At 68.1% G+C, this 57,671-nt stretch carries 44 protein-coding genes and 1 pseudogene (1 of these 45 running past the window's edge); 18 read left to right on the top strand and 27 right to left on the bottom strand.

What is annotated here, in order from left to right; all coding sequences use genetic code 11:
• The 3 genes in view from AC5P9I_RS16930 to AC5P9I_RS16920 are tightly spaced (at most 4 nt apart) and all read right to left on the bottom strand, a layout consistent with a single transcriptional unit that may run on beyond the window.
• A protein-coding gene (locus tag AC5P9I_RS16930; RefSeq protein ID WP_049469081.1) for a class I SAM-dependent methyltransferase crosses the window boundary here: on the bottom strand, positions 1-226 show its 5' end (the start). The gene continues 494 nt to the left of window position 1, outside the view; the window shows 226 of its 720 coding nt (coding positions 1-226); the start codon lies at positions 224-226; its stop codon lies beyond the left edge, outside the window.
• 4 nt (positions 227-230) lie between these two features.
• Positions 231-848 carry an SGNH/GDSL hydrolase family protein gene (locus AC5P9I_RS16925; protein ID WP_130768669.1) on the bottom strand — a complete coding sequence of 206 codons (618 nt, stop codon included), beginning with the start codon at positions 846-848 and terminating at the stop codon, positions 231-233.
• A gap of 3 nt (positions 849-851) precedes the next feature.
• Positions 852-2,126, bottom strand: a complete 1,275-nt coding sequence (locus AC5P9I_RS16920) for a pyridoxal phosphate-dependent aminotransferase (RefSeq protein ID WP_049469076.1) — start codon at positions 2,124-2,126, stop codon at positions 852-854.
• Positions 2,127-2,238: 112 nt separating this feature from the next.
• Here AC5P9I_RS16920 and rsgA point away from each other — a divergent pair, with 112 nt between their 5' ends.
• Together rsgA and AC5P9I_RS16910 are read left to right on the top strand one after the other, a co-directional pair.
• Positions 2,239-3,348 carry a ribosome small subunit-dependent GTPase A gene (gene rsgA, locus AC5P9I_RS16915; protein ID WP_049469074.1) on the top strand — a complete coding sequence of 370 codons (1,110 nt, stop codon included), beginning with the start codon at positions 2,239-2,241 and terminating at the stop codon, positions 3,346-3,348.
• A 137-nt stretch (positions 3,349-3,485) separates the two neighbouring features.
• Positions 3,486-4,739 carry a flavohemoglobin expression-modulating QEGLA motif protein gene (locus AC5P9I_RS16910; protein WP_049469072.1) on the top strand — a complete coding sequence of 418 codons (1,254 nt, stop codon included), beginning with the start codon at positions 3,486-3,488 and terminating at the stop codon, positions 4,737-4,739.
• Between the two features lie 438 nt (positions 4,740-5,177).
• Here the strand turns inward: AC5P9I_RS16910 and AC5P9I_RS16905 are convergent, their stop codons facing one another.
• From AC5P9I_RS16905 to AC5P9I_RS16890, 4 genes are all read right to left on the bottom strand, one after another.
• Entirely contained in the window at positions 5,178-7,475 is a 2,298-nt protein-coding gene (locus AC5P9I_RS16905) for a TonB-dependent receptor (RefSeq protein WP_049469996.1), read from the bottom strand.
• A 227-nt stretch (positions 7,476-7,702) separates the two neighbouring features.
• Positions 7,703-8,443 carry an acetoacetyl-CoA reductase gene (gene phbB, locus AC5P9I_RS16900; protein ID WP_049469993.1) on the bottom strand — a complete coding sequence of 247 codons (741 nt, stop codon included), beginning with the start codon at positions 8,441-8,443 and terminating at the stop codon, positions 7,703-7,705.
• A 24-nt stretch (positions 8,444-8,467) separates the two neighbouring features.
• A complete protein-coding gene (locus tag AC5P9I_RS16895) occupies positions 8,468-9,796 on the bottom strand; it encodes a CitMHS family transporter (protein ID WP_005419191.1) in 1,329 nt (442 codons plus the stop codon).
• A gap of 76 nt (positions 9,797-9,872) precedes the next feature.
• Entirely contained in the window at positions 9,873-11,012 is a 1,140-nt protein-coding gene (locus AC5P9I_RS16890) for an OprO/OprP family phosphate-selective porin (protein ID WP_049469991.1), read from the bottom strand.
• A gap of 242 nt (positions 11,013-11,254) precedes the next feature.
• Between AC5P9I_RS16890 and AC5P9I_RS16885 the strand changes: the two genes are divergently transcribed.
• From AC5P9I_RS16885 to AC5P9I_RS16870, 4 genes are read left to right on the top strand one after another with little or no spacing between them, the layout of a single operon-like run.
• The gene (locus AC5P9I_RS16885) at positions 11,255-11,944 is read left to right on the top strand and encodes a response regulator transcription factor (protein ID WP_049469990.1); all 690 of its coding nucleotides are present in this window, start codon (positions 11,255-11,257) and stop codon (positions 11,942-11,944) included.
• Positions 11,919-13,328 carry a sensor histidine kinase gene (locus AC5P9I_RS16880; RefSeq protein WP_074726608.1) on the top strand — a complete coding sequence of 470 codons (1,410 nt, stop codon included), beginning with the start codon at positions 11,919-11,921 and terminating at the stop codon, positions 13,326-13,328. The genes AC5P9I_RS16885 and AC5P9I_RS16880 overlap by 26 nt, the downstream gene beginning before the upstream one ends.
• A complete protein-coding gene (locus AC5P9I_RS16875) occupies positions 13,325-14,380 on the top strand; it encodes an ABC transporter substrate-binding protein (protein ID WP_130768670.1) in 1,056 nt (351 codons plus the stop codon). The genes AC5P9I_RS16880 and AC5P9I_RS16875 overlap by 4 nt, the downstream gene beginning before the upstream one ends.
• Before the next feature lie 28 nt (positions 14,381-14,408).
• Positions 14,409-15,065 carry a response regulator gene (locus AC5P9I_RS16870; RefSeq protein WP_049469997.1) on the top strand — a complete coding sequence of 219 codons (657 nt, stop codon included), beginning with the start codon at positions 14,409-14,411 and terminating at the stop codon, positions 15,063-15,065.
• Between the two features lie 91 nt (positions 15,066-15,156).
• On the opposite strand, the gene AC5P9I_RS16865 is transcribed toward AC5P9I_RS16870, so the two are convergent.
• The 3 genes from AC5P9I_RS16865 to AC5P9I_RS16855 all read right to left on the bottom strand — a co-directional run bounded on the left by AC5P9I_RS16865 (position 15,157) and on the right by AC5P9I_RS16855 (position 19,734).
• Positions 15,157-15,585 carry a hypothetical protein gene (locus tag AC5P9I_RS16865; protein ID WP_130768671.1) on the bottom strand — a complete coding sequence of 143 codons (429 nt, stop codon included), beginning with the start codon at positions 15,583-15,585 and terminating at the stop codon, positions 15,157-15,159.
• 264 nt (positions 15,586-15,849) lie between these two features.
• Positions 15,850-18,498 (bottom strand): hybrid sensor histidine kinase/response regulator, encoded by a 2,649-nt coding sequence (locus AC5P9I_RS16860; RefSeq protein ID WP_130768672.1) that lies wholly within the window; start codon positions 18,496-18,498, stop codon positions 15,850-15,852.
• Positions 18,499-18,564: 66 nt separating this feature from the next.
• Positions 18,565-19,734, bottom strand: a complete 1,170-nt coding sequence (locus AC5P9I_RS16855) for an OprO/OprP family phosphate-selective porin (protein ID WP_049469977.1) — start codon at positions 19,732-19,734, stop codon at positions 18,565-18,567.
• 331 nt (positions 19,735-20,065) lie between these two features.
• Between AC5P9I_RS16855 and AC5P9I_RS16850 the strand changes: the two genes are divergently transcribed.
• Positions 20,066-21,409 (top strand): dicarboxylate/amino acid:cation symporter, encoded by a 1,344-nt coding sequence (locus tag AC5P9I_RS16850; protein WP_006468434.1) that lies wholly within the window; start codon positions 20,066-20,068, stop codon positions 21,407-21,409.
• Between the two features lie 229 nt (positions 21,410-21,638).
• Positions 21,639-23,930, top strand: a complete 2,292-nt coding sequence (locus tag AC5P9I_RS16845; RefSeq protein ID WP_049469974.1) for an NADP-dependent malic enzyme — start codon at positions 21,639-21,641, stop codon at positions 23,928-23,930.
• Positions 23,931-24,352: 422 nt separating this feature from the next.
• Here the strand turns inward: AC5P9I_RS16845 and AC5P9I_RS16840 are convergent, their stop codons facing one another.
• Positions 24,353-25,096 carry a basic secretory protein-like protein gene (locus AC5P9I_RS16840; RefSeq protein WP_130768673.1) on the bottom strand — a complete coding sequence of 248 codons (744 nt, stop codon included), beginning with the start codon at positions 25,094-25,096 and terminating at the stop codon, positions 24,353-24,355.
• Complete coding sequence (locus AC5P9I_RS16835; protein ID WP_130768674.1) at positions 25,093-28,437, bottom strand: GH92 family glycosyl hydrolase; 3,345 nt, start codon at positions 28,435-28,437, stop codon at positions 25,093-25,095. The genes AC5P9I_RS16840 and AC5P9I_RS16835 overlap by 4 nt, the downstream gene beginning before the upstream one ends.
• A 418-nt stretch (positions 28,438-28,855) precedes the next feature.
• Here AC5P9I_RS16835 and AC5P9I_RS16830 point away from each other — a divergent pair, with 418 nt between their 5' ends.
• From AC5P9I_RS16830 to AC5P9I_RS16815, 4 genes and pseudogenes are all read left to right on the top strand, one after another.
• Positions 28,856-29,053 (top strand): zinc-finger domain-containing protein, encoded by a 198-nt coding sequence (locus AC5P9I_RS16830; protein ID WP_005410967.1) that lies wholly within the window; start codon positions 28,856-28,858, stop codon positions 29,051-29,053.
• Between the two features lie 15 nt (positions 29,054-29,068).
• A complete protein-coding gene (locus AC5P9I_RS16825; RefSeq protein ID WP_130768675.1) occupies positions 29,069-30,184 on the top strand; it encodes a glycosyltransferase in 1,116 nt (371 codons plus the stop codon).
• A complete protein-coding gene (locus tag AC5P9I_RS16820) occupies positions 30,165-31,496 on the top strand; it encodes an O-antigen ligase family protein (RefSeq protein ID WP_057494586.1) in 1,332 nt (443 codons plus the stop codon). The genes AC5P9I_RS16825 and AC5P9I_RS16820 overlap by 20 nt, the downstream gene beginning before the upstream one ends.
• A gap of 150 nt (positions 31,497-31,646) precedes the next feature.
• Positions 31,647-32,095, top strand: a pseudogene (locus AC5P9I_RS16815) (REP-associated tyrosine transposase).
• A gap of 74 nt (positions 32,096-32,169) precedes the next feature.
• On the opposite strand, the gene AC5P9I_RS16810 reads toward AC5P9I_RS16815, so the two are convergent.
• A complete protein-coding gene (locus tag AC5P9I_RS16810) occupies positions 32,170-33,087 on the bottom strand; it encodes an LpxL/LpxP family Kdo(2)-lipid IV(A) lauroyl/palmitoleoyl acyltransferase (protein ID WP_049469961.1) in 918 nt (305 codons plus the stop codon).
• Between the two features lie 60 nt (positions 33,088-33,147).
• On the opposite strand from AC5P9I_RS16810, the gene waaA reads away from it, so the two are divergent.
• Positions 33,148-34,446 carry a lipid IV(A) 3-deoxy-D-manno-octulosonic acid transferase gene (gene waaA / locus AC5P9I_RS16805; protein WP_049469960.1) on the top strand — a complete coding sequence of 433 codons (1,299 nt, stop codon included), beginning with the start codon at positions 33,148-33,150 and terminating at the stop codon, positions 34,444-34,446.
• Between the two features lie 223 nt (positions 34,447-34,669).
• Positions 34,670-35,914 carry an amino acid transporter gene (locus AC5P9I_RS16800; protein ID WP_130768676.1) on the top strand — a complete coding sequence of 415 codons (1,245 nt, stop codon included), beginning with the start codon at positions 34,670-34,672 and terminating at the stop codon, positions 35,912-35,914.
• Between the two features lie 99 nt (positions 35,915-36,013).
• Here AC5P9I_RS16800 and AC5P9I_RS16795 read toward each other — a convergent pair whose 3' ends face one another.
• The 3 genes from AC5P9I_RS16795 to AC5P9I_RS16785 form a co-directional block, all read right to left on the bottom strand.
• A complete protein-coding gene (locus AC5P9I_RS16795) occupies positions 36,014-37,372 on the bottom strand; it encodes a TolC family outer membrane protein (RefSeq protein WP_049469956.1) in 1,359 nt (452 codons plus the stop codon).
• 16 nt (positions 37,373-37,388) lie between these two features.
• The gene (locus tag AC5P9I_RS16790; protein ID WP_049469955.1) at positions 37,389-38,036 is read right to left on the bottom strand and encodes a protein-L-isoaspartate O-methyltransferase family protein; all 648 of its coding nucleotides are present in this window, start codon (positions 38,034-38,036) and stop codon (positions 37,389-37,391) included.
• 140 nt (positions 38,037-38,176) lie between these two features.
• Positions 38,177-38,854: a TetR/AcrR family transcriptional regulator gene (locus AC5P9I_RS16785; protein WP_049469953.1), complete on the bottom strand. Its 678-nt coding sequence runs from the start codon at positions 38,852-38,854 to the stop codon at positions 38,177-38,179.
• A 118-nt stretch (positions 38,855-38,972) separates the two neighbouring features.
• Here AC5P9I_RS16785 and AC5P9I_RS16780 point away from each other — a divergent pair, with 118 nt between their 5' ends.
• Positions 38,973-40,103 carry an efflux RND transporter periplasmic adaptor subunit gene (locus AC5P9I_RS16780; RefSeq protein ID WP_049469951.1) on the top strand — a complete coding sequence of 377 codons (1,131 nt, stop codon included), beginning with the start codon at positions 38,973-38,975 and terminating at the stop codon, positions 40,101-40,103.
• Positions 40,104-40,107: 4 nt separating this feature from the next.
• Positions 40,108-43,269: an efflux RND transporter permease subunit gene (locus AC5P9I_RS16775; protein ID WP_057494580.1), complete on the top strand. Its 3,162-nt coding sequence runs from the start codon at positions 40,108-40,110 to the stop codon at positions 43,267-43,269.
• A 200-nt stretch (positions 43,270-43,469) separates the two neighbouring features.
• Here AC5P9I_RS16775 and AC5P9I_RS16770 read toward each other — a convergent pair whose 3' ends face one another.
• On the bottom strand, positions 43,470-44,375 hold the full coding sequence (locus AC5P9I_RS16770; protein WP_130768677.1) for a LysR family transcriptional regulator: 906 nt from the start codon (positions 44,373-44,375) through the stop codon (positions 43,470-43,472).
• A gap of 118 nt (positions 44,376-44,493) precedes the next feature.
• Between AC5P9I_RS16770 and AC5P9I_RS16765 the strand changes: the two genes are divergently transcribed.
• The gene (locus tag AC5P9I_RS16765; RefSeq protein ID WP_049469943.1) at positions 44,494-45,267 is read left to right on the top strand and encodes an SDR family oxidoreductase; all 774 of its coding nucleotides are present in this window, start codon (positions 44,494-44,496) and stop codon (positions 45,265-45,267) included.
• Between the two features lie 107 nt (positions 45,268-45,374).
• Here AC5P9I_RS16765 and leuB read toward each other — a convergent pair whose 3' ends face one another.
• The 10 genes from leuB to AC5P9I_RS16715 all read right to left on the bottom strand — a co-directional run bounded on the left by leuB (position 45,375) and on the right by AC5P9I_RS16715 (position 55,607).
• Positions 45,375-46,436, bottom strand: coding sequence for a 3-isopropylmalate dehydrogenase (gene leuB, locus AC5P9I_RS16760; protein WP_049469939.1), 1,062 nt, complete (start codon positions 46,434-46,436; stop codon positions 45,375-45,377).
• The gene (leuD, locus tag AC5P9I_RS16755; protein ID WP_053461336.1) at positions 46,426-47,004 is read right to left on the bottom strand and encodes a 3-isopropylmalate dehydratase small subunit; all 579 of its coding nucleotides are present in this window, start codon (positions 47,002-47,004) and stop codon (positions 46,426-46,428) included. The genes leuB and leuD overlap by 11 nt, the downstream gene beginning before the upstream one ends.
• Positions 47,004-48,422 carry a 3-isopropylmalate dehydratase large subunit gene (gene leuC / locus AC5P9I_RS16750; protein ID WP_049469937.1) on the bottom strand — a complete coding sequence of 473 codons (1,419 nt, stop codon included), beginning with the start codon at positions 48,420-48,422 and terminating at the stop codon, positions 47,004-47,006. The genes leuD and leuC overlap by 1 nt, the downstream gene beginning before the upstream one ends.
• A gap of 60 nt (positions 48,423-48,482) precedes the next feature.
• Positions 48,483-49,262: a class I SAM-dependent methyltransferase gene (locus AC5P9I_RS16745; protein WP_130768678.1), complete on the bottom strand. Its 780-nt coding sequence runs from the start codon at positions 49,260-49,262 to the stop codon at positions 48,483-48,485.
• 10 nt (positions 49,263-49,272) lie between these two features.
• A complete protein-coding gene (locus AC5P9I_RS16740) occupies positions 49,273-50,859 on the bottom strand; it encodes a 2-isopropylmalate synthase (RefSeq protein ID WP_130768679.1) in 1,587 nt (528 codons plus the stop codon).
• Entirely contained in the window at positions 50,856-51,947 is a 1,092-nt protein-coding gene (locus tag AC5P9I_RS16735; RefSeq protein WP_053505753.1) for a threonine dehydratase, read from the bottom strand. The genes AC5P9I_RS16740 and AC5P9I_RS16735 overlap by 4 nt, the downstream gene beginning before the upstream one ends.
• A 96-nt stretch (positions 51,948-52,043) precedes the next feature.
• Positions 52,044-52,295, bottom strand: a complete 252-nt coding sequence (locus AC5P9I_RS16730; RefSeq protein ID WP_049469921.1) for an ACT domain-containing protein — start codon at positions 52,293-52,295, stop codon at positions 52,044-52,046.
• Positions 52,279-54,015: an acetolactate synthase 2 catalytic subunit gene (gene ilvG / locus AC5P9I_RS16725; RefSeq protein WP_057494572.1), complete on the bottom strand. Its 1,737-nt coding sequence runs from the start codon at positions 54,013-54,015 to the stop codon at positions 52,279-52,281. The genes AC5P9I_RS16730 and ilvG overlap by 17 nt, the downstream gene beginning before the upstream one ends.
• A 39-nt stretch (positions 54,016-54,054) precedes the next feature.
• A complete protein-coding gene (ilvC, locus tag AC5P9I_RS16720; RefSeq protein WP_130768680.1) occupies positions 54,055-55,029 on the bottom strand; it encodes a ketol-acid reductoisomerase in 975 nt (324 codons plus the stop codon).
• Positions 55,030-55,094: 65 nt separating this feature from the next.
• Positions 55,095-55,607: a hypothetical protein gene (locus tag AC5P9I_RS16715; RefSeq protein WP_130768681.1), complete on the bottom strand. Its 513-nt coding sequence runs from the start codon at positions 55,605-55,607 to the stop codon at positions 55,095-55,097.
• 95 nt (positions 55,608-55,702) lie between these two features.
• On the opposite strand from AC5P9I_RS16715, the gene ggt reads away from it, so the two are divergent.
• Entirely contained in the window at positions 55,703-57,421 is a 1,719-nt protein-coding gene (gene ggt / locus AC5P9I_RS16710) for a gamma-glutamyltransferase (RefSeq protein WP_130768682.1), read from the top strand.
• Positions 57,422-57,671 lie beyond the last annotated feature (250 nt).

The raw sequence follows: 57,671 nt of genomic DNA, 5'->3' as shown, positions 1-57,671 counted from the left end.
GGCCCAGCCCGCAGCCCAGGTCCAGCACCGGTTGCCCGTCGCCAGGCAGGTGCTGCAGCACGCCGTCATACAGCGGGTCGCTGCCCAGCTTGCTGCGGATGTAGTAGTAGTCGCGGCGGCTGGCCCAGGCGTGCGCGGGGCGGAATGCCTCGGCGATCGCACGGGCCTGCGGTGCGGCCAGGGGAGTGCAGGGCAGGGGCGAGCCGTTCCGTGGCGTGCCGTCCATCGCCTCAGTCCGTTCCGCCAAGCAGGTGCGCGGCGACCGGCAGTGCGCGAGCGCTCCACAGTGCGTACATCCGGGCCGACGGGTGCAGGCCATCGCCGACGATCATCGCCGGATTGCCTCCCTGGTCACGGCTGATGTCGGTGATGTCGACGAAGGCCACGTCCTGCTGGGTGCAGATCACTTCGGCGGCCGCGTTGAATTCGTCGGTCTCGATCTCGATCGCGGCCAGGTCACGGCCGCTGCCGATACCGAACGGTGTTGCGCCCCAATCGGGGAAGGACAGCACCAGCACGCGCCCGGGACGGCCACCGGCCAAGCCGATCGCCCGCTGCAGCAGGGCCTGGAACTGCACACGGTACTCGTCCAGCGGTCGGCCGCGGTACTGGTTGTTGACGCCGATCAGCAGGCTGACGAAATCGAACGGGCCCTGCGGCGCGGCCGCATCGATGCCGGCGTCCAGCTCGTCGGTGGTCCAGCCGGTGGTGGCGATGGTCTGCGGGTCGGCCAGCGCCACATCCTGCGCACGCAGTGCGGCGGCCAGCTGGTGCGGCCAGCGGCCTTCGACCGCAACCGCTTCACCGATGGTGTACGAGTCGCCCAGCGCCAGGTAGGACAGCGCCACGGCTCAGGCCACCGAGCGGCGCGGCTTCAGCGGCACGACCTTGGTCGCGTCCTCGGCACGGCGGGCCAGCACGCGGTCGATGCGGGCAAACACATCGCGCATCACCGACGCTTCCGGCAGCAGGGTCACGCGGAAATGATGGCGGTACGGCACATTGAAGCTGGAACCCGGCACCACCAGCACGCCTTCGTTGTTCATCAGGTCCAGTGCGAAATTGTGGTCGTCGAAGCCCTTGGCGGCGGCACCGACCACGGCCGGGAATGCGTACAGCGCACCGGCCGGCGCGACCAGCGACAGGTGTTCGCTGGCTGCGCAGGCCTCGATCACGGCGCGGCGCGTTTCATACAGCCGCCCGCCCGGGGTGCACAGTTCGGAGATGGTGTCCGGGCCGTTCACTGCGGCCTCGATGGCGTACTGGCCCGGCACGTTGGCGCACAGGCGCAGTGCGCCCAGCAGGTCCAGTGCAGCGCGGAAATCGCCCAGGCGCGCATCATCGCCACTGAGGTGGGCCCAGCCCACGCGCCAGCCACAGGCGCGGTGCACCTTGCTCAGGCCACTGAAGGTCAGGCACGGATGGTCGCCGGCCAGCGGCGCGACCGGCTGGAACACCGCATCGTCGTACAGGATCTGGTCGTAGATCTCATCGACCAGCAGCAGCAGGTTGTGGCGGCGCGCGATCTCGACCACGCGCTCCAGCAGTTCGCGCGGGTAGCTGGCGCCGCTGGGGTTGTTCGGGTTGATCAGCACGATGGCGCGGGTGCGCGAGGACACCAGCGTCTCGATCTCGCTCGGGTCCGGCTGGAAGCCGTTCTCGGCGGCGCAGCGGTAGTACACCGGGCGGCCATCGTTGAGGATGGTCGAGGCCGACCACAGCGGGTAGTCGGGTGAGGGCACCAGCACTTCGTCGCCCGGGTTGAGCAGGGCGCGCAGCGACAGGTCGATCAGTTCACTGACGCCGTTGCCGACGAACACACGGTCAGGATGCGCATCCGGCGCGCCACGGCGGGCGTAGTACGCGGCGATGGCTTCGCGTGCCACCGGCAGGCCCTGCTGGTGGGTGTACGGGTCGGTGCGGCCCATGTCATCGGCGATCGCGCGCTGCAGGTGTTCGGGTGCACGGAAACCGAAGTTGCCCGGGTTGCCGATGTTGAGCTTGATCAGCTTGCGGCCCTGCGCTTCCAGCTCCCGGGCTCGCCGCGCCAGTTCTCCGCGGATTTCGTAGCGCACTTCGGAAAGGCGCTCGCGGATGGCCAGGGGCTTGGGCGAGGGGGTGGACATGGGGCTGGGCCGTCAGTGGCGTGGGGTTTCCATCCTACCGGAATTGCTGCAGCGCATGGCAAGGGCTCCGGGCTTGTCATTGCTGGGCTGGCAGGGGGCTGGCACAGGTAGAATGGCGGCGATGACCCAGACCCCCGATTTCATCGCCCTGCAGACCATCGGTTGGCCCTGGCCGGGCCCGGCGCAGCAGGCCGACTGGCAGGCCGTGATGGCCACGCACCCGCAGGCCCGCCCGGCCCGGGTGATCGAACAACACCGCACCCACTACGTGGTGGCCGATGGCCCGGATGCGTCGATCAAGGCCGAATCGCTGCCGGAATGGCAGCGCCCGCGCTTCCCCAGCCACGAGCGGCCTGCAGTGGGCGACTGGGTGCTGCTCGACGGCATCCGCATCGTTGCGCTGCTGCCGCGTCGCACCGCGATCAAGCGTGGCGCCGCCGGCGAGCACTACCACCAGCAGGTGATCGCGGCCAACATCGATACGGTGTTCATCGTCTGCGGCCTGGATGCCGACTTCAATCCGCGCCGCATCGAGCGCTACCTGCTGCTGGTCGGCGGTGGCGGTGCCGAACCGGTGGTGGTGCTGACCAAGGCTGACCAGACCGAGTACAGCGAGGATGCGCTGGCGGTGCTGGAAGAGCTGGAAATGCAGGGCATCGCGCTGCATGCGATCAACGGGCTGGATGCCGACAGCGTGGCGGTGCTGCAGCCATGGCTGGGCCCGGGCCGGACCGTGGTGCTGGTCGGTTCCTCCGGTGCTGGCAAATCCACGTTGACCAACACCCTGCTCGGCGAGCAGCGCATGAAGACCAATGCGGTGCGTGCCAATGATTCGCGCGGTCGCCACACCACCACGCACCGTGCGCTGATGCCGCTGCCGACCGGCGCGTGCCTGATCGATACGCCGGGCATGCGCGAGCTGAAGCCGACCGGCGAAGAGACGCTGTCCGAAGGGGGCTTCGCCGATATTGAAGCGCTGGCCGAACAGTGCCGGTTCCGCGACTGCTCGCATCACCAGGAACCGGGCTGTGCGGTACGGGCGGCGATCGAGGCCGGCGAGATCGAAGAGAGCCGGCTGCTGAACTACTTCAAGCTGAAGGAAGAAGTGGCGGCCGCTGCCGCCAAGCTGGCGGTACGCCAGGCCGAAACCGCGCAGGAGCGCGGCGGCAGGAAGGGCAAGGGCCAGCAGTTCCGCCCGGCAGGCAAGCCGCGCCGGCGTTGATCGGTATCGCGGGGTCGGATCCCATTGCACCGTAATGGGTTCTGACCCCTGCTATGAATCTGCGTCTGCCTGCTTCGGGTGGGTGCCAACCACGGTTGGCACCTACCAACGCGCGGGCAGGGCGTTATAGTCCGCGCATGGAACCGACCGCGACGCTGGACCGTGAGGTGGCCCACCATGCAGCGCTCGATGCGCGCCTGGTCGAGGCCGTGGGCGGCATCCGCCTGCTGGGGCTGACCAGCTGGCCGGCCACGGTGCAGGCACCGTTCCTGGACAGCGTGGCGCGCGGCCAGCCGGTGCTGCCGAAAGTGGATTACCCCCGGCTCGACTTCAGCGAAGAGCGCCGTGCGCTGGCCGCGATCGCTGCCGACTGCGATGACAGCCACCCGCTGGGCCACTATGTGCAGCAGTCGGCGCAGAGCTGGGACCTGGCCGCGCAGCTGCTGGAAGGGCTGGGCACTGCCGCCGTCGATACCTGTTCGGTGCAGCTGTTCGGTGCCCCCGAGCAGCCGCTGCCGGGCAATGGCCCGAGTACGCGCGACGCGGCGCGCCACTTCATCCAGATCGCCGCCGAACTGGACCACGAGCTGCTGGCGCCCGAAGAGCAGGTGCCGGTCTCGGCCATTGCCCTGCAACTGCAGCTGCAGAACGATCTGGATGCGTTCTTCGAATCGCGCATCATCCAGGTGCAGCTGGATCCGGAACTCGTTTCCAAGGCCGCCGCCGGCCCGACCCGCATCCGCCTGCGCACCAGTGCGCGCTTCAGCGCCTACGACCGCGCGCAGCTGTTCCACCATGAAGCGCTGGTGCACTCGCTGACCGCATTGAATGGCCGCGGCCAGCCGGTACTGCCGAGCCTGGCGTTGTCCTCGCCACGGGTGACGGCGACCCAGGAAGGGCTGGCCACGTTCGCCGAGCAGATCACCGGCAGCATCGACATCGAGCGCCTGAAGCGGATCAGCCTGCGCACCGAAGCGATCGCGATGGCACGCGAAGGCGCCGACTTCATCGAAGTGTTCCGCTACTTCTGCGATGCCGGGCAGAACCCGGAGGAGAGTTTCGCCTCGGCACAGCGCGTGTTCCGCGGGGTGCCGCCCAGCGGCGGCCTGGCGTTCACCAAGGATACGGTGTACCTGCGCGGGCTGGTGTCGGTGCATACCTTCTTCCGCCACATGCTGGCCGAGGATCGCCTGCAGGTCTGCCGCTGGTTGTTCGCCGGCAAGATGAGCCTGGCCGATGCGATCGCGTTCGCGCCGTTGTTCGAGGCGGGGGTGTTGAAGCCGCCGCGCTGGCTGCCGCACTGGGTGAGCCGGGCGAACGGCCTGGCCGGAATGCTGGCGTTCTCGCTGTTTGCCAACCGGATACGGATGGACCAGCTGGCGCCGGAATGAAATGCGTTGGCGGGATGATGCGCTGGCGCCTCGATGGATATCGCTGGGCGGCGGTGGGGCACCCTGGCCAGGACACGCCGTAAACCCATCCATGGGGGCTCGATCGGCGCATCCATGCGCCTCACGGTCCTGGCCAGGGTGCCCCACCGCCGCCAGACAGTTTCCCGCGCGGGCGGCAGCACATCACCGCGCCGAAGGGATTGCGCTTGAAAAGCAAAGAGCCGGGCAATGCCCGGCTCTTTGCTTTTGCTCTTCTTTGCCTTCCGCACCGTGGCGCGGGAAGCCGTCGAGCAGGGTCGGATGGGCCGGCGCAGGACCGTTGGCGCCATGGATGGCGCCATCGAGCCCCCATGGATGGGTTTACGGCGTGTCCTGCGCCGGCCCATCCGGCTCTGCCCCGCGATGATAATCAAGACGCCGCGGAGCAACGCTTTCGACTTAGAACTCCGCCGCCACCGTCATGAACAGTTGCCGCGGTGCGCTCGCGTGGATCGCATAGCGCGTGCCGTTCGGGTCGGTCGGTGCGAACGAGCTCAGCTGGCCCGCGTAGCGCTTGTTGGTCAGGTTGGTCGCGTTCAACGACACCCGCACGTTGCGCAGGCCCAGGCCCGGGCCGAAATCGTAGCCCGCGCCGGCGTCGAAGGTGGTCACGCCCGGCACCGACTGGTCGTTGGTGTAGGTGTAGTAGCGCTTGCCGGTGTACTTGGCACGCAGGCTGGCGAAGAAGCCATCGCGGTTCCAGCTGATTTCGCTGGAGGCCATGCGCTGCGGCGTGTCCACCGTGATCTTGCCGGCCACCGGCACCACCGCACCGCCGGACAGATAGTCGTCCTCGTAGGTGGTCTTGTTCCAGGACAGCGCGTTGTACCACTGCAGGCCATCGATCGGCTTGAGGATGAAGGTCAGTTCCGCGCCATGGCTCTTCACCGAACCGACGTTGATGAAGCGCGTCACGCACTCCGGACGCGTGCCGACCTCGATGCTCGAGCACGGGTTCAGCGACAGCAGGCGGTTGTCGAACGTGACGTTGTATGCGGCGATCGACGCCTGGTACTTCTCGCCGAAGGTACGGAAGCCGGCTTCCAGGCTCTTGGACTTCTCCGGCTCCAGCCCGGCGCTGGCCGCGAACGATTCGGGCGACACCTGCAGCGGACCGCCGCTGCCACCGCCAACGAAGGCGGCGATGTTCTCGGCGTAGGAGGCGAACAGCTCATTGTTGGCGTTGAGCTTGAAACCCACGCCCACCTGCGGCAGCACCGATTCCTTGGCGGTCAGCGTGCCCGAGGCGATGCGGGTCTCGACACCGGGCTGCGCGGTGGCGCGCATGCGAGTGTTGGGGCTCTTGATGCCCACGTCCACGGTCAGGCGCTGGTCCAGGAAGCGCATGCGGTCCTGCACGTAGAACTGGCGCGTGCGGATGTCGAAGTCCTGGTTGAACAGCAGGCGGTCGGGGTTCTTCAGGTACAGGTCGTCCAGGAACGGGCCGCTGATGTAGTAGAAGTTGCGCGACACGTTATGGTCGTTCTGCTCGTACCACAGGCCGGCTTCCAGCTCGTGGATGCCCACCGTCCATGACAGCGCGGCGGTCAGGCCATCGCGGTTGATCGTGTAGTTGGTGCTGCGGATCGAGATCGGCAGCATCCTGTCGGTACCCGGGTAGGACGGCTGGCCCGGCGCCCACCAGTGGCCCTGGCCACGGTTGTCATGGTGGTAGGCCAGCAGCTTCAGGCGACCCTGCCCGCCCAGGCGCAGGTCAGCATCGACCGAGTACAGGTTGTCGTCACGCAGCGCACGGCTCTGGTAGTACGCATCGTCGATGCTGTTGACGCCGCCGCTGAACTTGCAGCGCGCCTTGTTGTAGGTGCCCGGCGCGCAGTACGCGGCGGCGACGGCGCGATCCCAGTCCGGCGCGTAGATGTTCCAGTCATAGCCCAGTCCGCGTGCCAGCATGTCCTTGGACAGGTAGGCATAGTTGGCCTGGCTGGCGCGTGAGGTCGCCACGAATGCACCGAAACGGTGGTCGCCGACATTCCACACTGCCTTGGCATTGAACTGGCGGGTGGTCTGGTTCTGGTACGGCGCGGCCCACATGTCCTGGTCCTGGTGCACGCCGGACACGTAGGCCGAGAAGCCGTTGAGGTCGCCGGTGTCCACGCGCAGGTAGCCACGGCGCTGGTTGTTGTCGCCGACGGTGACGCTGGCGCGGCCACCGAATTCGGTGGACGGGTCCATCGAGAAATACTGGATGGTGCCGCCGAGGTTGCTGGTCGAGGCCACGCCCAGCGAACCGATGCCCTGCGACAGTTCGGCGCCGGCCAGGTTCTCGGCGATGATCGCGCGGGCAATGCTCAGCCCGTTGTAGTTGCCGTAGCTGTTGTCGCCCAGCGGGATGCCGTCCAGCGTGTAGCCCAGGCGGCTCTTGTCGAAGCCGCGCAGGCTGATGGTCTGCGATTCCTCGTTGGCACCGAAGGCATCGTTGGACTGCACCGACACGCCCGGCAGGCGGTCGAGGATCTTCTGGCCACTGGTGCCCGGCGGCAGCACCTGCTTGTCCACGGCAGTGATGCGCTGCACCTGGCGGGTCTCGCCCTGGCCGATCACAGAGACGGTATCCAGCGTCTGCGCGCTCAGCGCGGCATCGGTGCTGGCGCCGGTATCGGCGGTGGTGGCGGCATGGGCGCTGGCAGCGGCGGAGAGCGCGATCGCTACGGCGATCGTCAGGTGTCGGGTCTGCATGGTGGTCCGTTGCAAGGGGAGTGATCACCGGCACGCGTGCGCGGTGCAGGGCCACTATGCGAACGGAACATGAAACCTTCTTTACGGAAAACCAACGAACGGTGCAGGCCCCCCGCGCAGGTCCGGCAGCCGGATGAAAAAGGGGCCGGATTCCCTTCGCAAGCGAAGGTTCACCGGCCCCGCGCACTCCGTGGGGGAGGCGGTCGACGCGCTGCGTGGAGGAGGGCTCACCCCATGTACAGGCCACCGTTGACCGGATAGTCGGCGCCGGTCACGTACGAGGCTTCATCCGAGGCCAGCCACGCGCACAGGCCGGCCACTTCCTCGGGGCGACCCAGGCGGCGTACCGGCACCGAGGCTGCCAGCCGGTCCAGTACATCCGGCGGGAAGCTGCTGATCGCCTGGCTGGCGATGTAGCCCGGCGACAGCGTGTTGACGGTGACGCCGCGCGAAGCCACTTCGGCGGCCAGTGCACGGCTGAAGCCATGCATCGCGGCCTTGGCGGTGGCGTAGTTCACCTGGCCGATCTGGCCCTTGTGGGCGCTGACCGAGCCGATGTTGATGATGCGGCCCCAGCCGCGCGTGGCCATGCCATCGACTACCTGCTTGGTCAGGTTGAACAGTGCGTTGAGGTTGGAGGCGATCACCGCGTTCCAGTCCTCCACCGTCATCTGCCGGAACAGCAGGTCGCGGCTGCCGCCGGAGTTGTTGACCAGTACATCGATCTCACCGACTTCGGCGCGGACCTTGGCGAACGCCGCGCTGGTCGAGGCCCAGTCGGTCGCGTTGCCTTCGGAGGCGATGAAGTCGAAGCCCTGTTCGCGCTGCTCGCGCAGCCAGTTGGCCTTGCGCGGCGAGTTCGGCGCGCAGCCGGCAACCACGGTGTGGCCGCTGCGGGCCAGGCTCTGGCAGATGGCAGTGCCGACACTGCCCATTCCACTGGTGACGTAAGCGATTCGAAGCGTCATTGCAGAAGGCTCCTTGGCAAAGGGTCAGGCGGCGAGGGGATACAGGCCGAACAGCAGGCTGCCGATCATCAGCAGCATCGAGATGGCGATGGCCCACTTCAGGGTGAACTTCTGGTGGTCGGCGAATTCGACCTTGGCCAGGCCCACCAGCAGGTAGGTGGACGGCACCAGCGGGCTGAGCAGGTGCACCGGCTGGCCGGCCAGCGAGGCGCGCGCCATTTCCACCGGGGTGATGCCGTAGTTGCCGGCGGCCTCGGACAGGATCGGCAGCACGCCGAAGTAGAACGCGTCGTTGGACATGAAGAAGGTGAACGGCATCGACGCCACCGCGGTGATCACCGCCAGGTACGGGCCCCACGATTCCGGAATCACCGCCAGGAAGCTGTGCGACATCGCTTCGACCATGCCGGTGTTGTTGAGGATGCCGGTGAAGATGCCTGCGGCGAAGATCAGCGACACCACCGACAGCACGTTGCCGGCATGGTTGACCACGCGGCGACGCTGCTCGGCCAGGTTCGGGTAGTTGATCACCAGGGCGATGGCAAAGCCGACCATGAACAGCACCGGCATCGGCAGCACGCCGATGATCAGCGCGGTCATCAGCGCCACGGTCAGCGCCAGGTTGACCCACAGCAGCTTCGGGCGCTTGATGTCTTCGGCGTCTTCCACAGTCGGCAGCGGATTGCTGTCATCGGACACGCTGTTGTCCATCCAGCTGCCGCCCTTGGGCAGGGTCACCACGCCGAGGCGACGACGTTCCTTCAGGCCCAGGTACCAGGCCAGCAGCAGTACGCCGGCACAGGCGATCACCATCGACGGGATCAGCGGCACGAACACATCGGCCGGGTCCACGTGCAGCGCGGTGGCCGCGCGTGCGGTCGGGCCGCCCCACGGGGTCAGGTTCATCACGCCGCCGGCAAGGATGGTCACGCAGGTCATGTTCAGTGCGTTCATGCCCAACCGCTGGTACAGCGGCAGCATCGCCGAGACGGTGATCATGTAGGTGGTCGAACCGTCGCCATCGAGCGAGATCAGCATCGCCAGCACCGCGGTGCCAAGCACGATCTTCATCGGGTCGCCCTTGACGAAGCGCAGGATCACCCGCACCAGGGGATCGAACAGGCCAGCGTCGATCATCACCCCGAAGTAGAGGATGGCGAACATCAGCATCACGCCGGTCGGCGCGATCTTCTTGATGCCCTCCAGCATCATCTCGTCGATGCCGGCACCGAAGCCACCGATCAGCGCGAACAGGATGGGAATGGTGATCAGGGCGACGAGCGGCGACAGGCGCTTGCTCATGATCAAGTACATGAACGTAATGACCATGCCAAAGCCGAGGATGCTCAGCATCATCTGCGGACTCCTTGCGAAAACAGGACGTGGGGGAGTGGAAGGGGCCGGGCGCCGCGCGCCCGGAATGTCAGGCCTAGAAGTCGTACTGCAGGCGGCCGGTGACCGCGCGCGTGCGGTCCACCGTGACCCCGGCCAGGCGGTCGCGGTTGCGGCTTTCGATCACGTTGAGCATGAAGCGCAGGTTGTCGCGCAGGTACCAGTTGCCACCCAGCGTCCACGCCTCAGTGCTGCCACGGCGCAGGTCCGGCGCGCCGTCGAGGTGCTGTGCGCCCCACATCTGGTCGTAGCGCAGCGCCACTTCGAAGGCCCCGGCCTTGTGGCGGATGTCCTTCACCCGCGCGAAGCGGCCGGTCTTGCGGTCGTAGGCGCGGCTTTCGCCGGTGACGAACCAGCTGAGCATGCCGTAGGCAGCCATCACGTCGCCGCGCTGGGCGCCGTCATCGAAGGTGGCGCCGCTGAACTCGCCCTGCCACGACAGCGGGCCGCGCACCTGCGCGTATTCCAGCGACCACTTGTTGACGTCGGTATCGCGGCCGGCGGAGAAGTCGACCAGGGTCAGGCGGCTCTCGTCGGACAGGTGCCCGGCCGGGCGCGGACGGATGCGCAGGCCGGGCACGCCGTTGGCGCCGGGGTTGTCATACGCCTCGCGGGCCAGCGACAGGCCCAGGTGCAGTACGTCCCCGTCGCTGGGCGAGGGCGACCAGGTGACGCGGCCACCGGCCGCACGGCCCTTCACCTGCCAGGCGTCGATGCTCTCCAGGCTGTAGACGCTGGCTGCCCAGGTGAAGTCGCCGGGGTTGGCCTGCCACGAGGCACCCAGGCGGTACAGCGGGGCCAGCGTGGTGCCGGCGTTGCCGCGCTCCAGGAAGGTGCCGTAGTTGGAACTGGTACGGTCATCCAGCGAGAAGTACTGCTTGAACTGGCCCACGGTCAGCTTGCCGGCCTTGCCGAAGCTGCGGGCCAGGTACACGTCCTTGGCCTCGACGCGGTCGCCGGAGAAGTCGGCTTCCAGCTTGTAGTCGACCACGAAGAACTTGCCCGACACATCGACCCAGGCACGGCGGATCTCGGTGTCGTCCTTGTTCGGGGTACCGCGGTTGTCGTTGTCGAAGCTGGCAAAGTCCAGGTGCAGGCGGCCACCGAGGGTGGCGGTGACCGGACGGTCGTCTTCGGCAGCGAAGGCCGGCGCCGACAGGGCAGCCAGCGCCATCATGGCGACAGGACGCCGCCAGGCAAACGTGAATTCCACAAACCCTCCCAGGTGCGCGCCAGGCGCGCGGCAATCGTGGGCACCGGACGGTGCGCGGCCGCAGTCTGGGTCGGGCAAGCTGTCATCGTCCTGTCAACGGTTTGTGCAGTGCAGCGTAAAACCGGCCGCTGTACTCACTGGGCCACGCCCGGCAAGCGCGATGGCGGCATGCGGTAGCATTCGTTTCCCCTCCCACACCTGTGCCCATGCGCCTGCTGCTGGTCGAAGACAATCCGGACCTGGCCGATGCGATCATCCGCCGGATGCGCCGCAGCGGGCACGCGGTGGACTGGCAGGCCGACGGACTGGCCGCGGCCAGCGTGCTGCGCTACCAGAACTTCGACCTGGTGGTGCTGGATATCGGCCTGCCCAAGCTCGACGGCCTGCGCGTGCTGGCCGGCATGCGCGAGCGTGGCGACAGCACGCCGGTGCTGATGCTGACCGCGCGTGACGGCATCGAGGATCGCGTGCAGGCGCTGGATGTCGGCGCCGACGACTACCTGGGCAAGCCCTTCGATTTCCGCGAGTTCGAAGCGCGCTGCCGCGTGCTGCTGCGGCGCGCGCGTGGCCAGGCCAGCGAAGTGGTGCAGATCGGCGGCTTCCAGTTCGACAATGCGGCGCACCGGGTCAGCCTCGACGGTGAGCCGATCGAACTGCCCAACCGCGAGTACCGCCTGCTGGAGATCCTGGTGGGTCGCCTTGGCCAGGTGGTGGGCAAGGACGAGATCGGCAACGGCCTGTTCGGCTTCGACGACGAGGCCGGACCGAATGCGATCGAGCTGTATGTGGGGCGGCTGCGCAGGAAGCTGGCAGGCGCGCCGCTGCGCATTACCACCGTGCGCGGCGTGGGGTATCTGCTGGAAGCCAGTGATGGCGTTGCCGATGCAGACGGCTGACACGCGCGCCGCCAACATGGCGCCGGGGTCGTTGCGGCGTACCCTGCTGCTCTACCTCGGCGCGCTGCTGGCCGTGTTCGCGGTGGCGCTGCTGTTTGCCGCACGCGATTATGGCCAGCGTGCCGCCAACCGATCCTACGATCACCTGCTGGTGTCCTCGGCACTGTCCATCGCCGATTCGGTGGCCCTGGTCGATGGCCACTGGCAGGTCGACCTGCCGTACGCAGCGTTGGACCTGCTGGCAATGGCCCCGGAAGACCGCGTGTTCTATCGGGTCGCCGACAGCCGCGGCACGCTGATCACCGGCTACGGCGACCTGCCGGCGCCGCCGCGCCGGCCCGGTACGCAGCCGCAGCTGTTCGATGCAGCTTACAGCGGTGAAACCGTGCGCTTCGTGGTGGTCGGCCGCAGCTTCGCCGCAGCCTCGGCGCAGGGCGAGGTACAGGTGCAGGTCGGCCAGACCCGGCGCGCGCGTGAAGCCGTCGCGCAGGACATGGTCAACCGCGCACTGCTGGCGATCGGCGTGCTGTCCGGGCTGCTGCTGGCACTGGTGGCGTTCGGCGTGCATCGCGCATTCCGGCCGCTGGTGCGGGTGGAGCGCGAGCTGTCGCGCCGCGAGCCCTCCGACCTGAAGCCGCTGGACGCCCGCGTGCCGCGCGAGATGGACCAGATGGTGGCCGCGTTGAACCGCTTCATGGAACGCCTGTCCAGCAGCAACGAGACACTGCGCGCCTTCATGGCCGAGGCCGCACACCAGATGCGCACGCCGCTGGCCGCGCTGCGCGCGCAGGCGCAACTGGCGCTGGATGACGATGATCCAGAGGACATGCGGCGCAGCCTGCAGGCGATCGAGCGCAACGCCACGCACATGAGCCGGCTGCTCAACCAGCTGCTCAGCGATGCCAGCGTGATCCATCGTTCGCACCTGCAGCGCTTTGCGGCGGTGGACCTGGCCGAGACAGTGCACCAGGCGTTGCATGAAGCACTGCCGCAGGCCGGCCCGGCACCGCGCGTGCAGTTGGCGATGACCGCCGAGCCGGTGCAGGTGCACGGTGATGCGCTGCTGCTGCGCGAGGCGATCAAGAACCTGGTGGACAACGCACTGAAGTATGGCGGCGACGGCCCGTTGCAGATCGCGTTGACCGTGGAGGGCGGGCAGGCCGTGCTGACCATCGCCGACCATGGCGCTGGCATCGCCGCGGCCGATGCCGAGCGCGTGTTCGAGCGCTTCGCGCGCGGTGAGGGCGCGCCGTCCGGTGGTGCCGGGCTTGGCCTGGCCATCGTCAAGCGCGTGGTCGACAGCCATGGCGGCCGCATCGACCTCAGCAACCGCCCGCAGGGTGGACTGATCGCCACCATCCGCCTGCCCCGGAGCCGCGCATGATCCGCCTGTTCGCCATCGCCGTTGCCCTGCTGCTGGCCCTGCCGGTGCTGGCCGCGCCGGGTGAGGTGCGCCGCTTCCCGGCACAGGCAAGAACCACCGCGCAGCTGCGCATCCACGGTACGACCGATATCGAAGTGTTCGCAGTGGTCATCGCCGACTACCAGCGCCTGCACCCGGGTACCGAGGTGGTGTACGAGGACATCATCACCCAGGACCTGTACGCGCGGTACCTGCACGACCGTACGGGACCGGCCTCGCCGGACCTGCTGATCTCCAGCGGCATGGACCTGCAGACCAAGCTGGTCAACGATGGCCACGCGCTGCCGCACCGCTCGGCGCAGACCGCCGCGTTGCCGGCCTGGGCGCAGTGGCGCAGCGAGGCGTTCGGGATCAGCTATGAGCCGGTGGTGATGGTGTACAACACCCGCGCGCTGCCGGTGGCGCAGGTACCGCACACGCGCCGCCAGCTGCTCGACCGGCTGCGCGCCGAGGGCGCACCGCTGCGCGGCAAGGTCGGCACCTATGACATCGAGCGCAGCAGTGTCGGCTACCTGCTGGCGACCCAGGATGCGCAGCGCGGCAGCATTGCCGGTGCGCTGCTGGGCGCACTCGGCGACAACGATGTGGTGCGCGAGGAGCGCACCGGCGTGCTGCTGGACAGGGTGGCCAGCGGCCAGCTGTCGCTGGCCTACAACGTGCTTGGCTCCTACGCACAGGCCCGCATCGACGCAGGCGCGCCCCTGGGCATCATCGAACCCGAGGACTACACGCTGGTGGTGCTGCGCACCGCGGTGATTCCGCGTACCGGCCCGCATCCGGAGGAGGCGCGGCGTTTCCTCGACTACCTGCTGTCGCCGCGTGGCCAGCAGGTGCTGTCGCGGGAAGCGCGCCTGATGCCGATCGTGACCGGTAATGCGCGTGGCGACCATGCGCCTGGGCGCAGCCGCCGCCCGATCCAGCTGGGCCCAGGCCTGCTGGTGTACCTGGATGCGCTCAAGCGCCGCCAGTTCCTCGATGCCTGGCGCAGCAGCGTCGAGCCGGCCGGGCGCTGACGCGGCGACCTGCCCGTACAATGGCGGCATGAGCGAATACACCATCCTGATCGCCGATGACCACCCGCTGCTGCGTTCGGCGGTGGTGCAGTCACTGCGGCAGAGCCTGCCGCTGGCGCAGGTGCGCGAGGTGGCCAGTGCCGATGCGTTGGCCGAGGCGCTCGACGCACAGCCGGACGTGGACCTGGTGCTGCTCGACCTGACCATGCCTGGCGCCCATGGCTTTTCCGCGCTGCTGCACGTGCGTGGCTCGCATCCGGACATCCCGGTGGTGATCCTCTCGTCCAACGACCACCCGCGGGTGATCCGCCGCGCCCAGCAGTTCGGCGCGGCCGGTTTCATCCCGAAGTCGGCCCCTGCCGAAACCATCGGCGAGGCCGTGCAGGCCGTGCTCGACGGCGGCCTGTGGTTCCCGGCGATGGCCGCCGAGCGCTCGGAGGCCGACGCGTTGCTGGCCAGCCGCCTGGCCCAGCTGACCCCGCAGCAGTTCCGCGTGCTGCTGTGCCTGGCCGATGGCCTGCTCAACAAGCAGATCGCCTACGAGCTGGGCCTGGCCGAGAACACGGTGAAGGTGCACGTCACTGCCATCCTGAAGAAACTCGAATGCCATAGCCGCACGCAGGCAGCGGTGCTGGTGAAGGCGCTGGAACCGGAAGGCGACGCGCGGGCAGGGATGGACGGCTGACCCGGGTGGGCCGCACGGCCCCCCCGGTGGTGTCCGGAACCTTCGGAGCGGTTGAATGAACGGCGCCGGGGCGAAAACGGAATGTGACGTGTCAGTTGCCGCTGATCGCGCGCAGTGCCGGATCGGTCGAAAAGATGAATCTGTTCTCGTATCCCATCCTGGAGTCCTCAGACGCGTCAGCGTAGCTGTAGGTCGGGGCGGCTGCATCCGACGCAAACCTGCGGCTCCAAGTTTCATGACCGGCGAGGCTTCCGCTCCGGACAAGACCGATGCAGATGCTCAGGCCGCATGAAAAACCTTCAAGTACACCTTCCTGAGCCATCGCACGTTCAAGTGCTGACCGATAGTGGCGGGTCAGGTCCTGCACCTCGGGGCTGGATGCCGCCTCCTCTGACAGGCGTTTGATGTCGGGCGCTGAAGGTCTGTCAGCGATGCACCCCGCGCAGCACAGGCAGAAGAGCAGCGCTGTGATGTGATGGCGGCCTCGGAGGAGGGCGATGGATGGGTAAGGGCAGGGCATGCGGAATCCTCGGCCGTAGGCTGTGGCTGTCTTCAGTACGGTCTGTCGATCAGCCGAATGCGGGAATCTTCCGTTCCTCGGTGGCGCTGGTCAGTCAGGAGACTGCCCTTTCTCTGCTCGGAATCTCCCCTTGCCTGCCTATCGACGCGGGGCATTCCTTCCCACCCAGAGATGGTGTGCGAAGACGTCTGGGGTTCGGTAGGGCATCTGCGAAGGGCACCGCCTCTCGCGCCGTGGCACGGCGGCGCGCGCGGCGGAGTCGTCCTATCCCCGATGCCGCAACAGCAACTGCGTCATCAGGGCCCGCAACGCAGGCGGTCGCACGGGCTTGTGCAGGAAGCCCCAGCCGTGTTCGGCGGCATGCGCCTTCAGGACCTCATCACGCTCGGCGGTCACCAGGATCACCGGCGGCCGTGCCTTCCACAGCGTGCACAGCGCTTCATACAGGTCCGGCCCGTGCCATTGCCCCATGCGCACGTCCAGCAGCAGCAACTGCGGCACGTTCAAGGCGCTGGCGATTTCCAGGGCGCCCTGCGGGCCGTCGGCGAGCTCCACCTGGCAACCCCAGCGTTCCAGCAACGCGCGGGTCGCTGCACAGACGTGGGGATCGTCGTCGATGCTCCACACCCGGCATTGGCGCAGCGGGCTGTCGTCGGCGGGTTCGCTCGCCACGACCGGCGCTGCGGTGGTTGCCACCACATCGTCGGCGCGCCCGAGTGCCACGCTCACGGCGAACACGCTGCCCCTGCCCAGGGTCGAGCGCAGGCTGATGCGGTGGCCGAGCAGGCGGCCGATGCGTTCGACGATGGCCAGGCCCAGGCCGGCGCCACGTTCCTGTTCCACGCCATCGTTCAGGCGACGGAACTCTTCGAAGATCTCTCCCTGCAGGCTTTCCGGAATGCCGGGCCCTTGGTCGTGCACTTCGATGCGCAGCTGGTCGCCTGCGCGACGGCAGCCGATCAGCACGCGCCCACGTGGCGTGTAGCGCAGCGCGTTGGAGAGGAAGTTCTGCAGGATACGGCGCAGCAGCGCTTCATCGCTGACCACCACCGCGCGGGTGTCCACCCAGTCCAGTTGCAGGCCGCGGCTCTGAGCAGCGATACCGAACTCGCGTGCCAGGGTTTCCAGCAGCGGTGAAATCGCGAACGCGCGCACGCGGACCTGCAGCGATCCTGATTCCAGGCGCGAGATATCCAGCAGGCTGTTGAGGATCGCATCCTGCGCGGCCAACGCAGCGTCGATATGGTCGGCGGTCTGCTGCTGCGCCGGGTCGCCCAGCTTGCCGCGCAGTACCGAGACGAACATGCGCGCTGCATTGAGCGGCTGCAGCAGGTCGTGCACGGCCGAGGCGACGAATCGCGTCTTGTAGCGGTTGGCCTGCTCGGCCTCGCGGCGAGCTTCGTCCAGGTCGCGGGTGCGCTCGGCGATGCGGTGTTCCAGCGCATCGGCCAGCGAGCGCAGTTCACGCGCGGCGTTCTTGTAGCTGGTGATGTCGGCATAGCTGGTGACGAAGCCGCCGTCGGGCAGCGGGTTGCCGCGGATTTCCAACACCGTGCCGTCGTCTTTTTCGCTCTCGCGCATGTGTGGGCGGCCGCTGCGCAGGTGATTCAGGCGGCGCTCGATGGCTTCGTCCACCGGACCGGGGCCGAGCAGGCCGCGACGGGCGTTGAAGCGGAACAGTTCCTCGATCGGGCGGCCGACCCGCACCAGCTCCGGGGGGAACCGGAACAGTTCCAGATAGCGCGAGTTCCACGCGACCAGGCGCAGTTCCCGGTCGATCACCACCACGCCCTGCGGCAGGTGCTCGAGGCTGCGGCTGAGGCCGCTGTCGGCCTCGGTGGCCGCCTGCAGCAGGCCATCCTGCGCGGTGCGCAGTTCCTGTGCATGTTGCTTGAGCAGGGTTTCCAGCTCGCGGCGGCTGCGCAGGCGATGTTTGGCCAGGCGCCGTCGCTGCTGCACGAACAGCGTCAGGAAGCCCAGCGCAAGCCAGGCTGCGCCGCCGGCCAGCGCGGCATCGCGTCCTGCACCGCTGGCCGCCCCTGCATCGTGCAGCAGGTGCAGGTTCCAGCCTTCCACGGGCAGCGGCAGGGTCTGCCACAGCATGGGCTGCGCCAGCGCCGGGTCCAGCAGCCGCACCATGCGCCCGCCGTCGGCCAGCAGGTCTTCGGTGCGCGCGCGCAGCGGTTGCAGTGATCGATCGGCGTACTGGCGGCTGTCGAGCATTTCGCGGCGCTCGATGTCCCCGAGCGGGCGCAGCAGCCGGTAGCGCCAGCTGTCACGGTTGGCGAGGAAGACCACGTCGTGGTCGTCGCTGGCCAGCACCACGTCCGGACTGCTCAACCATTCCTGCTCCAGTGCGGACAGTTCGACCTTGATCACCACCACCCCGAGCCGCTTGCCGCCTTCCTCGATCGCCTGGGACAGGTAGTAGCCGGGCACGCCGGTGGTCATGCCGATGCCGTAGAAGCGTCCACGGCCCTGGGCCAGGGCCTGGCGATAATAGGGCCGGTAGCTGTAGTTCTCGCCAACGTTGCTGGTCGGCTGGTCCCAGTTGCTGGCAGCCACCGCCACGCCATCGTGGCCGACCAGGGTCAGTGTGGACGTGCGGGTGACTTCGTTGGCGCGCTGCAGCTTGAGGTTCAGCCGCTGCCGTTCGGCGGGGGAGGGGGGCACGCGCAGCGCCTGCAGCAGGTCCGGATCCAGCGCGAGCACCTGCGGCAGGGTGCCGAAACGGTCGATGCGCTGTTGCAGGCCCTGGCCATACAGCTGCAGCTGGCGCTGCACCTGGGCGCTCTCACTGGCCAGCGCCTGGCGCCACGCATAGTGGCCGGCCGCAATCGCGCACAGCACGGTGCCACCGACCATCACCAGCAGGGTCAGCAGCAGCATCCGGTGGCGTCTGAGCCAGTACATGGCGGCAGTCTACGCAGGGCCGGCGGGCGTGGCGTGCACGCCCGCCGGGGTCTGACGTGGAAGGGGTCAGAAGTGCATCTGCGCGCGCAGTTCGAAGATCTCCGGGGTGCTGTGCACGCCACGACGGCTGGCGTCGACCTTCACGTAGTTGGCCTGGAACTTGAAGTGGCTGGTCAGGTACCAGTTCGCGCCCAGCGTCAGGTCGTGCTGACGGCCGCCGAGGATGCTGCCATCGTCCAGGTCGAGACGGCTGTATCGGGCCAGCAGTTCGACCGCGCCGTAGTTGTGCGCCGGCTTGATGTTGGCCACCGCGCCAGCGTTGTACGGGCGCGACTCGCCGGTCAGCACCCAGCTGGCCATCGCGTACTGGCCGCTGCCGGTGTAGTCCGGCTTGCCGTCATGGCGGGTGACCGTGGCGCGCAGCGCTTCGGCCTGCAGCGAGAACGGGCCACGGATCCAGATGCCTTCCAGGCCGGTGCGGCGGATCTGGTCGGCGGTGACCAGCGCGCCGGAGTCGACGTAGCGGATGTCGGTCAGGCCGGCTTCCGGGCGCGCACGCAGGCGCGCGCTGGCCTCATGGTGCACGTCGCGGCCATCGCTGTAGCCACGCGGGTTTTCCTGCGAGTAGGCCAGGCCCAGGTGGATCACATCACCCGGTGCCTTGACCGGCGTCCACACCGCACGCACGGCCTGGGTCGTGCCGGGATTGTCGCCTTGCAGGTCCTTGCCACCATAGGCGCCGGCCTGCAGCAGGTACTGCGGCCGTTCCAGCACCCACTCCACACCGGTACGGCGGCCTTCGTAGAAGGCCTGCACCGGCAGCGAGGTCTCCAGGAAGCTGCCGGCACGCGAGGAGGTGTTCGCATCCAGGCCGACCGGGGTCTTCATGTAGCCGAAGCGGAAGCGGCCGACGTCACGGCCGAACAAGGCCTTGCTTTCGAAGCGCACGAACACGTCCAGCCAGGTGTCGGCCTGGAAGTCGTAGTACACCATCGCGTCGTAGACGCCCTTCTTTTTCAGCGTCGCGCCGAATTCCTTGCGGCGCACGGCATCGTCGTCTTCCAGGCCACTGGCCGAGGAGAAGTCGTTGTAGTCGTAGGCGATGTTGGCGGTGGCCGCCAGCTCGGTGCCATCGCCGAAGGTGTACTTGGTCGGCCAGTTGTCGAAGTCGGCAGCGGAGGCGAAGGCGGGAAGGGCGGCCAGCGACAGGGCCAGCAGGGTGGGATTCGGGCGCATGTTGGGTGCGGCTCTCTCGGATTGCAGGTGGACAGGACATCAACGGCCGCGAGGGCCGGAACTTTCGCAAAGACATGCCCAGCGGTTCAGCCCGGGCCACCAGGCTCCCCGGGATCGGGCGGTGCGGCGCCAGTGTAGGCACCCGTGCCACCTGAACCGGGGGGCTAGTACCAATAGGTTATCTGCGCTGGCGTGCCCGGCGCGTACAAAGGCGTCCATTGGTCTCAGCGTTGCGCGTGCCGTGCAGGCGCTGCGATCAGTTTCCACGGTAACGGTTCCCGTGCAGTCCCGGGGCCGTACGTGCCTGAAAACGCCCCTTCCGGAGTCCGCCATGCACATCCCGACCGCAGCCCCGGCGCCTGCAAAGCCGTTGCCGATCTATCGCCAGCTGTACTTCCAGGTGATCGTGGCGATCGTCCTGGGCGCCATCCTCGGCCATTACGAACCGCTGATCGGCGAAAAGATGAAGCCGCTGGGCGATGCCTTCATCAACCTGGTGAAAATGATCATCGCGCCGGTGATCTTCCTCACCATCGTCACCGGCATCGCCAGCATGACCCACCTGCGCACGGTGGGCCGGGTGTTCGCCAAGGCGATGGCGTACTTCCTGTTCTTCTCCACGCTGGCGCTGATCGTCGGCATGATCGTGGCGCACGTGGTGCAGCCCGGCGCCGGCATGAACATCAACCCGGCCGAGCTGGACCAGACCGCGGTGCACAGCTACGTCGAGAAGTCGCACGACCTGACCCTGGTCGGGTTCCTGATGGACATCATCCCGAAGACGCTGCTCAGCGCCTTCGTCGACGGCAACATCCTGCAGGTGCTGTTCGTGGCCGTGCTGTTCGGCATCGCGCTGGCGATGGTGGGCGAGAAGGGCAAGCCGGTGCTCAACTTCCTGGAGGCGCTGGTCGCCCCGGTGTTCAAGCTGGTGCACATCCTGATGAAGGCGGCCCCGATCGGCGCCTTTGGTGCGATCGCCTTCACCATCGGCAAGTACGGCGTCGGTTCGCTGATCAACCTGGCCTGGCTGGTGGGCTCGTTCTACCTCACCGCGTTCCTGTTCGTGGCGGTGATCCTGGGCCTGGTCTGCCGCCTGTGCGGATTCTCGGTGTTCAAGCTGGCCCGTTACCTGAAGGCCGAACTGCTGCTGGTGCTGGGCACCTCCTCCTCGGAGTCGGCGCTGCCGTCGCTGATGGAGAAGATGGAACGCGCCGGCTGCAGCAAGTCGGTGGTGGGCCTGGTGGTGCCGACCGGTTACTCGTTCAACCTGGACGGTACCAACATCTACATGACCCTGGCGGCGCTGTTCATCGCCCAGGCCACCAATACCGAACTGACCCTGGGCCACCAGATCGCCCTGCTGCTGGTCGCCATGCTCAGCTCCAAGGGCGCGGCCGGCGTCACCGGTGCCGGCTTCATCACCCTGGCCGCCACCCTGGCGGTGGTGCCGGAAGTGCCGGTGGCCGGCATGGCGCTGATCCTGGGCGTGGACCGCTTCATGAGCGAATGCCGCTCGCTCACCAACTTCATCGGCAATGCCGTGGCCACCGTGGTGGTCTCGCGCTGGGAAGGCGCGCTGGACCGCAACCGCCTGCAGCTGGCGCTGGATGGCCGCGAAAGCGAGCTGCCGCCGCCGGTCGATGCACTGCCCGAGGCGCTGCCGGCCAAGGGCTGATCCAGGTGTGTGGTACCGCGGGGCCGGCCACGACAGTGGGGCGGCCCCGCGGCGTTTCAGGGCGTCCCATGGCTGTCATGGGCAGCGCCGATGCTGGTCTGGGCTCCGGTCGCATACGGCACGGAATTGTGCGGTCGCAGCATGGTTGCGACAGGATAGCGACAGGTCCAGACGCTCCAACGGGGGTATGATCCCCTGTCCCTTCTGCCCATTCATGTAACCCACATCGATGTCCAACGAAGATTTCAAACAGGCCGCCCTCGATTACCACCGGATGTCCCCGCCGGGAAAGATCAAGGTTTCCGCTACCAAGCCCATGCTGACCCAGCGCGACCTGTCGCTGGCGTATTCGCCGGGCGTGGCGTATGCCTGTGAAGCGATCAAGGCCGACCCGCAGCAGGCCAGCGAGCTGACCGCCCGCGGCAACCTGGTGGCGGTGATCTCCAACGGCACTGCGGTGCTGGGCCTGGGCAACATCGGCGCGCTGGCCGGCAAGCCGGTGATGGAAGGCAAGGGCGTGCTGTTCCAGAAGTTCGCCGGCATCGATGTGTTCGACATCGAAGTGGATGAAACCGACCCGGACAAGCTGGTCGACATCATCGCCTCGCTGGAGCCGACCTTCGGCGGCATCAACCTGGAAGACATCAAGGCGCCGGAGTGCTTCGTGGTCGAGCGCAAGCTGCGCGAGCGCATGAAGATCCCGGTGTTCCATGACGACCAGCACGGCACGGCGATCATCGTCGGCGCGGCGGTGCTCAACGCTATGGCGATCACCGGCAAGAAGATCGAGGAAGTGAAGCTGGCGACCACGGGCATGGGCGCGGCCGGCATTTCCTGCGTGAACATGCTGGTGCAGCTGGGCCTGAAGCCGGAGAACATCCTGGCCTTCGATCGCGAGGGCGTGATCCACACCGGCCGTACCGACCTGGACCCGGAAAAGCAGCGCTATGCGCGTGACACCGACAAGCGCACCCTGGCCGAGATCGTCGACGGCGCGGACATCTTCCTCGGCCTGTCGGCGCCGGGCATCCTGACCGCCGAGATGGTCAAGACCATGGCGCCGGACCCGGTGATCTTCGCCCTGGCCAACCCGACCCCGGAAATCATGCCGGAGGTGGCGCGCGCCGCGCGTCCGGACGCGATCATCGGCACTGGCCGTTCGGATTACCCGAACCAGGTCAACAACGTGCTGTGCTTCCCGTACCTGTTCCGTGGCGCGCTGGACGTGGGCGCCACCGCGATCAACGAGGAAATGAAGATCGCCTGCGTGCGTGCGATCGCCGCGCTGGCCCGCCGTGCCGCCACCGACATGGGCTCGGCCTACGGTGGCGAGACGCCGAGCTTCGGCCGTGAATACCTGATCCCGCGCCCGTTCGACCGCCGCCTGCTGGTGGAACTGTCGGCCGCCGTGGCCCAGGCCGCGATGGACTCGGGCGTGGCCTCGCGCCCGATCGACGACATGGGCGCCTACCGCGACAAGCTGGCCCAGTTCGTCTACCGCACCAGCCTGATGATGAAGCCGGTCTACGACCGCGCGCGCAGCGACAAGCAGCGCGTGGTGTACGCCGAAGGCGAAGAGGAAGTGGTGCTGCAGGCGGTGCAGAACGTGGTCGATGACGGCCTGGCGCACCCGATCCTGATCGGCCGCCCGGAAGTGATCGAGTCGCGCATCGAGCGCCTCGGCCTGCGCCTGAAGATCGGCGAGAACGTTGAAGTCACCAACATCAACGATGACCCGCGTTTCAACGAATACTGGCAGTACTACCACGGCCTGACCGGCCGCCGCGGCGTGACCGTGGCCGCGGCGAAGAACCTGATGCGTTCGCGCCCGACCCTGATCGCCGCAGTGATGGTCGCCCGTGGCGAAGCCGATGCGATGCTGACCGGCATCGTCGGCCGCTTCCACAAGAAGCTGGGCTACGTGCGCAGCGTGTTGCCGCTGGAGCCGAAGGTCACCTCGACCTCGGCGATGACCGGCGTGATCAACCAGCAGGGCGTGTTCTTCTTCGTCGATACCCACGTGCAGGAAGACCCCACCGCCGAGCAGCTGTGCGAAGCGACCCTGCAGGCGGCCTACCGCATGAAGCTGTTCGGCATCGAGCCGAAGGTGGCGCTGCTGTCGCACTCCAACTTCGGCAGCCATGATTCGAAGGATGCGCTGAAGATGCGCCAGGTGCGTGAACTGCTGCTCAAGCGCAACCCGCGTCTGAACGTGGATGGCGAAATGCAGGGTGACACCGCGTGGGATGAAGCGCTGCGCCAGAAGCTGCTGCCGGGCTCGACCCTGCAGGGCCGCGCCAACCTGTTCGTGCTGCCGAACCTGGAAGCGGCCAACATTGCCTACAACCTGGTGCGCGTGTTCACCGATGGCGTGGCGATCGGCCCGATCCTGATGGGCGTGAACAAGCCGGTGCACATCCTGACCACCAGCGCGACCTCGCGCCGGATCCTGAACATGACCGCGATTGCCGCAGTCGATGCGCAGATCAGGAAGCAGCTGGAAGCGGAAAAGAAGGCATAAGCCTTCTTTCCGGTTCGATCTGCAGAAACGCGCCCTACGGGGCGCGTTTCTGTTTACGCAAAGCGGACACGGGTAGTGCCGGCCGCTGGCCGGCAACCGCAATGATGTCCAGGCACGCGACGGCAGCCGGCCAGCGGCCGGCTCTACCCCGGTCTGTGCCACACGCGCTACGCCGCCCGGTCATTTCCCTGCAACGCCGTTGCGGCCCAATACGCCCACGCGGCCCGGCCGTGGGAAGGGACCGGACCGGCCTTCCCACCCTGGGCCTGACCAACTTCTCATGGGCGAGGGTGTCATGCGCAATCGACTGACGCGGCGGTACTTCCAGCAGCTGTTCGCGCTGTACGCCGGTTTCGTGCAGTCGCGCTGAGGCGTAGGCGACGGCGCCGGGCAATGCCCGGCGAACCGGTGGTACGTGGGCGTCAGCGCCGCTTGCCGCGGCGTGCAGGCGCCGGCGGCGGTGCATCCGAACGCGGCTTGGCGTACTGCGCCCACAGCGCCGGCAGCGCCTTGCCGGTGTGCTTCTGCCACAGTGCCGGTGCATAGCGACCGTCGCGCAGGGCCGTGTCCAGTGCCAGCACCAGGCCCGGGTGTTCGGCGTCGGCCCACTTCAGAAACGCGCCGGTGACCCGGTAGCCGCTGTCGAAGTTCTGCCCTTTCTCGACCTTGCCCGGCAGTGCCCATCCGGCAGCGGCGTTATCCATGCCGTAGCGGTCGCGCGCGTAGTCGGCGATGCCTTCCACCAGCCAGCCCGGCACCCGCGCATCGCCATAGCCCGGGTAGCCCTGCACGATGTGCATGGCTTCATGGGTGACCAGGTCGATGTCGTTGGGATGCTGCGCCAACCAGCCGGGGTTGATGGTGATCGTCGCCGCCTGGTCCTTGTCACCGACGAAAGCGATGCCGGTGTAGCCCGGATCGATCACGATGCGCACCATCGCCGGCGCGGCCGGGTGGAAGTCCGCACGTTCGCGCAGGTAGGCGAAGTAGAACGTATCGATGATCCGCTTGCGCTGCGGCGCGGCCAGGGCACCCCGGGCGTCCTGGTAGTTCAGCGTGACGCCGTCGCGGCTCAGCTGCGCGTCGAAGGCCTGGGTCTGGCCGAAGCTGGGGAAGGAAAGGGCAACAAGGGCCAGGGGCAACAGACGGTAGCGCATGGGGTTCATTGTACGGCGCTGGGCGCCAACAGTTCGATCTCCGCCAGCGGCAGCCGGCCGGGGGCGGCCAGGCGCAGCCGGTACGCGTCGTAGCGGCCTGGCCGGGCGATGCGGAACGGACGGGTCTGGCGGGCAGACTCGAAGGCTTCGCCGCTGCGCTGGTCGAGCACGGTCCAGCGGCCGTTGCCGTTGCGCGCTTCCAGCGTCCATTCACCGCCCTGGATGCGGCCGTCACCGCTGGTGAGGGTGTACATCGTCGGCGTGCCGTCGCCCAGGCCGGTCAGCGTGATCGTTGCGCCGCCACCCAGGCCCACGCTGGTGGCCGCATCATCATCGACCAGCGCCGGCAGCGCGCGGCCATCGGCCAACGCCGCCTTCGCGCCGCTGCCGAGCAGGTCGTGCAGCAGTTGCGGGCGCTGGCCGCGCGCGGTCAACGAGCGCGGCACGTCATCGGCGCCGCTGCCCCAGCGCGACGGTTGCGGGCCCATCTCGAAGTCCAGCGTCGCGCCCTTGGCGATCAGCTCGTGCGGCACCCAGGTCTTCGTCCACGGCGTGCCGTTGATCTTCAGTGACTGCACGTAGACGTTCTCGCGCGAGTTGTTGGCCGCGTTCACGGTCAGCACCGCGCCGCCCTGCAGCTCCACCCGCGCGTGGCGGAAGGCCGGCGATCCGATCACGTACTCCGGGGCGCCCATGCGCAGCGGGTACAGGCCCAGCGACGCCAGCACGTACCACGCCGAGGTCTCGCCGTTGTCCTCGTCGCCCGGGTAGCCCTGGCCGATCTCGCTGCCGACGTACAGCCGCGACAGGATCTCGCGCACGTGCTGCTGGGTCTTCCATGGCTGCCCGGCGTACAGGTACATCCACGGAATGTGGTGCGCCGGCTGGTTGCTGTGCGCGTACATGCCCATGCGCACATCGCGCGCTTCGGTCATCTCGTGGATGGTGCCGCCGTAGGACCCGGCGAACGCAGGGTCGGCGGTTTCCGGCGTGGCAAAGAAGGTATCCAGCTTCGCCGCCAGCTTGTCGCGGCCACCGTACAGCGCGGCCAGGCCTTCACCATCGTGGGCAGCGGTGAAGGCGAAGGTCCAGCCGTTGGATTCGGTGTAGTCATGGCCCCACACGCGCGGGTCGTAATCCTTGGCGTCCACGCGCCACTGGCCATCGGCGTTGCGGCCCTGGAAGAAGCCGGCGGCCGGATCGAACATCGTCGCGTAGCTGGCGGCGCGATAGCGGAAGTACTCAGCCTCGGTGCGGTAGCGCTCGCGTGCGGCCGGCGTGGCCACGCGCCTGGCCAGCGCATCGGCCATGTTGGCGATACCGAAGTCATTGAGCGCGCCTTCCATCGTCCACGACATGCCTTCGTGCACGTCCGCGCTGGCGTAGCCACGGAAGGTCGAACGGTCCATGCCCTTGCGGCCGACATGGCGATCGGGCGGGACCACGGTCGCGTTCTTCAGCGCGGCGGCGTAGGCCTCGGCCGGATCGAAGCCACCGATGCCCTTCAGCCAGGCATCGGCGAAGGCCACGTCCGAGCTGGTGCCGACCATCAGGTCGGCGTAGCCCGGCGACGACCAGCGCGCGATCCAGCCGCCGGCGCGGTACTGCTCGATGAAGCCCTGCACCATCTGCCCGGCATCGTCGGGCGTGAACAGGGCATACGCCGGCCAGGTGGTGCGGAAGGTGTCCCAGAAGCCGTTGTTGACGAACACCTTGCCATCGCGCACGCCGGTGAAGCTGCGGTTCGCGCTGCCCTCGGTGTTGTCGTCGCTGGCGCTGGCCTGGTTGGCGTAACGCCAGTCCGGCGCGGCCGCGCTGCCGGCGTTCTCATGCCCGGAATTGGGATACAGGTACAGCCGGTACAGGCTGGAGTACAGCGTGGTCTTCTGGTCGTCGCTGGCATCGCCGATGTCGAAGCGGGCCAGGCGTGCGTCCCACGCATCCTGCGCGCGTCCGGCCACGCTCTCCAGCGTGTCGGTTGAAGCGATTTCCAGCGCCAGGTTGTGCCGCGCCTGCTCCACCGAGATCAGCGAGGTGGCGATGCGCATCGTCACCCGCCGGTCGCTGCCGGCATCGAACTTGATGTAGCCGGTCGGGCGCCCGGTGTCGATGCGACCGCTGCTGCGCCAGGGCCTGTCGAAGCTGGCCACCACGTACATGCGGCTGGCGCCGTTGGACAGGCCGCTGCGCGTATCGGTGTAGCCGCTGAGGGTCTGCGTCGCCGGGTCCAGGCTCAGGCCACCGCGCGCATCGACATTGTCGAACAGCAGGTTGGCATCGCCACCCTCGGGAAACTCGAAACGGAACAGCGCGGCATGATCGGTCGGCGCGATGGCAGCAGCGATGCCATTGTCGAAGCGCACGTCATAGCGATACGGGCGCGCGCTTTCATGGCGGCGGTCGAACGACAGCGCACGTTTGCGGCGGTCGGCGTCCGGCACGCCACGGCTGGCCGAAGGCATCACCTGGAAGGTCTGGCGGTCACCCATCCACGGGCTGGGCTGGTGGCTCAGTGCAAGGGCCTGCAGCTGCGGGCGGTTCTGTGCATCGTTCTGCTCGTTCCAGCGGTACAGCCAGTTCAGCGCGCCGGCGTCGGTCACCGGGGTCCAGAAGTTGAACCCGTGCGGCACCGCCGTGGCCGGGAAATTGTTGCCGCGCGAGAACGTGCCATTGGCCTGGGTGCCGCGGGTGGTCAGCACCCAGTCGGAGACGCGCTGTGGCTGCTGCCTCGGCACTGCGTCCAGGCGTACGTCGTCGATCCAGCCGGAGACCGGTGCACCTTCGGCACTGGCCACCTCCAGCTCGATCGCCACCACGCGGCGGCCTTTCAGTGCGGGCACCTCGCCCAGCCGCACCGCCTTGCGTGCCCACTGCTGCGGGTACAGCGTCTTCGACTCGCCCTGCGCACGCGCGCCGATCGCCACGCCATGCTGGTCGCGCGCTGCACCGGCCGATACGCGGCTGCCGTCGTCCAGCAGCAGGTCCAGCGAGACATACGTCGAGGCCACGCTGTCGCCGCCGACGATTTCCGGCAGCACCAGCCACGACAGCGTGGTATCGGCCTCGATCGGCAGGTCGGTCCTGAACAGTTCGCGCCGCGCGCTGCCGCCCTCGCTGCTGTAGTGCAGCGCATGCAGGCCGCTGTAGCCGGCGTTGCGCTTGGCGGTGTAGGGCGCGGCCGGGCCATTGCCGATCGTGACCTGCAGTGCGCCGGCGGCCTGTGTCGGGGCCGGTTCGCCCGGTTCGAACGAGGTCTGCAGCCCCTGTGCCAGCACCGGCATCGCAGTGGTCGCACAGGCCAGGGCCAGGGCGAGCGGAAGCAGGGCGCGGCGTGGATCGGACAGGGTCATACAAGAGTCTCCCGGAAGGGCTGGCGGCGGGTAGCACCCGCATCGGCGGACACCACGGGCAGCATCGCTCCGCCCGCCAGGATGGCAGTGGAAGAGGCGATGCCGGTCCGGTGGGGGCGGGCCATGCGATCGGGTCGGAGTGAGCAGGTCGGTGGTGACCTGGGCCGATCCTGCAACAGACGCCGCGCGCTGACAAGTGCCATTTAGTTCGATCCAAATGCGGGAAATATCGTCGGGACCGATTCTGGCCGGCGAACCTGCCGCAACCCCCGCGTGAATCGAGCGGGTACAGCGGCCCGGCGCGCAGGGGGCGCTGCGAAGGACCGCCCGCCGCGCGCAATGGCCCGTTGCGGCGCAATGTCGGCGCGGCCCAGATGCTAGAATCACAGGCCTCGCAACCCGTTCATCGACATCCGCCATGAGCCATACCGCCACCGCGCCCGCCAACGCCGAGAAGCGCTACACCGTGCACCGCAGCGATCTGCCGCTGAGCTGCCCGACCCCGGAAATGGCGCTGTGGAACTCGCATCCGCGGGTGTACCTGCCGATCGAAGACGAACCCAACGGCGAAGCGCAGTGCCCCTACTGCGGTTCCGTGTTCGTGCTGGCCGACTAAACGGCGGCCCTTTCGATGCGCCGATTGACCGTGGTGCAGTTGCTGCCGGCGCTGCACTCCGGCGGTGTCGAGCGCTCGACCCTGGAAATCGCTGCGGCCCTGGTCGCCGCAGGCCATCGCGCGCTGGTGGTGTCTGCCGGCGGCCGCCTGGTGCAGCCGCTGCTGGACAGCGGTGCCGAGCACCTCACCCTGGACATTGGCCGCAAGTCGCTCCTGACCCTGCGCCATCTGCCGACCCTGCGTCGGCTGTTTGCCGAGGTGGGCGCGGATATCGTGCATGCCCGATCGCGGCTGCCGGCGTGGCTGGGCCTTTATGCGATCCGTGCCCTGCCTGCCGCGCAGCGCCCGCATTGGGTGACCACCGTGCACGGGTTGAATTCGCCCAGCCGCTACAGCGCGGTGATGACCAGCGGCGAACGCGTGATCTGCGTGTCCAATACCGTGCGCGCCTACGTGCAGCGCCACTACCCGACGGTGCCGGAAGACAACCTGCAGGTCATACCGCGGGGTGTGGATGTCGGCCAGTTCCCACGCGTGGCGCGCGCCGACCGCCGCCCGCGGCTGACCCTGGCGGCCGATTACCCCTGGCTGGCGCAGGTGCACGGCCCGCTGCTGCTGCTGCCGGGGCGCGGCACCCGGCTGAAGGGCCACGCCCACGCGTTGCAGCTGCTGGCCGATGTGCGTGCCGCCGGCGTGCCTGCCCAGCTGTGGATGCTGGGCACCGACGAACCCGGGCGCGAGGCCTACGTGGCCGACCTGCGCCGCCAGGCTGCGGCCCTGGGCGTAACCGAGGCGCTGCACATCAGCACGCCAACCGCACGTATCGCACAGGCCTACGCCGCCAGCGATCTGGTGCTGCAGCTGTCGGACAAACCGGAAGCGTTTGGCCGCACCGTGGTCGAGGCGCTGTCGGTCGGCCGCCCGGTGCTGGGCTGGAGCCACGGCGGCGTCGGCGAACTGCTGCAGCAGCTGCAGCCCAGCGGTGCGGTACCGCTCGGCGACGCGCGCGCACTGGGTGAACGTGCGCTGGCCCTGCTGGCGCAGCCGCCGTCCTTGCCGACCCGTATCCCGTTTACCCTGCAGGCCATGCAGCGCGATACGCTCCGCCTCTATGCCGACCTCGCCGGCTGACCCTTCCGTCCTGGTGCGCGACGACCGCGCCGGGCGCTGGGCACCCTGGTGGGTGCTCGCGTACGTGGCGATGTGGCCGTTGCCGGGCATCGCCGAAACCGTGCTCGGACTGGGCGCGCTGTACGCTGCCGCGCGCATGGTGATGCGCCGGCTGCAGCGCCGCCCGCACCTGTTGAGCACGGCAGCCTGGGCGCTGACCTCGATCCTGTTCCTCGGCTACTGGCTGCCGCAGGCGTTCTCGGCCTTCGACGCCATCGATCCTTCCGCTTCGTGGACCAAGGCCGCCGCTGGCCTGCGCTACCTGCCCTTCATGTGGCTGGTGGCGATCGCAGTGGCCACACCGGAGCGGCGGCGGCTGACCTTTGGCGGGCTGGCGCTGATCACCGGCGCGTGGACGCTGGACGCGCTGGTGCAGGCGCTGGCCGGCACCAGCCCCTGGTTCTGGTCGCTGGAACACCTGAAGCTGGCCGTGAGTGGCCACGCGCTGTGCCCGGCCGACGAAGCCGCGCTGGCCGACCGCCTCAGTGGCGCGCTCGGGCCGTGCAACCTGAAGTTCGGCCAGGTGCTGGCCAGCCTGTCACCGTTCCTGCTGCTGCCGATGGCACGGCGGTTTGGCAATGCGGGTTGGCTGCTGGCTGCCGCCGCACTGGGGTGCGTGCTGCTGCTGGCCGGTTCGCGTGCCTCGTGGATCACCTTTGTGCTGGTGCTGGCCTACAGCGGCGTGCGCCAGTTCGGCGGGAAGCGGCTGCTGCTGCTGGCCCTGCTGGCGGCGCTGGGCGCTGCCGCGCTGACCGCGGGCGCGCCGCAGCTGCGCGAACGGGTTGCGCGTACGGCCCAGGCCTGGAACGAAGATGGGCAGGGGGTCGACCAGGCACTCTCGGGGCGTGCCCGCATCTGGAAGGCGGCCGTGTGCATGATCGAGGAACATCCGGTCAACGGCGTCGGTGCGCGTGGCTTCCGCGATGCATATCCGGCGTGCGTCGCCGAGGATGGCCCGGCAGTGTGGGGCCATCAACCGGCATTGCACGCCCACCAGATCGTGCTGGAAATCCTTGCCGAGACCGGCGTGCTGGGCCTGCTGCTGTGGCTGGCGGCGGTGGCGCAGGCCTGGCGGGCCTGGCGGTACGCTCCGGCAGCCGCGCGCGACCGCGCCCGGCCGGCGATGCTGGCGCTGGCGGTGACGGTGTTCCCGCTCAACACGCACCTGGCGTTCTACTCCGCGTTCTGGGGGGGGCTGACCGTGCTGCTGGCTGCGTTGTTTGCCGGCAGCCTGCTGGCGCGCGACGCGGACGACACGCCGACGGTGGTGTGATCGTCTATCCACGCATGGCGTGGCGCGACTGCCCGTACCGAACGGAGCGCGCTTTGGTAGATCCGCGCCCTGCGTGGATGGCGCTTTCCCGACGCAACTGCCGGTCAACCACCACTACCGGCGTTTCCCTGCGTATCGCACGCTGGAGGCATGGCCAGCCCCAGACTTCGCTACGGTCGGTATTCCCGATCCGGCAACGTGTACTCATTGACCACAGCAACCCTAGGCCGCGAACCGTTGTTCGCCGATGCGGCAAACGTGGCGATCCTGATCGACACACTGCGCTTCGTAGAGCGCAAGGGCTTCAGCCACAGCCTGGCCTGGGTGGTCATGCCCGACCATCTGCACTGGCTGATGGAGCTGCACGGAGGAACCCTGGCCGAGTGCATGGCCCTGCTCAAATCACGCAGCAGCCGTCTGTTGAACCGGCGATTGGAGCGACAAGGGCCGCTGTGGCAGCACGGTTACCACGATCACGCCGTACGCAGCGATGAATCCCTTCATGAGAAGGCGATGTACATCCTGGCAATCCGGTCCGTGCGGGCCTGGCCAGCACGCTGGGTGAGTACCCACACGCATGGTGCCGTTGGCCGTTGTAGGTGCCGGCACCCGGATGTAGAGCATCCACGCATGGCGTGGATCAAGCTGCACATGAAACCATCCCGCCCCACCGTTATTTGTAGAAATCACTCCGGCCGCCGGGCTGGCGCTTGAAGCGGCGGTGGATCCACAGGTACTGGTCGGGAGCCTCGCGCACCATCGCTTCGATGGCCTGGTTGACCCGGGTGGTATCGGCCTCCACATCCTCGCTGGGGAAGTTCTCCAGCGGTGCGCCGATCTTCAGGAAGTACTTTCCGCCTTCGCGGCGGTGGAAGTACGGAATCACCGCACAACCGGTCATGCGTGCCAGCTGATGGGTGGCGGTGATGGTTGAAGCGGTGTGGCCGAAGAACGGCACGAACACGGTGTCCTTGCCCCGCATGTCCTGGTCTGGCGCGTACCACAGGAAGCCGCCTTTCTTCAGGTGGCGCACGGTCGCGCGGATGTCCTCGTTGGCGAACATCGCCTTGGCATAGCGCAGGCGGCCGAACTTCACCGCCCACTCGTACACCGGGTTCTTGTGCTTGCGGTACATGCCGGAAAGATCGACGTAGTCGCACAGCAGGCGTCCGCACATCTCCAGGGTCATGAAGTGGCCGGACACCAGCAGCACCCCGCGGCCCTCGGCCTGCATCTGCCGCAGGTGTTCCAGGCCTTCGATCCGCACCTGCGGGCGGATGCGGTCGATGCTGCCCCACCAGGCACGGATGCACTCGAACACGCCCACGCCCAGCGCGTCGAAACTGTCGCGCACCAGGCGCTGGCGCCACGCTTCGTCCTTCTCGGGGAAGCACAGCTGCAGGTTGACCTCGGCGGCGCGGCGGCGGCTGCCGAGCAGGCGCCAGGTGATCCAGCCGACGCCCCGACCCAGCGCGCGCTGCAGCAGCCACGGCAGGCGGGCGATGGCGAAGGCGCCGAACATGGCGGCGAACATCGGCCAGTTGCGCGGATCGCGCAGCGACGGGCGGACGGCGGTGGTGGCATCGGACATTGCGGCATTCTACCAAGGCCGCCGCGTGTCTTTCCCGGGGGGCTCCCGTATCCTTGCCGCATGCGCAAAGACCCTGTCGAGTGGATCCTGCGCGGCCTGTACTCGGTCGTGCTCTACATCCTGCTGCCGATCACCGTGTACCACCTGGTCTGGCGCGGCTTCCGGGTCCGTGAGTACTTCCGGCGCTGGGACGAACGCTATGCCTCCTATCCGCAGCCGACCGGCCAGCCGCGGGTGTGGCTGCACGCGGTCTCGGTGGGCGAGGTCAATGCCGCCGCGCCGCTGGTCAACGCACTGCGCCAGCAGCGCCCGGACATCCGCTGGGTCATCACCACCATCACCCCGACCGGCTCCGAGCGCGTGCGCGCGCTGTGGGGCGACGCGCTGGACCACGTCTACCTGCCATACGACGTGCCGGGCAGCGTCAACCGCTTCCTCGGCCATTTCCAGCCCAGCCTGGCGCTGATCCTGGAAACCGAACTGTGGCCGAACATGCTGTTCGGCTGCCGCGACCGCGGCATTCCGGTCTACATCCTCAATGCCCGCCTGTCCGCCCGCTCGCTGCGTGGCTACCGGCTGCTGGCGGCATTGATCCGCCGTGCGCTGCGCACCGTCACCTGCGTGGCGGCGCAGTCGCAGGACGATGCCGAGCGCTTCGTGCAGCTGGGGGCCGAGCCCCGCCAGGTGCAGGCCCTGGGCAACCTGAAGTTCGACATCGCCACGCCGGACGTGCAGGGCTTCGTCGAACAGTTCCATGCGCGGGTACCGGCCGCACGCCCGGTGTGGATCGCCGCCAGTACCCACGATGGCGAGGAGCAGGCGGTGATCGACCTGCACCGCCGCCTGCGCGCGCAGCATCCGGACCTGCTGCTGCTGTGGGCGCCGCGCCATCCCGAGCGGTTCCCCAAGGTGGAAGCGTTGGCGCGCGAACAGGGCTGGCGCGTGGCGACCCGCCGCGTGGACCAGTGGCCGCACGCGGCCACCGACGTGTTCGTCATCGATACGCTCGGCGAGCTGATGCCGTTCTATGCCTGCGCGCAGGTCGCCTTCGTCGGCGGCAGCCTGCAGGCCATCGGTGGCCACAACCTGCTGGAGCCCGCGGCGATGGGAACGGCGGCGGTGACGGGCCCACACCTGCACAACTTCGCGGAAATCTCCCGGCGCATGCGCGAGGCCGGCGCGCTGCTGATCGGCGAGGACGCGCAGGCGGTGGGCGATCTGCTGCAGCACCTGCTCGACGATGCGCAGGCGCGCGAAGACATGGCCCGCGCGGGCTGCACGCTGGTCAGCAATGGCCGGGGCGCGCTGCAGCGCACGCTGGCCCTGGTCGCGCCGCACCTGCCGCCGCCGCGCGGGTGATCCCGGCGCAGCGGCGTCGGCGCCGCTGCAAGCCATTGTCGTGATCAACTTCATCAATTCTGCTTAGCGACGATTTTTCTGTCGCTGCCGGACCGACCCCGCTGATGACAGCGTGCCTGCGATCACAACGCAGCGCGCACGGCACCGATTCCGATTCCGCAGGGCGACGCAGGCTGCCAGCCTGCTGTCGACCGCGCTTGGGCGGATATCAAGGGAACTTGCGATGGACGGCGACAGCGGCAGGGATGGCACCGGTGGGGCCCGGCTGGGAATGGACCATCTGGCGGTGGTGGCGCTGACGCTGCTGGTGGGGGGCAGCGTGATCGCGCTGGTGGGCCAGCACACGGCCGCACAGGCGGGCCCGGCCATCGTGCTGAGCCTGGTGCTGGCTGCATTGGGGGCCGGCCTGGTGCTGTGCTGCCTGCAGGAGCTGGTAGCGCGGTGGCCGGCGGCCGAGGGCCTGCACGGCTTGCTGGCCGCCAGCTGGGGCTCCCGCGTGGCGGGCGTGCTCGGCCTGGCCTTGCTGCTGGAACTGGTGGCAACCACGGCGGGGGTGACCCAATCGATGGTCCACCACGCGCATGCGGCGCTGGCTGCGGCAGGGCAGCAGGCCAGCGACCCGCTGCCGACGCTGGCGGCGGCAGGCGTGGGCCTGCTGCTGGCTGCACTGGCGCTGCTGCCGCCCCGGCGCGTGGCCCTGGTGGTGTGCGCCCTGCTGACGGTGAAGATCGGCGTGGGGTTGCTGCTGCTGGCCCTGGCGGCACGCCACGTGCACTACGCGCACTGGATTCCCTGGCTGCCACCGGCAACCGCCCCGTATCGGTTCGGGCTGGGCGGGGTGCTGGCGGCTGCGGTGCCGCTGCTGGGGATATTTGCCAGCGTCGGCCTGGCCCTGGGCTTTCCTGCGCTGCGCCGGCAGGGTGCGGCCTGGCAGCCGGCGTTGCTGGCGCTGGTCTCGTTGCTGGCGATGCTGCTGTTGATCGTGCTCGCGGCACTGCAGGCCGGGCTGGTCGAATTTTCCGCATTGGCCAGCTCCCGGCCACTGTCGGTGGCGTTGCAGGTGCATCCGCAGCTGCAATGGATGCAGCCGTTGCTGCCCCTGGGCGGTGCGGCGGGACTGGCGGCGCTGCTGCTGGTGCTGCTGATGCTGGCCGTGCGGCTGGCGACGTCGTTGTGGCCACGCCTGCCGGCCGCGGCAGGACGTCCGGGCGCGGGCCCGGTCACGGTGGCGATCGGCTTGCTGGTGGTGATGCTGGCGCTTTGGCTGCCCCCGGGCAGCCTGCCGGCGCTGCCGGGCAGCGCAACCCTGCTGGTGATGGCGGCCCTGTGCCTGGCGGTACTGCGGCCACGGACCGGAGCGCGGCAGGATGCCGCCGCGCGCGGGCTGCTGATGCCGTTGCTGGCGCCGCTGGCGGTCGCGCTGTGCCTGCTTGCAGCGCTGGAACGCCTGCGGGCGTGGCCGCTCTGACCGCCGCCGGGACCCTGCCGCGGCTGGGCGCGCACGGAAGCATGCCCACAAAAAAGCCACCCTCGCGGGTGGCTTCTTCGTTGCCGGCCAGGCGAAACCTCAGTGCGTGGTCGTGGCCGGGTTGCCTGCGTCCTGGGTCAGCAGCCGGTTGACGTCCTGCAGTTCGGCCACGTCCAGCGCACCCAGCGACTGGCTCAGCAGCAGGCGGTTCTGCAGGAAGGTGTAGCGGGCCTGCGCATAGTCCAGCTGCGCCGAGAACAGGATGCGCTGGTTCTGGATCACGTCCAGCACGGTACGGGTACCGACTTCCAGGCCAACCTGCGAGGCGTCATAGGCGCTCTGTGCCGAAACCACCGCCAGGCGGCGGGCTTCCACTTCGCTGATGCCCTGCACCAGGGTCTGGTACGCATTGCGGGTGTTGCGGTCCAGGGCGCGCTTCTGCTGCTCGTAGCCGTCCTGGGCGATGTCACGCTGGGCCAGTGCCTGGCGCACGCCGGACTGGGTGGCGCCACCGGCGAAGATCGGCACGCTCAGGGTCAGGCCGATGCTGTTGGTGCGGGCATCTGGCGACAGCGAGCCGGCGCCGGTGCTGTCACCCCACGTTGCACTCTTGCCCCAGCTGCCGCCCAGCGACAGGGTCGGGTAGTGGCCGCCTCGGGCGGCCTGCACGCCGGCTTCGGCGGCACTGACCTTCAGTTCCTGCGCCTTCAGCGCCGGATTCTGGGTGGTGGCCTGCTGCACCAGCTCATCGATGTTGCCGCGGTTGGCCGGCACTTCCGGGCGGAAGTCGGCCGGCAGCCCACGCAGGTTGGTCACCGGCTGGCCGGTCAGTTCGGTCAGGGCCTGGTAGTTATCGGCGAGGGTGTTCTGCGCAACGATGGTGTTGGCACGCGCCTGGTCGTACTGGGCGCGTGCTTCGTGCACGTCGGTGATCGGCGCCAGGCCCACTTCCAGGCGCTTGTCGGCGAAGTCGAACTGCTTCTTCGCGGCCGCTTCGTTGGTCTGTGCGGCGTTCAGCGATTCGATCGCCACCAGCACGTTGAAGTAGGCCGCCGAGGTGCGCACGATCAGGCTGTCGTTGGCCGAATCGAGGGTGAAATCCGCCGCCTTGCTCAGCTCACGCTGCGAGCGCAGGTTGTTGATCTGGGTCCAGTTGAACAGCGTCTGGCTGCCGTCGATCGTGTAGGTGCGGCGCTTGTTGGTGAACGAGCCGGAATTGGCGTCCGCGTTCGGCTCGCTGCGCGTGCGGTTCAGCGTGGCCTGGCCGTTGATCTGCGGCAGCAGGGCGGCACGCGCCTGCACGGCGCCTTCCTTGTCGTACAGCCGGGTCGATTCGGCGGCCGACAGCTGCGGATCGCCATTGCGGGCCATTTCGTAGACCTGCAGCAGGTCGGCGGCATGGGCGGACAACGGCAGCAGGGCAGTGGCCAGCGCAACAGCGAGGGATCGGCGGATCATTGCGGCTTCCTTGGACTCAGAGGTGGAACTGGGGGGCCGGGGCGGCACCACGCAGGTAATCGATATCGGTCTCGAACAGGGACTCGCTGCTGCCGTCGGCCTTGACCAGCAGGGCCTCCATCGCCGGCGAACGGCCGTGGATCACGAACAGCCGACCGCCCGGACGCAGCCACGAAGCGAACTGTGACGGCACCACGTCGACCGCACCAGTGACACAGATCACGTCAAAGCGGCGTTCGGTCTGCCAGGACAGGGCGTCGGCCACTTCCACACGGACATTGGTGCCCAAGCCGGAGGCGTCCAGGCGCGCGCGCGCGGCGGCGGCCAGCTCCGGGTCGATTTCCAGGCTCAGCACGTCGCGCGCCAGCGCGCCGATGCAGGCCGACAGGAAGCCGCTGCCGGTGCCGATTTCCAGCACTTCGTCACCCGGCTGCAGGTCCAGCGCCTGCAGGGTACGGCCCTCGATGACCGGCTTCATCATCTTCTGGCCGTTGCCGATCGGCAGTTCGACATCGGCATAGGCCAGTGCCCGGTGCGCGTCGGCGACAAAGGCCTCGCGCGGCAGGCGGGCCAGGACGTCGAGCACCTTGATGTCCAGCACGTCCCAGGGACGGATCTGCTGTTCCACCATCAGTTCGCGGGCGTGGGCGTAATCAATCGTCATGAGGTTCAAATCCAGCGCAGTGGGCCGGCCATTTTACCGGTGCCGGAGGCCGGCGGCGCGCCCAGAGCATCAGCTGCCGGGGGGCCGGGGTCGCAGTGCCGGAAGTCATCGCGACCTCCGGTTCATTCAGGTTTGCCGTTTCAGCCGGTTCCGGCCCCTCGCGGCGCATACGCGCGCAGGAAGAAGTCGACGCTGGCGGTGACGTGGACCAGAGGGTCGCACTCCACCGGTGACAGTGGCATGCCGCACATCATATGCATGTGCACTTCGCCCTTGACCAGGGTCAGGAACTGTTCGCCCGCCAGTGCATAGTCGGCGATCTCCAGTTCGCCACGCTCGGCGCGCGCGCGAAGGAAGTCCGCCAGGGCCTCGCAGGTACGCTCCGGGCCGGCTTTCCAGAACAGCTCGCGCAGGCGCTCGTCGGTCTCCGGCGACATCATCATGCGCTGGATCGAGATCGCCGCGTCGGAGGTGATCAGCTGGAAGAACGCCAGGCCGATGCCGATCAGCTGGTCGCGCAGCGGGCCATCCGCATCGGCCACGAACAGCGCGTCGGGCAGCATTTCAATGCACTTGGACTGCACGGCCTCGGAGAACAGGGTCTCCTTGTCGCCGAAATGGCTGTACACGGTCAGCTTCGAGACACCGGCCTGGGCGGCGATGGTGTCCATGCTCACGCCGGTATAGCCCTGTTCGATGAACAGGGCCTTGGCGGCATCCAGGATCGCTGCGCGCTTGCCGAGGTCCTTGGGACGCCCGGGTCCGGCGGCCTTGGCAGCAGGCTTGGCCGACGGCTTTCGGGAAGTGGGAGAACTCATCGCGCTAATACTAGACCAAGCGGTTCGATATTTATACTATACCGGCCGGTTTATTAAATTGGGCCGGCAGTCGCGGCTCCCCCTTAGTTGCAACCCTGCGTTTTCAGGACGTTGACCGATGAAGATCGTGCGCTGGATGGGCGGTATGGTGTGGGTGGCTGCGCTGGCAGCCTGTTCTGGGCAGGAACAGGCGCCACAGGCGGCCGTGCCGGTGCTGGTGGTCCATCCCGGGGAGCAGGCCGGGCAGGCGCCGGCGGCGTTCCCTGGAACGGTACGTGCGCGGCAGGAGAGCCCCTTGTCGTTCCGCGTCGGCGGCAACCTGGTCAAGCGCCACGTCGATGCCGGGCAACGGGTAAAGAAGGGCGATGTGCTGGCCGAGCTGGACGTGGCCGACTTCGCGCTGCAGGCCCGTGCCTCGCAGGCACAGCTGGCTGCGGCCGAAGCCGATCTGGTGCGTGCCCGTGATGACCTCAAGCGCTACCAGGTGCTGGCCGACCAGCAACTGGTCAGCCGCTCGCAGCTGGACCAGCAGTCGGCTGCGTTCAAGGCCGCGCAGGGCCAGGCCAACGCCGCCCGCGCCAACCTCGATGTGCTGCGCAACCAGGCCGGCTACGCGCAGCTGCGCGCCCCGGCCGACGGCGTGATCGCCAGCCGCGAGGCCGAAGCCGGGCAAGTGGTGTCGGCGGGCCAGACCATCTTCAACCTGGCCGCCGATGGTGCACGCGAAGTGCTGATCGACCTGCCCGAGGCCACTCTCCGTGACTACGCGGTCGGCCAGCCGGTCGAGGTGGAATTGTGGAACCGCCCGGGCCAGCGCCTGCCGGGCACGATCCGCGAGATCGCGGCCGCCGCCGATCCGCAGGCCCGCACCTATGCGACCCGGGTCAGCCTGGCGGCCGATGCGCTGGCCGATGTCGAACTGGGCCAGAGCGCGCGCGTGTACAGCAGCGCCGGCCGCCACGGCACCCTGCAGCTGCCGCTGGGCGCGCTGCAGCGCGGTGCCAATGGTGCTGCCAGCGTGTGGGTGGTCGATCCGGCCAACAGCACGTTGAAGGCCGCCGCGGTCACCACCGGTGCCTACGGCAGCGAGACGGTGCCGGTGCTGTCCGGCGTGGGGGCCGGTGACTGGGTGGTCGCCGCAGGCGGCCACCTGCTGCGTGCCGGCCAGCCGGTGATCGCCGTGGACCGGCAGAACCGGCCGGTGCTGAAGCCGGCCACGCCGGCCGCTGCCGCCAAGGCCAGGGAGTAAGCCGGTGCGCCGCTTCAATCTTTCCGAGTGGGCGTTGTCCAACCGCCCGCTGGTGCTGTTCGCGATGCTGGCCTTCGCGCTGATCGGCGCGTGGTCGTACAAGCATCTGGGCCAGTCCGAGGACCCGCCATTCACGTTCAAGGCGATGGTGGTGCGCACGCTGTGGCCGGGCGCCACCGCCGAACAGGTCTCGCGCCAGGTGACCGAGCCGATCGAGAAGGCGCTGATGAACACCGGCGAGTACGAGTTCATCCGCTCGTATTCGCGCCCGGGCGAATCGCAGGTCATCTTCATGGCGCGCGACAGCCTGCGTTCCAGGCAGATCCCGGACCTGTGGTACCAGGTGCGCAAGCGCGTGGGTGACATTCGTCCGACGCTACCGCGCGAGATCGTCGGCCCGTTCTTCAACGATGAGTTCGGCGACACCTACGGCAACATCTACGCCTTGACCGGCAAGGGCTTCGACTACGCGGTGATGCGCGACTACGCCGACCGCATCCAGCTGGAACTGCAGCGCGTGCCCGACGTCGGCAAGATCGACCTGGTCGGCCTGCAGGACGAGAAGGTCTGGATCGAGCTGTCCAACACCCGACTGGCGACACTGGGCGTGTCGATGCAGCAGGTGCAGCAGGCACTGGCCGACCAGAACGCGGTCACCGGCACCAGCTTCTTCGAGACCGCCACCGACCGCGTGCAGCTGCGCGTGACCGGCCAGTTCAACGACATCGACGCGATCCGGCAGTTCCCGATCCGTGCTGGCGACCGCACCGTGCACCTGGGTGACATCGCCGAGGTCAAGCGCGGCTTCGCCGATCCGGCGTCGCCGAAGATGCGCTTCATGGGCGAAGAGGCGATCGGCCTTGCGGTGGCGATGAAGGATGGCGGTGACATCCTCAAGCTCGGTGCCAACCTTGATGCCGAGTTCCAACGGCTGCAGAAGACCCTGCCGGCCGGCATGCAGCTGCGCAAGGTCTCCGACCAGCCGCAATCGGTGGAAGAGTCGGTCGGCGAGTTCGTGCAGGTGCTGACCGAGGCGGTGGTGATCGTGCTGCTGGTCAGCTTCTTCTCGCTGGGCCTGCGTACCGGCCTGGTGGTGGGCGTCACCATTCCGCTGGTGCTGGCGATGACCTTCTTCGTCATGCACTACTTCGACATCGGCCTGCACAAGATCTCGCTGGGCGCGCTGGTGCTGGCGCTGGGCCTGCTGGTGGACGATGCGATCATCGCGGTGGAGATGATGGCCACCAAGATGGAGCAGGGCTTCGATCGCCTGCGTGCGGCCAGTTTCGCCTGGGAATCCACGGCGTTCCCGATGTTGACCGGCACCCTGATCACCGCGGCCGGCTTCCTGCCGATCGCCACGGCGGCATCGAGTACCGGTGAATACACCCGTTCGCTGTTCCAGGTGGTGACCATCGCGCTGGTGGTGTCGTGGATCGCTGCGGTGCTGTTCATCCCGTACCTGGGCGACAAGATGCTGCCGGACCTGTTCAACCCGCAGCCGCCGAAGCCCGGCAGCCTGTCCGCGCGCTGGCGGGCCAGGCGCCAGCAGTGGGCCGATCGCTATCCGGCGCTGGCCAACCTGATCGCACCGCCCCAGCACGGGCATGACCACGATCCCTACCAGCGCCCGTTCTACCGCAGCTTCCGTCGCTTCCTCGACGCCTGCCTGCGCCGCCGCTGGTGGGTGATCGCCGCAACCATCGCCCTGTTCGTGTTCTCGCTGATGATGTTCCGCTTCGTGCCGCAGCAGTTCTTCCCGGATTCGACCCGGCCGGAGCTGATGGTGGACATCGAGCTGGCCGAGGGCGCATCGCTGCGTTCGACCCAGGCCCAGGCCGAGAAGCTGGAGAAGCTGCTGTCCGGCCGCGAGGGCATCGCCAACTACGTGTCCTACGTGGGCACCGGTTCGCCGCGCTTCTACCTGCCGCTGGACCAGCAGCTGCCGGCGACCAACTTCGCCCAGTTCGTGGTGCTGGCCAAGGACATCAAATCGCGTGAAAGCACCCGTGACTGGCTGCTGCACGAAGTGATCCCGAAGTTCCCGGATGTGCAGATGCGCGTGACCCGGCTGGAGAACGGCCCGCCGGTCGGCTACCCGGTGCAGATGCGCATCTCCGGCGAGCACATCGAGAAGGTGCAGGCGATCGCGCGCCAGGTCGAGGCCAAGGTGCGTGAGAACCCGCACGTGATGAACGTGAACCTGGACTGGAGCGAGCCGAGCAAGGTGGTGCGGCTGGTGATCGACCAGGAGCGGGCCCGCGCGCTGGGCGTGAGCAGTGCTCAGGTCAGCCAGTTCCTGGCCAGTTCGCTGGCAGGCCAGTCGGTGAGCGTGTATCGCGAAGGCAACCGCCAGATCGAGATGCTGCTGCGCGGGCCGGCCGATGAGCGCAACCAGCTGGAACTGCTGTCCAGCCTGTCGATGCCGACCGCCAATGGCGGCAGCATCACGCTCTCGCAGGTGGCGACGATGGAGTACGGTTTCGAGGACGGCATCATCTGGCACCGCAACCGGTTGCCGACCGTGACCGTGCGCGCCGACATCAGCGATGGCATGCAGGCGCTGGACGTGGTGCACCAGATCGTGCCCACGCTGGACGGCATCCGCGCCGAGCTGCCCAGCGGCTACCTGCTGGAAACCGGCGGTACCGTGGAGGATTCGGCGCGTGGCCAGAACTCGATCAAGGCCGGCATGCCGCTGTTCCTGGTGGTGGTGGCCACGCTGCTGATGCTGCAGCTGCGCAGCTTCTCGCGAGCAGCGATGGTGCTGGTGACCGCACCGCTGGGCATCATCGGTGCGACCCTGTTCCTGCTGCTGTTCCGCGCGCCGTTCGGCTTCGTGGCGCTGCTGGGCACGATCGCCCTGGCCGGCATGATCATGCGCAACTCGGTGATCCTGATCGACCAGATCCAGCAGGACATCGATGCCGGGCACGACCGCTGGCATTCGATCATCGATGCCACGGTGCGCCGCTTCCGCCCGATCGTGCTGACCGCGCTGGCGGCGGTGCTGGCGATGATTCCGCTGTCGCGCAGTGCGTTCTACGGCTCGATGGCGATCTCGATCATGGGCGGCCTGATCGTCGGCACGGTGCTGACGCTGGTGTTCCTGCCGGCGCTGTATGCGGCGTGGTTCCGGGTGAAGCCGGACGAATCCGGGGCGTAATGCCCCGGGTTCTGCGGCCGCGGCCCTTGGTAGGTGCCAACCCTGGTTGGCACATCTCCCAGTAGAGCCACCCCATGGGTGGCTGCTGATTTCCAGACTCCGTCATCCACGCATGGCGTGGATCTACCGCAGCGGGTCTTTGCCCTGGTGGGTGCAGACCTTGGTTGGCACTGACGCATGCATCCACGCATGGCGTGGATCTACTGCAGCTGCAGGCCGGTCCGTAGCACCGGCAGCAGCCACTCGACGAACACCTGCACGCGTAGTGCGCGGTGTTGCCGGTGCGGTTGCAGCAGGGTCACCGGCAGCGGTTGCGCCACGTACTGCGGCATGACCTCCACCAGGGCGCCGGATTGCAGCTCGGCCTGCACGTCATAGCGCGGAATCTGCAGCAGCCCCAGCCCGGCCACGCAACATGCAATCGATGCCTCGGCGCTGTTCACCCGCACCCAGCCGGGCATCGGCAGCGTGCGCAGCTGGACGCCATCCTGCCATTCCCACGGTTCCACCCGTGCCGTGGTCGGCGACGCATAGTTCACCGCGCGGTGCTGCTGCAGGTCGGCAGGATGCTGCGGAACACCGTGCTGGCGCAGGTAGGCGGGCGCGGCCACGTTGACGAAGTCGAGCTGGCCCAGCGTGCGCGCCACCAGGCTGGAATCGCCCAGCTGGCCGACCCGCAGCACGGCATCGCAGCCGTCTTCGATCAGGTTCACCGCGCGATCGGTCATGCCCAGGTCCACTTCCACCTGCGGATGGCGCGCGAAGAAGTCGGGCAGGGCCGGGGCGATGATGCGGCGGCCGATGCGGCTGGGCACGTCGATCTTCAGCAAGCCCATCGGCTGCGCGTCGTCCTGGCGGAACAGCGATTCGGCGTCCTCAACCTCGGCGATCAGGCGCAGGCAGCGCGCATGGAACACGTCGCCGTCGTGGGTGGTGGACACCCGGCGGGTCGAGCGCTGCAGCAGGCGGGTGCCGAGCCGCTGCTCCAGCTCCGCAATCGCCGCCGAAACGGTGGAGCGGGGCAGGCCGAGCTGGTCGGCGGCGCGGGTGAAGCTGGCGCACTCCACAACCCGGGTGAAGATGCGGAAGCGGTCGATCCGGTCCATTGGTCGCGGGCTCTGGAAAGTTAAGTCAATGCGGCGGGCTTTATCCGCATTTTCTGCACGATATCGTCGTCAGGGCAGGGTTGCCACCCCGGGCCACCCTCCTCCCGAGACACACGCCATGACCGACCATTCCCTGAAGGGCAAGACCGTGCTGATCGCCGGTGGCGCCAAGAACCTGGGCGGACTGATCGCCCGCGACTTCGCCCGCCAGGGCGCCAAAGCCATCGTCATCCACTACAACAGCGCCGCCAGCCAGGCCGACGCCGAAGCGACCGTTGCCGCCGTGCAGGCTGCCGGCAGCAAAGCGGTGGCGCTGCAGGGCGACCTGACGACGGCGGCAGCGATGGAGCGCCTGTTCGCCGAGGCCGTGGCAGCGGTCGGACGTCCCGACATCGCCATCAATACGGTCGGCAAGGTGCTGAAGAAGCCGCTGCTGGACATCAGCGAAGCGGAGTATGACGAGATGAGCGCGGTCAACGCCAAGGCCGCATTCTTCTTCCTGAAGGAGGCCGGCCGTCATGTCAACGACGGCGGCCGCATCTGCACTCTGGTCACCTCGCTGCTGGGTGCGTTCACGCCGTTCTATTCCAGCTATGCCGGCACCAAGGCGCCGGTCGAGCATTTCACTCGCGCGGCGTCGAAGGAGTTCGGTGAGCGCGGCATCTCGGTGACCGCGATCGGCCCCGGTCCGATGGACACGCCGTTCTTCTATCCGGCCGAGAGTGCCGACGCGCAGGCGTATCACAAGACCGCCGCCGCGCTGTCGGCGTTCACCCGTACCGGGCTGACCGACATCGCCGACATCGTGCCGTGGATCCGCTTCCTGGTCACCGATGGCTGGTGGATGACCGGTCAGACCATCCTGGTCAATGGCGGTTACACCACCAAATAACGCAGCCATGCAGGGCCTGGCCGCGGCATATCTGTAGCGTCGAGCCATGCCCGACTGCTGTTGCATGAGTCGAGCACGGTTTGACGCTACAGGTATTACCGGATGGGTCAGCCCAGCTTCGCCAGCACCGCATCGGTCGCGGCGGCGGTGCTCACTGCCTGACCCTTGGCCGCCAGATCGGCGGTGAACACACCCTCGTCCAGCACGGCATGCACGGCCGCTTCCACCGCCGCAGCCTCGGCGTCGAGCCCCAGCGAATGGCGCAGCAGCATCGCGGCGCTGAAGATCGTCGCGTACGGGTTGGCGATGCCCTTGCCGGCGATATCCGGCGCCGAACCATGGATCGGTTCGTAGATGCCGACCGCACCCGGCTCGCCCAGCGAGGCCGACGGCAGCAGGCCCAGCGAACCGGCCAGCATCGAAGCTTCGTCGGTGAGGATGTCGCCGAACATGTTCTCGGTGACGATCACGTCGTACTCGCGCGGCTTGGCCAGCAGGTGCATGGCCATCGAATCGACCAGCTGGTGCTCCAGCGCCACGTCCGGGAACTCCTCGCGGCCGATGCGCGCGGCCACGTCACGCCACAGGCGCGAGGTTTCCAGCACGTTGGCCTTGTCCACCGAGGTGACCTTGCCGCGGCGCTGCTGGGCCAGGCGGAAGGCGCTGCGCAGCACGCGCTCGATCTCGGCCACGGTGTAGCGGCACAGGTCGCTGGCGCTGTCGGCGTCGCGGGTCTTGTCGCCGAAGTAGATGCCGCCGGTCAGTTCGCGCACCACCACGAAGTCAACGCCCTGCAGCAGTTCGGCCTTGATCGGCGAGGCGTGCAGCGCGGCGTCGTGGGTACGCACCGGGCGCAGGTTGGCGTACAGGCCCAGCGCCTTGCGGATCGCCAGCAGGCCCTGTTCCGGGCGCACCTTGGCATTGGGGTCGGACCACTTCGGGCCGCCGACCGCACCCAGCAGCACCGCATGGGCGGCCTGGCACGCAGCCAGCGTCGACGCCGGCAGCGGTTCGCCGTGGCGGTCGATGGCGATGCCACCAATGTCGTGCTCGCTGAAGGTGAAGGTGTGGTTGAAGCGCGTGGCAACCGCCTTCAGGACGGCAACGGCCGCAGCGGCCACTTCCGGGCCGATGCCATCGCCGGGCAGGACAACAATTTCAGCGTGCATGCTCACTCTCGTAGCGTTCGATTTCAGGGACACGGCCCAACAGATACCCCAACTGGTCGACGCCTTCCAGCAGGCAGGTCTGCGAGAAGCCATCCAGCGGGAAGGAATAGATGCGGCCGTCAGGCGTGCGCAGCTCGCGCGCGGCCACGTCGATGGTCAGCTCGTCGTCGGGGCGCTGCATCAGCGCCTGCACGTCGGCTTCGTCGAGCACGATCGGCAGCAGGCCGTTCTTCAGTGAATTGCCGCGGAAGATGTCGGCGATTTCGCTGCTGACAATGGCGCGCAGGCCCAGGTCGGTCAGCGCCCAGGGGGCATGCTCACGCGACGAGCCGCAGCCGAAGTTGCGCCCCGCCAGCAGGATGCTGCGGCCGGCGTTGTGCGGCTGGTTGAAGGCGAAGTCGGCCACCGGCGAACCGTCGGCCTGCCAGCGCCAGTCATTGAACGCGTTGCGGCCCAGGCCGGCGCGTTCGGTGGTGGACAGGAACCGCGCCGGGATGATCTGGTCGGTGTCGATGTTGGTCTGGCGCAGCACTACGCTGGCCGAGGTCAAGGTACGGAAACCGGCCATTACGCCACCTCCTGTGCGAACAGTTCGCGGGTATCGGCGACGTGCCCGTTCACCGCGGCCCACGCCGCGCTCATCGGCGAGGCCAGCAGCGTGCGCGAACCGGGGCCCTGGCGGCCTTCGAAATTGCGGTTGCTGGTGCTCACAGCCAGCTGGCCGGGCGCCACCAGGTCGCCGTTCATGGCGATGCACATCGAGCAGCCCGGCTCGCGCCACTCGGCACCGGCGGCGCGTACGATCTCGTCGATGCCTTCGGCTTCAGCTTCGCGCTTGACGATCTCCGAGCCCGGCACCACCAGCATGCGTACCCGCTCGGCGACACGACGGCCACGCAGCACCTGCGCGACTTCGCGCATGTCGCTCAGGCGACCGTTGGTGCAGGAACCGACGAACACCACGTCCACCGGCGTACCGGCCAGCGCCCTGCCGGGCTGGAAGTGCATGTAGTCCAGGCCCTTCTGTGCGGCGGCATCGTTGGCTGCCGGGATCGGCGCATCGACCGCGATGGCGGTACCTGGATGGGTGCCCCAGGTCAGGGTCGGGCGGATGTCGGCCGCGTCGATGTGCACTTCGCTGTCGAAGCGTGCACCCTCATCACTGCGCAGCTGCTGCCAGCGCGACACCGCGGCCTCGAAGTCGGCGCCCTTGGGGCCGCGCGGCGTGTTGGCGACGAAGTCGAAGGTGACCTGGTCCGGCGCCACCATGCCGGCGCGTGCACCGGCCTCGATCGACATGTTGCACAGGGTCATGCGCTGTTCCATGTCCATCGCTTCGATGGTGCTGCCACGGAACTCGATCACATGGCCGGTGCCGCCGTTGACGCCGATCACGCCGATGATGTGCAGCACCACGTCCTTGGCGCCGACCCCCGGCGCCAGCGCACCGTCAACGGTGATTGCCAGGGTCTTGGCCTTGCGCTGCAGCAGGCACTGGGTGGCCAGCACGTGGCCGACTTCGCTGGTGCCGATGCCGAACGCCAGCGAACCGAACGCGCCGTGGGTGGAGGTGTGGCTGTCGCCGCAGACGATGGTCATGCCGGGCTGGGTGAAACCCTGTTCCGGCGCGATCACGTGGACGATGCCGCGGTTGTCAGAAGCCATGTCGAACAGTTCGATGCCGTACTCGGCACAGTTGCGCGCCAGAGTGGCGACCTGTGCTTCGGCAGCGGCGCTGGCGTAGGGCAGCGAGCCGTCGGCGGCGGCAGGCAACGTCGGCGTGGAATGGTCCATCGTGGCCTTGGTGCGATCCGGGCGGCGCGGCGACAGGCCACGCGCGCGCAGCTCGGTGAACGCCTGCGGTGAGGTCACCTCGTGGATCAGGTGCAGGTCGATGTACAGCACGGCGGGCGCGCTGTCGGATTCGGGGACGACCACGTGGGCGTCCCACAGTTTGTCGTACAGGGTGCGGGGTGCGGAGGTCATGCGTATGCCTGGCAGAAGTACGAAGGAGCGGACATCGGGAATGTAGATGAAAGAGGCCGGTCAGCGGCGGCGTGCGAGCACGCGCAGCCGGACGTAGTCGGCCAGCGGCTGGCCGGCGGCATTGCGCGGCAGGTCGGCCAGCAGCGCGCTGGCGGCTTCGCGCACGGTCGAGCGGGCCTCGGCCGGCAGATCGTCGAGCAGCGGCGCAGCGAAAACCCGCAGCCAGCCGGCCACGCCGGTTGGCAGCGCGGTCGGGCGCGGCGTGCATTCGATCAGCTGCACGTGGAAGCCATGCTGGCGCAGGCGGTCGGCGTAGGCGTCGGCCGTGGGGAAGTACCACTGGAACGTGCTGGCACCGTGGCCATGCGCTGCACGCGCGGCCTGCACTGCGGCGATGATCGTGGCCACATTGCCATGGCCGCCGAACTCGGCGACGAAGCGCCCGCCGGGGCGCAGCGCGCGGCGCACGCCTTCCAGCACGCGGTCCGGCGTGGTCATCCAATGCAGTGCGGCATTGCTGAACACGGCATCGAATTCGCCGTCGAAGGACAGCGCGTGCCCATCCATCACCTGGGCGTCGACACCGCGGGCACGGGCGGCGATGACCAGTTCCGGCGAGGCATCCACGCCGTGGATGCGGGCGCCGCTGAGGGCCAGCTCGGTGCTGAGCACGCCATCGCCACAGCCCAGGTCGAGGATGCGTTCACCGGCGCGCGGGTCGAGCAGGCGCGATACCGCGCCACCCAGCAGCGGCACGAAGCCGGCATCGATCGCATAGTCCTGGGCGTTCCACTGCTGGCCAGCGGCGCTGGCCGGGGTGGGGGTGTCGAAGGCGCTCATGGTGGGTTCCTCAGGCGGTGGCGGAAGCGGGAACGTCGGTGCCGCTGTGGGTGGCGGCCTGGCGCTGGCGCAGCAGGCGGTTGGCCACGTCCAGCCACGCCAGTGCGGAGGCCTCGATGATGTCCTTGCTGGTACCGGTGCCGTCGTACTCCACGCCTTCGTGGCGCACGCTCAGATTGGCTTCACCGCGCGCGTCGGCGCCGATGCCGACGCTGTGCACGTGGTAGCTGTCCAGCATCAGCTGCACGCCGGTCGCGGCCGACAGTGCGCCGAACAGCGCATCGACCGGGCCATCGCCCTGCGCGGTCTCAGCCACGCGATTGCCGTCCGGGTCGGACAGTTCGACCAGCGCGTTGGCGCGGCTGCCGACATCGCTGATGGTCATCGAGGCCAGCCGGTAGCCCTGTGCGTTGGAGCCACCCTGCATCAGCGCCTGCAGGTCGGCGTCGGTCACCACGCGCTGCTGTTCGCACAGGCCCTTGAACTGCTCGAACACCAGCTTCAGTTCGTCTTCGTCCAGCCAGAAGCCCAGCGCACGCAGGCGCGCTTCGACGGCGGCGCGGCCGCTGTGGCGGCCCAGCACCATCTGCGAATCCTCCCAGCCGACGTCTTCCGGACGCATGATTTCGTAGGTGCCGCGGTGGCGCAGCATGCCGTGCTGGTGGATACCCGATTCGTGGGCGAACGCATTGGCGCCGACGATGGCCTTGTTGCGCTGCACCGGCATGCCGACCAGGCGCTGCAGCAGCTGCGAGGTGCCAACGATGCGCGGCGTGTTGATCGAACTGTCCTGTTCGTAGAAGGCCTGGCGCACCTTCAGCACCATCGCGATTTCTTCCAGCGAACAGTTGCCTGCACGTTCGCCGATGCCATTGATGGTGCACTCGACCTGGCGTGCGCCGCCTTCGATGGCAGCCAGCGAGTTGGCCACGGCCAGGCCCAGGTCATTGTGGCAGTGCGCGCTGAAGATCACATTGGCGGCGTTCGGCACGTCGGCGACGCCAGCGATGACCTGCTGGAACATCGCGCGGATCTCTTCCGGCGTGGTGAAGCCGACGGTGTCGGGCAGGTTGATGGTGGTGGCGCCGGCGGCAATGGCCACGCGCGAGACTTCGATCAGGTAGTCCAGCTCGGTGCGGGTGGCATCCTCGGCCGAGAATTCGACATCGTCGATGTACGAGCGTGCCAGCGATACATGCTTGCGTACCGACTCCAATACCTGCTCACGGGTCATCCGCAGCTTGTGCTCGCGGTGCAGCGGGCTGGTCGACAGGAACACGTGCAGGCGCGGGTTGGCCGCCGCTTCCAGTGCACGTGCGGAGGTCTCGATATCGGCCTGCAGGCAGCGCGACAGCACCGCCAGGCTCAGGCCCGGGCGGCGCAGTTCGCGGCCGATCAGGGCCATCGCCTCGCGGTCGGACTGCGAGCTGGCCGGGAAGCCGGTCTCGATGATGTCCACGCCCAGTTCGTCCAGCGCACGCGCCATCACCAGCTTCTGCGGCGGGCTCATGCTGCAGCCGGGGGACTGCTCGCCGTCACGCAGGGTGGTGTCGAAGATGCGGATGCGCGGGGTGGTAATTCGTTCGATGGTGGTCACAGGGAAATCTCCTCGACAGCGGGTGCGACGGCTTGCAGGGGGGAAGGGGAAGAGGCGGGGGAGGCGAGGGCGCTGGCCTTGCCGGGCGAGCGCGGTGTTTCGCTGCGCCGTCGCCGAGGCTTGCGCGGCGGGCGCGGACGGATGTCGGTGAGCAGGCCGGCCAGGACACCAGCATCGATGTTGCCGCCGGACACCACCGCGCACTTGCGGCGGCCGGCCACGCGGCGGCCTGCGGCCAGCGCCAGCGCGCCGGCGCCCTCGGCGATGATGTGTTCTTCCAGTGCCAGCCGGACCAGGGTTTCGCGCAGCTCGGCCTCGCGCACGATCACCACGTCATCCAGCAGCGAGGTGCACAGGCGGCGGGTGAGGAAGCCGGGAATCTTGACCCGCACGCCGTCGGCCAGCGAGGCGACGGGGGCGATCTCGCGCACGTCGCCGCGGATCGCGCGCGCCATCGAATCAACGCCTTCCACCTGCGCGCCGACCACGCGCACGCCCTGTGATTTCAGCGCCAGTGCAACGCCGGAAGCCAGCCCGCCGCCACCGATCGGCACGATCACCACGTCCGGCGCGTGCGCGGCCAGCTCGATGCCGACGGTGCCCTGGCCGGCGATCACGTCGGCGTCGTCGAAAGCGGACAGGAAGCGGTAACCGTGGCGCTGCGCCAGTTCGACGGCGAAGGCGTAGGCCTCGTCGTAGCTGGTGCCATGCTGGCGCACGGTGGCGCCCCAGTGGGCGACGCCGGCGATCTTGGTGGCCGGTGCGCCATGCGGCATCACGGTGATGGCCGGCACGTCCAGGCGGTAGGCGGCCCATGCCACGCCCTGGGCGTGGTTGCCGGCCGAGGCGCAGATCACCGGCCGGGTGTCACCGCGCTCGCGGCCGGCCAGCAGCGCGTTCAGGGCGCCGCGTACCTTGTAGGAACCGGTGCGCTGCAGGTTCTCCAGCTTCAGCCAGGTGCCGAAGCGCTCGGCATGGTGCAGCGGGGTGGGCGGCAGGAAGCGGCGCAGGCGGGCCTGCGCTGCCAGGACGTCGGCAACGCTTACGTCGCCGACATCGCTTTCCTGGTTGGTGTCAGCGGCCGGCATGGGCCACCAGCGCGGTGCGGAGGACCGCCGCATGCGGGCACGGACGACGAAGAAGACGCCTCCGTACCGGCACCGTGGTCGCTACGGTACGGGTGTTCATGGGGCTGCTCCTTCCACGGCCGTGACCTGCACGGACACGCAGTCGTAGATCTTCTCGATCTGGCGGCACAGCGTTTCCGCCGGGCGCTGGCCATCCACCACCAGCTGCAGGTGCCAGCGGCCATCGTCGGCGGCCACCGGCGCACCGCTGATCGCGCGCGGCGCGAAGCCGCGGCGTTCGGCCATGCCGATCACGCGCAGCAGCGCGCCTTCGGCCGGGTGCAGCACCAGGTCAAGCCGGTAGTGCATTGGGGGTCTCCTGGCGGGCGTGGGCGGGGTTGCTTTCCAGCATCGTGCTGTTGGCGGTGTTCGGCGGCACCAGCGGCCACACGTTGGCGCGCGCATCGATGGCCACGTGCAGCAGCGCCGGGCCCGGCTCGGCCAGCAGCGCGGCCAGGCCGCCCTCGACGTCGTCGCGTGCGTCGATGCGGGTCGCGGCGATGCCGAACACCTGCGCCAGCGCGACGAAGTCGGGGTTGTCGGACAGGTCGATCTCGCTGTAGCGCTCGGCGAAGAACAGCTCCTGCCACTGCCGCACCATGCCCAGCGAACTGTTGTCCAGCAGCACGATCTTCACCGGCAGGCGGCAGCGCGCGATGGTGGCCAGCTCCTGCACGTTCATCATGAAGCTGCCATCGCCGGACACCAGCACCACGGTACGTTCCGGGCACGCAAACTGCGCGCCCATCGCCGCTGGCAGGCCAAAGCCCATGGTGCCCAGCGCGCCACTGGTCAGGTGGTTGCGCGGGTGGTTGAAGCGGCAGTGCTGCGCGACCCACATCTGGTGCTGGCCGACGTCGCAGGCGATCACCGCATCGGCCGGCGCCAGTTCGCTCAGCCGCTTCAGCAGTGCCGGGGCGTAGATGTGCTGGCCCGGTGCGTCGTAGCGCGCGGCGAAGCGATCGCGGTGCTGTGCACAGCGCTTGCGCCAGGCATCCTGATGGGCCTTCGGGGAGGGGAAGGCCGCACGCAGGGCACGGATGGCATGGCCGACGTTGCCGGGCACGGCGATATCGGCGCTGCGCAGCTTGGAGATCTCGTAGGCGTCGGCATCGATATGGACGACGCGGGCGAACGGTGCGAATTCGGCCAGCTTGCCAGTGGCACGGTCATCGAAGCGTGCGCCCAGCACCAGCAGCAGGTCGCTTTCCTGCACCGCCATGTTGGCCGCGCGGGTACCGTGCATGCCCAGCATGCCCAGCGACTGCGGATGGCTGGCCGGCAGCGCGCCCAGCCCGCGCAGCGTCATCACGGTGGGGATGGCGCTGGCTTCGACGAAGTCGCGCAGGTCCTGCACCGCATCGCCCAGTGCGATGCCGCCACCGGCATAGACCACCGGCTTCTCGGCCGCGGCCAGCGCGGCAATGGCCTCGGCGATGGCGGCCTCGGCCGGTGCCGGCGGCGGTTCGACGCCGCTGGGCACATGTGCCGGCAGATGGCTGGCATCGGCCAACTGCACGTCCTTGGGCAGGTCGATCAGCACCGGGCCGGGGCGACCCTCACGGGCAATGCGGAACGCATCGGCCACCACGCGCGGCAGGTCATCGACGCTGCGCACCAGCCAGCTGTGCTTGACGATGGGCATCGTCAGGCCGAACACATCCAGTTCCTGGAAGGCGTCGGTGCCCAGCAGCGGCGTGCCGACCTGGCCGGTGATGCAGACCATCGGTACCGAATCCAGCATCGCATCGGCAATGCCGGTCACCAGGTTGGAGGCGCCCGGGCCGGAGGTGGCCACGCAGACGCCGACCTGGCCACTGGCGCGGGCGAAGCCATTCGCCGCCAGTGCGGCACCCTGCTCGTGGCGCACCAGGATGTGCTTCAGCGACGAATCCACCAGCGCGTCGTAGAACGGCATGATGGTGCCGCCGGGATAGCCGAACAGCGTGCGGACGCCTTCGGCTTCCAGCGCCTGGGTCAGCCAGCGCGCGCCGTTGGGCGGCGCGCTGCGGTGTGTGGAAGAGTTCATGGGGGAACCTTGCAAAGCGGGTGGGGGAGGGCCGCGCGGTTACGCGGCCTGTCCTTGCAACCAGACCATCTTGGCGCGCAGTTCCTTGCCCACCTTCTCGATCGGGTGCTCCAGGTCGGCCTGCTTGAACCGGTTGTAGTTCGGCAGGCCCGCTTCGTACTCGGCCACCCAGTTCTTGGTGAAGGTGCCGTCCTGGATGTCCTTCAGCACTTCCTTCATGCGCGCCTTGGTGCCGGCGTCGATCACCCGCGGGCCGCTGACGTAGTCGCCGTACTGCGCGGTTTCAGAGATGAATTCCAGCATGCGCGAGATGCCACCTTCGTAGAACAGGTCGACGATCAGTTTCAGTTCGTGCAGCACTTCGTAGTAGGCGATCTCCGGCTGGTAGCCCGCTTCCACCAGGGTCTCGAAACCGGCCTGCACCAGCGCCGAGGCGCCGCCGCACAGCACCGCCTGCTCGCCGAACAGGTCGGTCTCGGTCTCTTCCTTGAAGGTGGTCTGGATCAGGTTGGCGCGTGCACCGCCGAGGCCGGCCGCATAGGCCAGTGCGTACTCGGCGGCCTTGCCGCTCTTGTCCTGGTAGACCGCCCAGATGCAGGGCACGCCACGGCCGATCTCGTACTCGCGGCGCACCAGCGCGCCCGGGCCCTTGGGCGCAACCAGCACCACGTCCAGGTCCTCGCGCGGCCTGATCATGTCGAAGTGCACGTTCAGGCCGTGCGCGAACAACAGCACCGCACCCTGTTTCATGTTCGGCGCCAGCACGTCGTCGTAGAGCTTCTTCTGCACCATGTCCGGCGTCAGCACGGCGACCAGGTCGGCATCCTTCACCGCATCCGCCGGTGCTTTCACGGTGAAGCCATCGGCCTGTGCCTTGACCTCGGTCGGGCCGCCCGGACGCAGGCCTACCACCACGTCGAAGCCGGATTCGCGCAGGTTCAGTGCGTGGGCGCGGCCCTGGCTGCCGTAGCCGATGACGGCGATCTTGGTCTGGGGCAGGTCGTTGGTGCTCATGGGGGAGGTTCCTTGCGGTGGGAAGAAAAAAGAACGGCCGGTCGTCGAGGTGACGTACCGGCCGGTCAGGGGAAAGCGGTGGAGGAGGCACCATGCGCCGCACAGGCACAGCCACCACGAGGTGTCGTGGCGGTGCTGCTCCAGGTGTTGACGTTGGCGGTGTTCATGGTGGTTGCGTCTGAAACCAGGTCCTGAAATGAAAAAACCCGCACCGGGGCGGGTGCGGGTTTTGATGAGTTCCGGTGTATCTGCTGCTTACACGCTGGCTCGTCCCGCACCTGTTGGTTGGGTAATAAGTACGAGCACAAGAATCGAACGCAGCGAGGCGGCGCCGGTGGCGGCGGCTTCGATGTCGGTTCGCGGTGGCGTGTTGTGATGCAACATGTGATCGAGAGAAACACAGCCGTTTTGGCGGTGTCAACCCTCGCGGCAGAATTTTTCAAGGTTTCGGCTGCATCCGGCGCAATCGCTTGTGGCGCAAGGATGGTTGCCGCTGAAAGTGTTTCGGTGAACCCGAATTCACTCCTTTCAGGGCGGTTTTTGCGCGGAATGCGGCGGCTTTCTGCCTTGGTCTGCATCCACCCCGGGATCAACGTCCATGACCTCTGCCCGATACCGCAGGGAGGTCGCAGCGGCGAAGATCAGGGGATCACCCTTCCATCGGAACCCGACCGTGTCCCGACGCCTTGCCCGATCCCTGCTGGCCGCCGCCGTGCTGGCCGCCGTGCCCGCATTGTCCCTCGCCGCCGACCGCATCACCGGCCACACCTTCGCCACCCGTTCGGAGGTGATCGCCCCGCATGCGATGGCCGCCACCTCGCAGCCGCTGGCCACCCAGATCGCGCTGGACGTGATGAAGGGGGGCGGTTCGGCGGTGGACGCGGCGATCGCCGCCAACGCGGCGCTTGGCCTGATGGAGCCGACCGGCAATGGCATCGGCGGCGACCTGTTCGCCATCGTCTGGGACCCGAAGACACAGAAGCTCTATGGCTACAACGGATCGGGCCGCTCGCCGAAGTCGCTCACCCTGGCCGAGTTCCAGCGCCGTGGCCTGAAGGACATCCCGGCCACCGGCCCGTTGCCGGTGTCGGTGCCCGGTGCCGTCGACGGCTGGTTTGCCCTGCACGGCCGCTTCGGCCGCAAGCCGATGGCCGACAACCTGGCACCGGCCATCCGTTACGCCCGCGAAGGCCACCCGCTGGCCGAAGTGATCGCCTACTACTGGGACCGCTCGGTGCCGAAGCTGTCGCAGTACCCGGGCTTCAAGGAGCAGTTCACGATCAACGGCCACGCCCCGCGCAAGGGCGAGATGTGGAAGAACCCGAACCTGGCCAGCACGCTGCAGAAGATTGCCGATGGTGGGCGCGACGCCTTCTACAAGGGCGACATCGCCCGCACCATCGGCGATTACTTCAAGGCCAATGGCGGCTACCTGAGCTACCAGGACATGGCCGACCACCAGGGTGAATGGGTCGAGCCGGTCAGCAGCAACTACCGTGGCTACGACGTCTGGGAGCTGCCCCCGAACAGCCAGGGCATCGCTGCGCTGCAGATCCTCAACGTGCTGGAAGGCTACGATTTCTCGAAGATCCCGTTCGGCTCACCCGAGCACGTGCACCTGTTCGTTGAAGCGAAGAAGCTGGCCTTCGCCGACCGTGCGCGCTTCTATGCCGACATGGCGTTCCAGCCGGCGCCGGTGCAGAAGCTGATCTCCAAGGAATACGCCGCGCAGCGCCGCGCGCTGATCTCGATGGACAAGGCGTTGAAGGAAGTACAGCCGGGCACGCCGAAGCAGCTGGAGGAGGGCGACACGATCTACATGACCGTGGCCGACGCCGACGGCATGATGGTGTCACTGATCCAGTCCAACTACCGCGGCATGGGCAGCGGCATGGCGCCGCCAGGGCTGGGCTTCATCCTGCAGGATCGTGGCGAGATGTTCGTGCTGCAGAAGAACCATCCCAACGGCTATGCCCCGGGCAAGCGCCCGTTCCAGACCATCATCCCGGCCTTCATCACCAAGGGCGGCAAGCCGTATGCCAGCTTCGGCGTGATGGGGGGGGCGATGCAGCCGCAGGGACACGCGCAGATCGTGATGAACCTGGTCGACTTCGGCATGAACCTGCAGGAGGCCGGCGACGCACCGCGGATCCAGCATGAAGGTTCGACCGAGCCGACCGGGCAGGCCACGGCGATGACCGACGGTGGTGAAGTGAACCTGGAAACCGGCTTCCCGTATGAAACCGTGCGTGCGTTGATGCGCAAGGGGCATCGCATCGTGTTCGCCGATGGTCCGTATGGCGGGTACCAGGCGATCATGCGCGATCCGGAGACCGGGGTTTACTACGGGGCTTCGGAGAGCCGCAAGGATGGGCAGGCGGCGGGGTATTGAGGTTTCCCGGCCAACGGGCTGAGCCCCCTCTGCGGTGGGTTCAGAAGCGGAATAGCTTGTTGGGCCGGGTGGGTAGGCTGTTCGGGGGACGCCGCAAGTACGTCCTTGTAGGCTTGGCAGCCGCATCCATGCGGCTGACTGATCTGGCCCCCTGAAAACGGACGCCATGAAGCCGTTTCAGGCGGCAGTCCGGAGCTGCCGGGCGTAGTTGTTAGGCGAGTGGTAGCCCAGCGCCGAGTGTAGCCGGGCT

The sequence above is a fragment of the Stenotrophomonas sp. YJH_SMC_29 genome (assembly GCF_059371235.1).
The sequence above is the reverse complement of the archived record's forward strand: the minus strand, read 5'-3'. Positions and strand labels throughout refer to the sequence as shown.

Bases quoted from the DNA above. Each gene is read 5' to 3' on its own strand.
- AC5P9I_RS16920 (WP_049469076.1), bottom strand. From the start codon at position 2,126: ATGTCCACCCCCTCGCCCAAGCCCCTGGCCATCCGCGAGCGCCTTTCC.
- rsgA (WP_049469074.1), top strand. From the start codon at position 2,239: ATGGCGGCGATGACCCAGACCCCCGATTTCATCGCCCTGCAGACCATC.
- AC5P9I_RS16910 (WP_049469072.1), top strand. From the start codon at position 3,486: ATGGAACCGACCGCGACGCTGGACCGTGAGGTGGCCCACCATGCAGCG.
- AC5P9I_RS16905 (WP_049469996.1), bottom strand. From the start codon at position 7,475: ATGCAGACCCGACACCTGACGATCGCCGTAGCGATCGCGCTCTCCGCC.
- phbB (WP_049469993.1), bottom strand. From the start codon at position 8,443: ATGACGCTTCGAATCGCTTACGTCACCAGTGGAATGGGCAGTGTCGGC.
- AC5P9I_RS16895 (WP_005419191.1), bottom strand. From the start codon at position 9,796: ATGCTGAGCATCCTCGGCTTTGGCATGGTCATTACGTTCATGTACTTG.
- AC5P9I_RS16890 (WP_049469991.1), bottom strand. From the start codon at position 11,012: ATGATGGCGCTGGCTGCCCTGTCGGCGCCGGCCTTCGCTGCCGAAGAC.
- AC5P9I_RS16885 (WP_049469990.1), top strand. From the start codon at position 11,255: ATGCGCCTGCTGCTGGTCGAAGACAATCCGGACCTGGCCGATGCGATC.
- AC5P9I_RS16880 (WP_074726608.1), top strand. From the start codon at position 11,919: ATGGCGTTGCCGATGCAGACGGCTGACACGCGCGCCGCCAACATGGCG.
- AC5P9I_RS16875 (WP_130768670.1), top strand. From the start codon at position 13,325: ATGATCCGCCTGTTCGCCATCGCCGTTGCCCTGCTGCTGGCCCTGCCG.
- AC5P9I_RS16870 (WP_049469997.1), top strand. From the start codon at position 14,409: ATGAGCGAATACACCATCCTGATCGCCGATGACCACCCGCTGCTGCGT.
- AC5P9I_RS16865 (WP_130768671.1), bottom strand. From the start codon at position 15,585: ATGCCCTGCCCTTACCCATCCATCGCCCTCCTCCGAGGCCGCCATCAC.
- AC5P9I_RS16860 (WP_130768672.1), bottom strand. From the start codon at position 18,498: ATGTACTGGCTCAGACGCCACCGGATGCTGCTGCTGACCCTGCTGGTG.
- AC5P9I_RS16855 (WP_049469977.1), bottom strand. From the start codon at position 19,734: ATGCGCCCGAATCCCACCCTGCTGGCCCTGTCGCTGGCCGCCCTTCCC.
- AC5P9I_RS16850 (WP_006468434.1), top strand. From the start codon at position 20,066: ATGCACATCCCGACCGCAGCCCCGGCGCCTGCAAAGCCGTTGCCGATC.
- AC5P9I_RS16845 (WP_049469974.1), top strand. From the start codon at position 21,639: ATGTCCAACGAAGATTTCAAACAGGCCGCCCTCGATTACCACCGGATG.
- AC5P9I_RS16840 (WP_130768673.1), bottom strand. From the start codon at position 25,096: ATGAACCCCATGCGCTACCGTCTGTTGCCCCTGGCCCTTGTTGCCCTT.
- AC5P9I_RS16835 (WP_130768674.1), bottom strand. From the start codon at position 28,437: ATGACCCTGTCCGATCCACGCCGCGCCCTGCTTCCGCTCGCCCTGGCC.
- AC5P9I_RS16830 (WP_005410967.1), top strand. From the start codon at position 28,856: ATGAGCCATACCGCCACCGCGCCCGCCAACGCCGAGAAGCGCTACACC.
- AC5P9I_RS16825 (WP_130768675.1), top strand. From the start codon at position 29,069: ATGCGCCGATTGACCGTGGTGCAGTTGCTGCCGGCGCTGCACTCCGGC.
- AC5P9I_RS16820 (WP_057494586.1), top strand. From the start codon at position 30,165: ATGCCGACCTCGCCGGCTGACCCTTCCGTCCTGGTGCGCGACGACCGC.
- AC5P9I_RS16810 (WP_049469961.1), bottom strand. From the start codon at position 33,087: ATGTCCGATGCCACCACCGCCGTCCGCCCGTCGCTGCGCGATCCGCGC.
- waaA (WP_049469960.1), top strand. From the start codon at position 33,148: ATGCGCAAAGACCCTGTCGAGTGGATCCTGCGCGGCCTGTACTCGGTC.
- AC5P9I_RS16800 (WP_130768676.1), top strand. From the start codon at position 34,670: ATGGACGGCGACAGCGGCAGGGATGGCACCGGTGGGGCCCGGCTGGGA.
- AC5P9I_RS16795 (WP_049469956.1), bottom strand. From the start codon at position 37,372: ATGATCCGCCGATCCCTCGCTGTTGCGCTGGCCACTGCCCTGCTGCCG.
- AC5P9I_RS16790 (WP_049469955.1), bottom strand. From the start codon at position 38,036: ATGACGATTGATTACGCCCACGCCCGCGAACTGATGGTGGAACAGCAG.
- AC5P9I_RS16785 (WP_049469953.1), bottom strand. From the start codon at position 38,854: ATGAGTTCTCCCACTTCCCGAAAGCCGTCGGCCAAGCCTGCTGCCAAG.
- AC5P9I_RS16780 (WP_049469951.1), top strand. From the start codon at position 38,973: ATGAAGATCGTGCGCTGGATGGGCGGTATGGTGTGGGTGGCTGCGCTG.
- AC5P9I_RS16770 (WP_130768677.1), bottom strand. From the start codon at position 44,375: ATGGACCGGATCGACCGCTTCCGCATCTTCACCCGGGTTGTGGAGTGC.
- AC5P9I_RS16765 (WP_049469943.1), top strand. From the start codon at position 44,494: ATGACCGACCATTCCCTGAAGGGCAAGACCGTGCTGATCGCCGGTGGC.
- leuB (WP_049469939.1), bottom strand. From the start codon at position 46,436: ATGCACGCTGAAATTGTTGTCCTGCCCGGCGATGGCATCGGCCCGGAA.
- leuD (WP_053461336.1), bottom strand. From the start codon at position 47,004: ATGGCCGGTTTCCGTACCTTGACCTCGGCCAGCGTAGTGCTGCGCCAG.
- leuC (WP_049469937.1), bottom strand. From the start codon at position 48,422: ATGACCTCCGCACCCCGCACCCTGTACGACAAACTGTGGGACGCCCAC.
- AC5P9I_RS16745 (WP_130768678.1), bottom strand. From the start codon at position 49,262: ATGAGCGCCTTCGACACCCCCACCCCGGCCAGCGCCGCTGGCCAGCAG.
- AC5P9I_RS16735 (WP_053505753.1), bottom strand. From the start codon at position 51,947: ATGCCGGCCGCTGACACCAACCAGGAAAGCGATGTCGGCGACGTAAGC.
- AC5P9I_RS16730 (WP_049469921.1), bottom strand. From the start codon at position 52,295: ATGCACTACCGGCTTGACCTGGTGCTGCACCCGGCCGAAGGCGCGCTG.
- ilvG (WP_057494572.1), bottom strand. From the start codon at position 54,015: ATGAACTCTTCCACACACCGCAGCGCGCCGCCCAACGGCGCGCGCTGG.
- ilvC (WP_130768680.1), bottom strand. From the start codon at position 55,029: ATGAGCACCAACGACCTGCCCCAGACCAAGATCGCCGTCATCGGCTAC.
- AC5P9I_RS16715 (WP_130768681.1), bottom strand. From the start codon at position 55,607: ATGCAGACCAAGGCAGAAAGCCGCCGCATTCCGCGCAAAAACCGCCCT.